The organism is Agrobacterium sp. CFBP2214 (assembly GCF_030209895.1).
GTDB classification, from domain to species: Bacteria; Pseudomonadota; Alphaproteobacteria; order Rhizobiales; family Rhizobiaceae; genus Agrobacterium; species Agrobacterium radiobacter.
This window is the reverse complement of sequence record NZ_JARVRC010000010.1, coordinates 286,681-327,565: the sequence shown is the minus strand read 5'-3', so window position 1 is coordinate 327,565 and position 40,885 is coordinate 286,681. Positions and strand designations below refer to the sequence as shown.

Below are 40,885 nucleotides of genomic sequence, written 5' to 3'. Positions count from 1 at the left end.
CGGCGATCGATTACAATAACAATATCATGATATTGTTATTGTAATCGATCGCCGCTAGTTTTCATCGCCTTTTCAATCCACTTCCCAATCAGATTCCTTCCCGCTTCCCCCATATAAATAAATCCACCTCGCTGTAAAAACCTATATAAAATCACATGGTTATAGCGGTCCAAAATTATCTGCGCACAAACAGACGAGCTTTACCAATCAAATCCCCATCCTCTCCTTAATGCGGTTGGTTTATGCTTATTTATATGTTTTTCATGCCCGGCTGAATAAATTATATGTTTTATCGACACTCTCCCGCCATTGATCCGATCCTAACCAAACCACCCATTCACCCTCGAATAATGGAAAATTCATTCCGATCAACAAGTATAAATATACAAAATATATGTATTAATAGCGATTACAAAGGTATAATATTCCACCTGCGCACCCAGCAGCGCGTGCTACCGTCATCGCAATCGAATGACAGGCTAAATACGGATCATTTGGTCTATCAAAAGTTGCACAAAATGATTGACTATCGTGGCTGCGTGAGGGAGCCTCTGCGCGAAAATACGGGGAACATAACAAATCATCATGTCGCCAGAACGCTTTAATGAATGCCTGCGGGTGATCCGCTGGACGCCAATCAATATTGCCTCTGCCTTGCAATGTGAACTCTCATGGATCGAGGCGCTGGAAGCCGGCAACGATACAGTTCCCGATGGCCTCGCAACATGGCTGGAAACGCTCGCGCAAGCTCATGAAGCATTACCACCGCCATCAACCTACAGAGGAAAACGGTCGACATTCTGATGCGGCCAACAGCTGAAAACCTTCACCAACAACCGGATTACGCAATATGAAACATGCCATCGCAATTCTCGGTCTGATCACCGTCTCCAGCCCGGCCTTCGCAGCATCGTGCGAGAAAAACTTCACAGTCTCAGGTGTGCCGATGGTCACGGCTGTCTCTTACAAATCCTTTCAGGAACTGCCGAAAGCCAAAGCACCCGCTGTCCTTCAAAAGCTCGCCCAGGCCGTCGCAGCAGAAGGTTTCTCAGGTATCCAGATCAACAAGGAACTGTCGTCAATCGATGCCCATCAGGAAACCAGCGGAAGCGGCAGGATTCAGACGCTGCGCGTTGTCGCCCGCCAGAAAGGCGCCGCTGTCCGGATCGATGCTGTTTTCAACATTCAGGCAGGACAGATCGCCGACAAGGATGTCATCCGCAAGGGCATCTGCGACATCATAAAAGGCGTGTAAGCCATGGCTTAAAGACACTCCGGTCCAGCAGCACGAGCCTCGAAGCTGGCCTTGCAATCTCCGCAGCCGGCAACAGGTGGCACGAAAGGAGCTAAGCGCTGCCTACCGGGCTCCATCAGAATTTCATGTTCAGCAACTCAGGAAAATTATAGTACCGCAACCGCTTGTCACGGCAGCGGTAGTCATTCTTTGAAACGTCCACGCTTAAATTCTTGTACACGGCTACGCCAATATACGACCAATCGGGGTTGGAACGTTCCGCCGTTCGCGTGCAATAAGCGTAAATCTGCTTTTCAGGGTCGAGCAGCACTACGCTCGAAATCTCGGCTTTCGTGAAATATCCGGGTTTGATAGTTCCGCGCATGGCGTCCACATAGTCACGTTTAATCGGTCTGGACGGTGGACGCTGCGAATCCAAAACAGATAGCGGTGCCGGAGTCTGGCATCCAGCCAGTGTCATCACGGCTGCACAGAGAAGTAAAGCTGTCCTCATTCAATTCAATCCCCAAAAGTCAAAGCACAACACGCAAAATGCACCCTGCAGCTATTGAGTTAAAATTGCGCAACACACACGGATCCACAGCCGAAAATAGAAAGGTCACGCTTCGATAGACCTGACAATAACCGTCAAACAGGTTGCGGCACGCTTTCGGCAGACGCCGGATCAGGCCTACTTCAACGCGCTGGCATCAATGATGGTGGCTGCACAATCGAGGCGGAAATCCACTTAGTGAAACGCCCGAAACTGTTCAAACAAACCGAGCCACCTCTATACTCCCTCGTAAAAATTTTCAGTTTTCCCAATCCATATGGCGGATGGATGCTTCAATTGGGGAGATGGACTGTACTCGGCTGAGCACTGATCTGTACAAGCCAATTTACAATGATCCGGCAACAGGGCTGGCGCACTCTCGTGACGAGATAAATGTTAAGGATTTGCAATCGCAGAACGTGGACTCTGCAATGATGTTGCTGTAACTTTGCCGAAGGCGGGAGTTATAGATAAGTGACTGAAATAAAAGAACAAGATACGATTGCCAACGCGAATCCTTCAAAGAGCTTTTTTATAGCCATGCTGACCAGGGACATTGACCTGGTGGATTGCATACTCGATCTCTTGGACAATTCCGTTGACGGCATCAATGAGGCGGCACGCCGAGCTGGTGTCGAGCTCGACGCTGCCAAACCATTTGGTGGCCACGTTGTAGAAATCAACTACAATAAGGACTTCTTCCAAATTCTGGACCGGTCTGGCGGTATACCGATCACTATAGCTGAAGAGTATGCGTTTCGGTTCGGCCGTCCGGATGATGCGCCTGAGCTAAAAGACGGCACGATCGGGCTCTATGGCATTGGAATGAAAAGAGCGATGTTCAAAATGGGGAACGTCGTTGATATGGTATCCAGTACCGGCACGGAATCTTTCTCGCTATCACTGAACGTCGACAAGTGGCGACGTGACCCTCAAGTCAACAAGGATGCAGACGGCAACGAGCGGGTCGAGTGGTCTTTCCCCATGACCAACATCGTATCTGCCAATACGGCTGTACCGGTTGGCACCACAATACGAATTACTGAACTTTACGATGGGGTCTCACGCCAGTTCGACAACCCCGCATTCACCGACCGCTTGCAGCGCATGGTCTCTCGAGACTATGCGTTCATCCTAAGTCGTGGCCTTGAAGTGCAGATAAACGGTACCACCGTCAAACCGCAGATGCCAGTCATGAGGGAGAGTGCGGAGTTCGCCCCGTTTAAGCACGTCGAGCAAATCGATGGTGTACGGATCGAGATTTCCGCTGGACTAGCGGATCCCCCGCCTGATGACACTTCCGCAACTGCGCGCAATCCGGACACCGGCGTCTACGGTTGGTACATAGTTTGCAACGACCGTGTGGTGGTTAGTGCCGATAAATCCAGCGATACAGGCTGGGGTCTCAAACCTGTTCCAGCTTGGCATCCTCAGTACATAGGCTTCGTGGGTGTAGCGCGATTTGACAGCGACGAGCCAGGTAAGCTTCCTTGGAAAACAACTAAGCGCGACGTTGAATCCAGCAACACTTTCTATTTGCGTGCACTGCCGATCATGATGCGTGCAACGAAAAAGCTTACCGACTACACTAACGCGCGCCGTGCTGAGGCTAAGAGACTTAAGAGGATCGAAAAGGCGGCAGCCGCGAAGCCGGTCGAGCGGATTATGATCAGTTCACCCATGAGGCTCCCCCAGACAACTGTAAAAGACATAGTCGTGATCGAGTACTTTCGCGAGGCGGCGGATGTCCAAGCTGCAGCAGAGGCCCTGGGAATGATTGGCTCGTCTCCATCAGAAGTAGGGATCAAAACATTTGAGTACTTCTTCACGCGAGAAGTTACCAAGTGACGAAGCGATCATTTGAGTCTATTAATTACATGATCCGACCGAACAAAAATGTCGAGCGGAAGCTCATCCTGGCCACACTGAACCGGTTGAGGCTCCAATTTCCCGTAGTGGATTATCGTTACGTTGGATTTGGATCGATGTGGTTTTCAGATTTCGTGCTGATGCACAAGGCACTGGGAATCTGCGACATGGTGACAATCGAGAACCAAAAAAGCCGCGCTAGGCGTGTCGAGTTCAACAAGCCATTCGGTTGCATCGCAGTTAAGATGGAAGACGCCGCGACCGCACTCGGGGAGGTCCTTGACGAGAAACCCAGTATCGTTTGGCTGGACTACGACGGGCCGCTGAAGAACGCGGTTTCGGGCGACATTGAGACTGCAATAGGAGCGATGTCGGTTGGAAGCATGTTCCTAGTAACGGTCAACGCAATGGCGGATCAGCTACGCGGACATAAGAATGATGACGACGACGAGTTATCGATGATCGATTACTTGGTGACGATTTGCGACGACGAGAGCCTACGCTCGCGGAAGAATGAGATAACGCGAGTGCACTTTCCAGAACTGGCGGCAAGCATCCTGCATGGAAAGATAAAATCGGCAGTGCTGGAGAAAAAGCCAGGTTGCGAGTATCAGCCTATCTGGTGCTACAAGTACGCCGACGACGCCGAAATGATTACGGTCGGAGGAATGATTGTCGACGAGTCGACTAAACAGAAATTCGTCGAAAGTGGAGCATCAGATCTAGCTCACGTTACCGGTGAAGCTCTTTTCAACATAGAGTTGCCCGTCTTGACGGAGAAAGAGAAGCGAGCGCTTGACACGCGCCTTCCTTCGGTATCGCCTCTGAAAATCAAAGACATAGAGTTCGAGCTCCGACCTTCTGAACTAGAGGCATACCAACGCTTTTATCTAGAGTATCCAGTGTTCGGCGAGATGTCGGCATGATAGCGTTATGCAACGAACGCCAACCGTCCACGGCTCGACTTCACGGAGGATCGCTGCATGACCCTCGTTGACTTGTTCTGTGGCTGTGGCGGGTTTTCCCTCGGCGCGCACAATGCGGGCTTCAAGGTCGGCGCGGCGTTTGATATAGACCCTATACTCACGTCCTCATTCTCTCGGAACTTCCGCGATACCAAACTCCACCTGCGCGATGTCTCGGCCCTTACGGGTGAGCAAATACAACGGCTAGTTCAGTCCCCAATTACAGGGGTGTTTGGCGGCCCTCCCTGTCAGGGCTTTAGCGATATCGGCAGGCGCGATGCGTCCGACCCACGTAGGCAACTCCTTGGCCACTTTTTCAGGATCGTGAATGAGATCAAGCCGCTGTTTTTCGTAATGGAGAACGTAAAGGGGCTTTCTTATCCGGATGCCAAAGAGGTGCTGGACAAAGCGCTGTCTCAAGTGAACGGCAGCTACGATATTTTCGGTCCTCACATATTTGATGCTGCGGATTTTGGAGCAGCCACAAGGCGACGACGGCTGTTCGTAATCGGCTTCAAGAAGGAGCTTGGAATCGATTTTGGTTTGGATGATCTAAAAGCGTACCAACAAGCCCCATCCACCGTCAAAGCTGCAATTGAAGACCTGGCCCAGGCCAAGTTTATTAAGAATGACGACAAAAATTTTGACGTATGGCAGATCACGAAGAAAGGCCGCCCATTCGACTACGCCCGTAAGATGCGCGACGCCGATGGGTGCTTCACCGGACATCGCATAGTTGATCACAAGCCGGACGTTGTTGAGCGCTTCTCGTCGGTACTACCGGGCAGAACAGATAAGGTCGGTCGTCATCCCCGACTGGACTGGACCAAACAGTGCCCCACCCTACGCGCCGGAACAGGTGCTGACAAAGGTTCGCGTCAAGCTGTGCGCCCAATACATCCGTCTGAGAACCGAGTCATTACCGTTAGAGAAGCAGCACGACTTCAAGGCTTCCCTGATCGGCACGTCTTTCACCCCACCATCTGGCATAGCTTTCGAATGATTGGAAACAGCGTGTCTCCGATCATTGCAGAAGCGATTTTCTCTGCAATCAAAGCTAAGGTCGACGCGTACCAGGAGACGCCCATAGCAGCGGAATAGACATGACGGACCGCCTGACCCCGGAAAAGCGTTCATGGTTGATGTCGCGAGTTAAGAGCCGCGACACAACCCCAGAAATTGCGGTCAGGAAAGCTGCTTTCTCATTGGGTTTACGGTTCCGACTGCACACGTCCAAACTACCGGGAAGACCTGATCTGATTTTCCCTCGATGGAAGAAGGTGATCTTCGTCCACGGCTGCTTTTGGCACCGCCATCCTGGTTGCCGCAAAGCGACCACACCAAAATCTAACGAGGCATTTTGGGAAGAAAAATTTCGGAGAAATGTCGACAGGGATGAGCGAGTGCTACACGAGATTTCAATTCTTGGTTGGGACCCCTTGGTAATTTGGCAATGCCAAACCAGAAGCGATAAAGAATTGAAAGATCGATTGATCTCATTCTTTCAAATAGACCCCGAAACCCGAAATGTATCGGAGACTTCGTCTTCATGAGGGGTGTTTTTGATATCAGCGGGGCCTCAGTTTACGATGACAAGATCACGGAACGCTACCATTTCCCTTCGAAATACCTTCCAATAGCTGAAAGAGTTGTTGGAGATTGGGTGGTTTACCGCGAAACCCGAGTCAACAATGGTCGGATGGCCTATGTAAGTGCGGCGTTTCTAGAACAAATTGAACGAGATAAGGCCGACCCAACGCATTTCTATGCGCGAGTTTCAAAATACTTCGAGTTCGATGGACCAGTGCCGTATCGGTCATCAGATGGGATATTCTTAGAGCGTTTTCTGAGAGACCTACCGAAGGCAGGAGATGCAGGCCGTATGCTCCGAGGAGCATCCGTTCGCATTCTAGAAGAAGCTGATTTCTCGACAATCATTCGACGTGGACTTCATGACACTTTGGACCCTAGGAATCCTTTTATAGAAGAGATGGTGGTTGGAACTTCTTCTCCAGTCGAGCTCTTCTCAGCTGACCGAAAGTCGGAGGCTGTTCTAGTCAATCGGCTAGTTCGCCTGGCGAGCTTCAGGCTGCATGTTTTAAGCGCTTACGATGCCACCTGCGCTGTAACTGGGCTCAAAGTGCTAGATCAGAAGGGCAAACCAGAAGCACAGGCGGCTCACATACTTCCCGTAGCCAGTGGTGGTCCCGATACTGTGCGAAATGGCATTGCATTGACTTCGACGGTACATTGGCTTTTTGATCGCCACCTTTTCACGATTGATGAAAACTACCGAGTGGTTGTCGGTAAAGCCGACCTTCCTTCACAGCTCGTGAGCCTTTTGCAACCTGGTCGTTGCATCCGACTGCCAGCCAATCCTAATAATCATCCGTCACAAGATTATCTGTCCCTGCATAGATCTCAATTTTACAAGCGCTTCCAGTAGTCAATTGAGCGAACTACATAAGCCAAGAAAGAAAAGATAAGGAAGAGGGTTGCTTTAGACCGAGGAATCAAAAGCCGTTGGAGGCGGTTAGCTATGGACGATCCATCAATATTGGGAAAGCTTAACCAGATACGCAGCGATGCCCTGAGCTTTTTTGAGCACGCAGCAACCATCTTGAAGGTCAACGGCAGTTGGGAAGAGGGTGACGATCCCTTTGGCTACACTTACAGTAACAAGGACCTCTGGGCGGAGCTCCCGGAATCTTCGCAAGCAGAGGCAAAATCGATAGCTTCTCGTTTGGCAACGCTGGCACAGCATATCGCACCAGTTATTCGTCGTTCGCCGCTGCTAACGGAAGCGGACGAGCGTGAAGCCGGACACGCGTTTAAGGGCATGCGCTCCGCATTGCGGTTTCGCGACTTCGAATTTGAAGACGTTCAGGTACTGCACGACGAGGGCTCTGTTCTTGGGGTCCAGGCAGCCCACGAAAGTGAGCGACTGGCAAATCCGCCGGAGGCGCAGCGTTGTTTCAATTCATGGCACCAGTCACTCATTGATAGATTGGAGCTCGCTGATTTGAACCATGCTCAAGGAAACGATATTTCAATCGGCACCCCACGAACGATAGCCGCTGGTTATCGCCCTGACACCGCTTTCATCATGATGTGGATATCCAAGGAGCGGCCGGAACTGGAGGACGCTTGCAATAAGATCAAGGAATGCTTCAGGCGATTTGGTATCAAAGCTGTTCGCGCCGATGATATCGAGCATGAGGATGTGATCACTCAGCGCATTCTCGACGAAATCAAAACCGCCGAGTTTCTGATTGCCGACATTACAGGCGAGAGGCCAAGTGTTTACTACGAGATTGGCTATGCCCACGCTCTTGGCCGGCGGGTCATTATGTATCGCAGAGCCGGAACTGCTATTCATTTCGATATCGCGGCGTACAACTGCCCGGACTACACCAACCTGACCGGATTGGAAGGCATGCTAATGAAGCGGCTTGAGGTATTAACTGGCGGCCCCCCTAGATTCGCCTAGGTAGGTCAATCTGTTAGATATAAGATTAGTCGGCCATGTTCTTCTCGCACGAGAAGCAAGCTTCGCCCGGATACCTTTCGTACGCTTCCTTGAGAAGGTCGGTGTACTCGCGCGCTCCCATTGCAGCGGCCCAAGGAACCGGGCCGTTGGCTCCACGGTTGCGATCATACATCACTCGCTTGTAAAAATCGTCCTCCAATTCCCAGACCGCTCCCCCAAAGATCGTTCCGTGGGCATCACACCGTTCCAATCGCCCGATATGAGCCAGGTACTCGGCTGCCATCCGGATATTTTCGTCATGCCTCAACATTTCATTGTGTTTCGGCCTGGCATTTGACCCCACGATCGGCGCAGAAGGCGGCCCCCCGCCATATCCACGAAACGCCACATTGATCCGCGTATTGGCCTGTCCCAACCGGGGTCGGACTTCCGCACCGAAAGGGGGCATACTTCAATGCTTAATCACAGCGGACTGATCTTTACCGTCAAAATTATGAACTGGTGATCGTAGTCTATCGGGATGATGATTTGCAAATTCAAGGAAAGGGCGTCACGCACCGGGTCCAAGAAAGAACAGGAATTTCCATGCTGGATCTCCCCCACGAACTAAGAATTAACGGGAATGATGTTCGTTGGGGAAAAATAGGCAGCGGGCCGCCGCTGGTTGCCGTTCACGGGACGCCATTCTCTTCTCAGGTCTGGCGCCGTATCATCCCCCACTTCGCCAGTCATCGAACCATTTATTATTTTGATATGGTCGGATATGGACAGTCCGAAATGCGCGAAGGGCAGGATGTGTCGCTCGGCGTGCAGAATGATGTTTTAGCGAATCTGTTTCGAGAGTGGAATATTGATCGGCCAGAGATGCTGGCCCACGATTTCGGCGGCGCAACCGTACTTCGTGCCTACTTTCTTAACGGATTGCGCTATTCAGCCTTAACGATCATCGATGCTGTAGCTCTTTCGCCATGGGGATCACCCTTGGTGCAGCATGTTCGTCAGCATGAAATGGCCTTTTCTCGAATGCCGGACTACATGCATCGTGCCGTGTTACGTGCTTACCTTCAAACAGCCGCGCGGTCGCCGTTATCGGAAGAGGCGCTGAATATATACAGTGCGCCTTGGATCGGCCCTGTCGGACAGCCCGCATTTTATCGGCAAATCGCGCAAATGGACCAGCGTTTTACGGATGAAATTGAAACTCTCTATGCGCGGTTGGACTGCCCGGTAACTGTGCTCTGGGGAAAAAATGACGATTGGATTCCCTATGAGATGGGGGAGCGTTTAGCAGCATTAATTTCCGCTCATCAGTGTACCCTGTTACCCGAGACTGGCCATCTTGTTCAAGAGGATTGCCCGGAAGCAATTGTTGCCGCAGTTTTGAAAAGTTTTAGGGTCACGAGAAACACGCTAGATGAAGACCAATGAACGATACATTGCGACGGACTGGGCCGCAGAACCGGCCGCGCTATTTCCACCCGCTTGCTAGAGGATTATCTCGCGCCTCGCTCCACTGACATCTGGCAGCAGAGTTATAATGGTTTCGCAGATTCATTATAACGGGATCGGGCGATGAAACAGATTGACCTCGTTTACAGAACGGCGTTCGCTGAACTCGCGCAGCGGACGTTCGATGCTCAGTTTCAGGCAGATTTTCCCCTTGAAGGTCGGTTTGTTGCCGTTCCGGTCAAGGGCCGCAATTATTGGTATTTTGATCTCCCTACTCCCGAGGGTAAGGACAAGAGACGCTATGTCGGGCCGCAGGATGACGCCGACATCACTGCCCGGGTGAAAGCCCATAAGCAAGTCAAAGACGACATCCGGGAGCGGCGCAAGCTCGTCGGCATGCTGCTGCGAAGCGGCGGCATGTCCGCGCCGGATCGCTTCGCGGGTGAAGTGACCAAAGTACTCGCTGACGCGGGCCTCTTTCGTCTGAGGGCACTCCTCGTCGGTTCTGTGGCTTTCAGCTGTTACTGAGGCCTCCTTGGCGTTCGTCTCCCTGGTACCACTATGCAAACAGGCGATGCGGACTTCGCGCAGGACTAAACCATTCGATGAGCGCATTAGGAAAACTGTCTCGAACGTCTTTGGTCGAAAATGCTCACAAAGACCGCGTCGAAGTGTAAGGCGCGCACCGAATACGATGCACGTCTCGTGTCACTACGAAGCCAGGCTTGGCAAAAGTGAAACTCTCTCCATCAGCCTCGACGCTCTCGATTTTCTGCCGAACAGCATTAAGCGGTCGGACTCTGATATGGCCGACTAACTTGAGTGCGCGAACTGCGTGGCCAGTGAATTGCGCGCAAAATGCCTTCACAATAAAGATAGCCGGAGGGCCGCGCATACAATGGTGTGATGGGTTGCCGAACTGCCTTCTGGACACGCTTCCCGTCAGACTGGATCGAACATCTCCCTGAACTCCGCATCGGCAAAGTAGGCAATTTTCTCAGCAAAAATTGGTCGTTGTCCGGCCAGGAACAGCAATTGTCCGTGCGCCGGCAGATTGCGCACCTCATCAGGGGTGAGCAGCGGCCGGCCGGTATGTTGCTGGCTGTAGGAGATCCCCGTCTTATCGGAATCGAGGGCTCTCGCCATTGTCTGGAACACGACCGTCTCCTGCCCAAGCAAATCAGAGATGAGGCGGGCGCTGTCATGATCGTTGACGCCGAAGACCTGCAGCACGCCGGCATTTGACAGAAAGGTTCCGGCGCGGTGACCGTATGTGGCACGCAGCTGATGGATGTCCTGGAGGATAGGCCAAAGCTGGACACCATAGCCTGCCATCAGACCCATCGCGCGTTCGACTGGTGCCAAATGCCCAAGGGATGCGAACTCATCGAGCAGATAGAGAACCGGTGTCGCCGGCTTTGTCGGATCGCGGGCCATTTCGAGCAGGCTTTGTGAGACAAGCAGGCGCAGCCAGCGCGAATAGGTCGAGAGGCGATCAGGAGGAAGGACGAGGAACACCGTCATGTTGTTGCGCTTGAGATCGGCAAACCGGAAATCCGAGCGGCTGAGGACGGCCGTCATGCGCGGTGAATCGAGAAAATGCGTATGGCGCTGGGCTGCGGAGAGAACGCCTGCGGCTTCGCGATCAGATTTTCCGAGGTGGCGGTTTGCGGCACGCGCGACAAGACCTCTCGCCGCATCGCTGTCCTGCATACGCTTGAGCAGTGCTTTAAACTGTTCCGGAGCAAGGGTGAGATAGTCGCGGAGTGTTGCGAGGTGCCTGCGTCGCAAAGGCTCAAATGCAACGATCTCGAGCAACAATCCGCCGATAAGAGCTTTTGCCTCCTCGTTCCAATGCGCCTCGCCCGCCATTCCCGGTTCGTCGAACACGAGGGCGTCGGCAAGGGTGCTGGCGTCGTCCGCGACATCGAGGCTGTGGGGATCAAGCAGGGCCAGTGGATTGAAGGCTGCCGAGGATCCACAGGTGACCCCGAAAGGATCGAGCACATGAACCGGGCCGAATTTCTGGCGCGCACGACCGGTGATTTTTGCATTCTCACCTTTTGGATCAACGCAGATCACGGAACGGTCGGCGGTCAGCAGGTTTGGGATGATAGTGCCCACACCCTTGCCGGTTCGCGTCGGCGCCATCGTCAGGAGATGGGCCGGGCCATCATAGCGCAGAGGCTTGGCCGTTTTCGTATCACGACCGATCAGGAGGCCGGAGCCGGATGAGGTGAGAGCGCCTATTTCCTTGTCTGTCGCAAACCGGGCGGAGCCATGGGTATCATCGTCATCATCCCCGAAATGCAAAATCAGTGGAGTGGTGATGAACCAAAAGGTGATAACGGCAAGCGCCAGCAGGGTTAAGAGACCTGGAATGATGTAGACAGGCGAGCCTTGAGCAAAACCCATTTGCTCGAGGAAATGACCGCCACCCATGCCGATCACAAAGGTGACGTTGAACAGGATGAACATAAATCCAAGCAGCCGTTTCCAGATCCGGAAGGGCATGGCAAGCAAACCCAAAAATGCCCAAAGCGGATCACGCGCGGCGGCGCGCATCATGTTCTTGAATGCGTCCCAGGCAAGTCGCAACCGGTTCATGGAGCACCCTGCACGCCGCCACCACTCTCTGCCGTGCTCGGCTGTACTGGTCGAATCAGATCGGCAAAGAGCGCCTTGTCACTGTCGCGTGTCAGAAAGCCCGGTAGTTCACGACGCAGCCATTCACCGAGCTGCTGCTTGAAAACCTGATCATCCGAGGTTTCGAGGTGATGCAGAACGAGCGAACCGATCAGGACCTTTCGGCGCATGTCGTTGTTGCGCTCGGTTTTCGAGAGACGGGCCTTGAGGGCGGACCGTTGCGCGTCCAGTTCAGCTAGGCGCTGTTCGATGGTTTTCTTTGCCACGATTATTCCTTTCGATTGCGGTCGCACCGGAACTGCAGCTGTTGACCGCGGCTTTGCTCCTGGAAGACAGACCAGTTTCTATGAGGAGATCGACATAGCGATTGTGAGAGTAGGTTTGACCATATGGTTCATGACGCTGTGGTGGCTGCTACCTGAGCTCAGGATTGTTGTGTCACCGGTGAAGCTCAGTCGCTGGCTTTCGCGGCCTGTTCGAGCCTTTCGATGTGCTCGCGGCAGACCGTGTTGACGAGATCGTAGAGGATGGACGTTCTGGCAGTCAGCCAGGTCAAAGCCTCCTCGGTGATTTCGTAATGGTCGGAGTAACGGGCCTTCACATAGGCTTCGTTCAGTGTGTTGAACCACGACTGAAACCGATGGTGATCCCGCGGCCAGGCCTCGGCGAGGCGGATATCCTGCCCCTCAGCCAGCCCTCGCAAAAATTTCAGATTATGGCTGGCAGGGCTGTAGTTGGTGAGGGTCAAAAGCAGAGTGGAATAAGCCTGCTCTATGGATTGGTGCAGCATGAAAGCTGTCTCTTTCCAATCTCCATCTTGGAGCCCGTAGAGGACGTGCTTAACGAAGAAGTCAGCAGTGCTCGAGCGAGCCGAAAAATGCCTTTTGGCAACCTCATATGCCTGTTGCCCCGTGAGGCTTTTCGGCTCGGCGAGTTCCCTATCGTCGAGTTCGTAGAGAGCAATGCCATCACGTCGGATATCGCTGAAGAAATATTGCCCTTCCTGCAGGAAATTGCTGATTTCGCGAGCACCATGGACAATGAGGCTCAAGGGCGTCTCGATCTCTTTGTCCCACATCAGCCGGTCTGTTGTCTTGTCCCAGTATTTGGGATCGGCAAGTTCCTTGTTGCTGACGATGACGAGGATGTCGAAATCCGAGCGATAGCCTTTCGACGTATGCGGTTCATCCACCCAGGTGCCACGCGCGTAAGAACCGAACAGAATGATTTTGAAAATCCGTCCATCCTTCTTGGCGTCAGACTTGGAGCGCTCCACCAGATCAGCAAACTCTTCCTGAATAATTCCGACGACGCGCGCGAGCTCGCGTTGCTTTCGTTCCGGCAAATGTTCAAGGCTGGTCTTCATGTCTGCTCCGCTTATCGACGGTGTCCTGTATGGGCCATTCCAGAGGCCTTTGAAACTCCGATTTTTGGTAGCCACCAAACGAATGCCTGTCTTCTCGGACGATGCACATTCGATCTTGAGGCAACCGGCTCTGATTTATGCAGATGGTATTGCAATACCTTCATTCCTCAATAGCGAACATTCAATGGTACTTTATCCTAGGTTGTATATCGCTTCCCGCTTTTTTCCCAATCGCCGGCGCTACGGGCGCTATACCGTGGCCGACTGAGTGGAGCGTAGAGGTTACGAAGGACCGTTAACGACGCACCCTGTCCAATCGCTGCAGCCAGATGCCCGCCTGCACTGCCGCTCACTTCGACGCAATTTTGGTAACACAGTCACGTCAAGAAAGGCACGGTCATGGAGGCGGCCATCACCATCCAGACAGGAGTGCGGGCCGCCCCCTAATTGGAAGCGACCCGCTAGATGGATGATCGAGGGCAAGGCAATTGGAAGCGCTGCATGAGTCTTGACGGCATAACCTCTCAAGGTCGCCATTTTGCGAAACGCAGAGCAAATGCCTATAGCGGTCCCGTACTCCAGGTACATCTAGTCATTCGGACAATTCGCTCTCTAGTGCGCTACCCGTTAGCTTACCGCCGACCACCACCTATTCAAACGCCCAAGATTATCGCTGCGTCACGCTGAGGCTTCTCGGCCGTATGTCGGATCGTAAACTCCCCCATTTGTCAAAAGAGCCCAAATGATGCGCGCTATACGATTTGCCACAGCGATAACGGCAACTTTGTACGGTCGTCTCGCGCGCAATCGACTGGCCCAACGACCGATTGGAGTTTTCTTATCTCGCATCATGATCACTGTGCCACCGAGATAAAGCATCGTTCGGAGTTCGCTATTCCCCATTTTCGTAATGCGGCTCAGAACCGAACGACCTCCGCTTGAATGCGTGCGAGGAGTGAGACCCAGCCATGAAGAGAAATGGCGGCCAGATGGAAACCGATGGATATCAGGAATTGTCGCAATAACGCACATTGCAGTTTTCGGGCCAACACCAGGTATCGTCAGAAGCCTACACGCGTTCTCATCGTGTTGGACACGTCGCTCAATCTCTTTGTCTAGTTTCGTGACCAAATCATTCAATCGATGTATCTGGTCGCAAATGTCGGTGAGAGCCTTTTTCATAACTGTCGGCAGGACGGTATCTGCTGCACTTTCCATAAGTTTGACTAATTTGGAATAATTTTGAATGCCCTTCGCCGCTATCAGGCCGGCCTCCGCTAGGTGCCCCCGCAGCGCGTTTACGAGTTGAGTCCGTTGTGAAACAAAAAGGCTGCGAGTTCGAAAAATCGTGATCGCCGCTTGTTGGTTCAAGGTTTTGACTGGAACGAAGCGCATTGTCTTTTGCGTAAGCGCAACATTGATCGCCTCTGCATCGTTGGCGTCGGTTTTGCCGCGTTTCACGAAGGGCTTCACGTAACTGGTATGGATCAACCGCACGTCATGCCCAAATTCTAGTAACTGCCGTGCCCAGTGATAACTTGTAGCGCAGGACTCCATTCCGATCAGGCATGGTTTGAGCTTGCTGAAAAACTCCAGAACGTTCTCACGTTTGATCTTAGTGTTGAAAAGGGTTTCTCCGCTCGCATCTGCTCCATGCGCCTGGAAAACCTGCTTGGCTATATCAAGCCCTACCGTCGCCACGTCCTGCATCGTCCGCTCCCTTGAAACCTTGGGGATCGATGCCACGATATCATCGCTCGATTTCAAATTGATGATGTGAAGCACATAAGGCCGTCTTCGGTGTTCGTTCAGGCCTCGGAGAGCCCGCTGATCACAGTCTCGATGTCCGCTGACATCGACCTGACTGAATGCCCCATTTTTCAGCGGGGGAATTCACCTCTTCAAACTGAGGCGTTTGGCGCCTATTCAAAAACGCGAGATTGTCTTTATTCGACCACTACTTTTAGTAGTCGAAATGCCCGTTCGTTGTTGCTAGCGTCGCCACCGGTAAACAGACAAGGGCGCACTTACGACTTGCGGCGCTTTTGAGCGTTTGGTCTCCCCGTTTGTGTATCGGAGATTTCGTTTGGCGATTTATCATCTCAGCACCAAACCTGTCTCGCGGTCATCCGGCCGAAGTGCTGTGGCGTCCGCCGCCTACCGTTGTGCTGTTCTTCTCGTCAATCATCGCGATGGTCTTGTTCATGACTTCACCCGCAAAGAGGGTGTCGAGCATAAAGAGATCGTGCTGCCGCAAGGCGTGTCTGTCGACTGGGCTTTGGATCGCTCGACGTTGTGGAACGCTGCCGAGTTTGCAGAAAAGCGAAAAGATGCCCGCGTCGCGCGCGAATTCGAAATCGCGCTTCCACATGAGCTTTCGCCAGAGGGGCGACTGAAGGCTGCGCGTGCCTTTGCTCAGGATCTGGCAAACCGCTATGGCGCGGCCGTGGATTTTGCAATCCATTCGCCAAGTGAGCATGGTGATATCAGGAACTACCATGCGCATGTGCTGATGACGACGCGACAGGTTGGCATAGCCGGCCTTGGCGAGAAAACTTATCTCGAGCACAAGAACGCACGGCTGTTGGCAAATGGCATGGCGACAACCGACATGCAGCTTCGCGATATCCGGCAGTCGTGGGAAGGCATCGCCAACCGTCAGCTTCAACGCGAAGGCCTGGATGTTCGCATCGATCATCGCTCGCATATTGAGCGCGGTCTTGAGTTGTCGCCGACCGAACATATGGGCGTGCATGCGTCGCAGATGCAGCAGCAAGGAATGGCAGTCGAGCGCGGGCGGCTGGATGACGAGGCAGCACGGCAAAATGCCGAACTGATCCGCCAAAAGCCTGAACAGGTTCTGACGCTGATCAGCCATGAGAAGAGCGTGTTCGATCGCCACGACATTGCCAAGACCTTGCATCGCTACATCAACGATGACGCCCAGACATTCCAGAACGCCTTTGCGGCTGTCATCGCCTCACCAGCGCTCGTTGAGCTTCAGCCTGAGCGCATCGATGCCGAGACAGGCGAAGTTTCCAAAGCGCGCTATTCGACGCGGGACATGATCGATCTGGAGCTGCGCATGGCGCGATCGGCGGTGAGATTACATCAGGCGCATTCCCATCTGGTCGACCCTCGCCATGTCGAGCGTGCGATGGAGAAGCAGGATAACGCTCTTCGGAAAAGCTCCGGCGGAATGTTAGCTGCGAGCGATCCGTCAGCGGGATTGTCGGGCGAACAGCGTCAGGCGATCGCGCATATTACCGGGCCAGAACGCATCGCGGCCGTGGTCGGGTTTGCCGGTGCTGGAAAGTCCACCATGCTGGCAGCGGCTCGCGAGGCGTGGGAGTCTCAAGGCTATCAGGTCCATGGAGCGGCGCTGTCCGGAAAGGCTGCCGAGGGTCTTGAGGAAAGTTCTGGCATAGAGAGCCGCACCCTGGCGTCATGGTCTTACAGCTGGGACCATGGCCGGGATCTGATCGGTCGCAGTGACGTGTTTGTCATTGACGAGGCCGGCATGGTCGGGAGCCGGCAGCTTGCCCGCTTTATCGGAGAAGCGGAAGAGCGCGGCGCAAAGATCGTTCTCGTCGGGGACCATGAGCAGCTACAGGCCATCGGGGCCGGTGCACCCTTCAGGGCGATTGCCGAGCAGATCGGCCACGTCGAACTTTCCGGGATACGCCGCCAGCGCCATGATTGGCAGAGACAGGCATCGGTTGCCTTTGCGACCCACAAGACGGCCGAGGGCCTCGCCGCCTATCGCGATCACGGCGCCATCCACTTTGCGGAAAGCCGCGACGCGGCGATGGCGCAGATCGTGCGTGATTATGTCGCCGACAGTGAGAAGCGTGCCGATGGCACCCGGGTTGCCATGGCGCATCGCCGAGCCGATGTGCGCGCGCTCAATGCCGCCATCCGCTCCGAGCTTCAGAACAGACAAAAGCTGGAGCGTGGCCCGGGGCTGAGCGACGGTACGGACCGTGGAGACCGTGGGGATGTTGGGGTCGGCAAAGACGGCGGAGAACGCGTGTTCCAGACCAATGGCGGCAAGCGCGCCTTCGCCGCCGGTGACCGGATCATCTTCCTCGAAAACAACCGCGACCTCGGCGTCAAAAACGGGATGCTTGGCACGGTCGAGCATGTGGAGCCGGGCAAGATCATCGCCCGGCTCGATGGCCGAGGCGGCGACAGTGTCGGCATTCCGATAGACAGCTATCAGGCCATCGACCACGGCTATGCGACGACGATCCATAAAAACCAGGGGGCGACAGTCGATCGCGCCTTTGTGCTGGCGTCGAGCACCATGGACCGGCATCTGACCTATGTTGCCATGACAAGGCATCGCGACAGCGTGCAACTCTATGCAAACAGCCAGGAGTTCGCCAATGCGGGCCGGCTGGTTGATCACGGCGTTGCGCCCTATGAAAACCATCCGCAGTCACGTGAGAGCTATTTTGTGACGCTGGAGAACGACAAGGGCGAACGGCGCACGGTGTGGGGCGTCGATCTCAAGCGGGCCATGCGAGATGCATCGCCAAAGATCGGGGACAGGATCGGACTGCAGCATCAAGGGGCCACGCCTGTCACGCTTCCGGACGGCACAAAGGCCGAGCGCAATGCTTGGCGTGTCGTCAAGGGTGACGCGTTGGCGTACCAGCAGCTGGCAAACCGCCTGTCGCGTTCCGGCGCGAAGGAAGCCACGCTGGATTACGTGAGCGACTTTGCCGAGCGGCGCGGAATCGCCAGCGACCCATGGATCGCAAGCGACCAATGGATCACCAGCGCCCCGTGGATCGGGCAAGAGTTTGGGGTGAGAAGCGAGATTGAACTCGCTTCCGCCAAAGATGAGCGTCAAGAGGTCTTGTCCCGTGCGGCCCATCTGCAACGGGAGCAGCAGGACCGGCCATCGGAACGTCAGCAGGTTTACGAGGAACGTGCCGGCGATCTGGCCGGCCCTGTTCAGCGCGAAGATCCTCGCATTCAGGTCGCCCGGACAATCGATGACGGTCGGCGCGACGACCCGACAGACGATAATAAGGGATATCGCCGCATCCGGTGGTCCGAGGTCATGTCGCAAGACGGCGCCGTCCCTGCCCCCACAGAAACTGTAGTCCAACAATCGCTGATCGAAACCGGTAAGCCAGCTCCACTAGTGCCAGCGATCACGCGTCACGACCACAGCATCGAAGAGGTAGCCCGGGAAAGAGCGATGTCCGTCATCGACCAGAGATTCGATACGGTGGAGTCAGTTGCGCGACGCGTGTTCCGTGATCCGGTCGAGGTCGCCGCGAGATTGCGTACCGCGATGACCGAGAAGGAAGGCAATGGCAACATCATGGCGAAGGCCATGGCCGAGCAACCCGAGCGGTTCGGGGAGCTACGCGGCAAGTCGGGTCCGTTCGGAAACAACAAGGAGCGGAAAGAGGCGCTGCAATATGCCAGGTCTCTGTCTGCCCACATTGGCTACGTCTCCGAGGCATGGGAGCGCCGGCTTGGCGAAGAGCGCGCAAGCGAACAATGGCAGCGTGAGCAGCGTGACCTCATCGAGGTCCCTGCCCTCACGCCGCGCAGCGCCGAAATCATTGCCGAGGTGGAGAAGATGCCGTTGGAGAAGCGGAGCCAGTTTATCGCGGAGCTTCGCTCGTCACCTGAGGGCCGAGCCGCGCTCGATGAGGCCAAGCTTGTCGCTGATGCACTCACGCGGCGGTTCGGTAGTTCCGATCCCCGAAGGTTCGCCGAAGAACTCGAGGCACGGCCGGAGCTCGCAAAACAGGCCGAACAGATCAAGGCGATCGCCCGCATGGTGCATCGTACACGCCATGCCGAGCTTAGCCATGACCACGCGTTGAGACAGCAGCTTAACCGGTCGCAGGGGCTTGGATTGAGCCGATAGTTATTGATCTAAGCCCCTCATGGCTGCAACAATCCTGGGAGCTTTGGAGCGCGTGACTGCAAGGTGAGCCCACGGGCGTCATCAGCGCGAAAGTCAGAGTGAAAAGTGCCGTTGACGCGCCTGGGCCCTCAACGTCGCCGTCTGTCACGCGACGAGTGGCAGCGGGAACAAGTCCAAGCCAAGGCAGTGCAAAAGGTCATCCAGCAAGCGAGGAAGATAAAGTCAGATGGCAACAATTTCGTGACGCGAACGAAAACGGAAACCGCGAAGATAGTTGCCGACGCCGCCCTCGCACAAGAAGCCGCCCGCAAAGCGACAGCGGCCGCAAATTCTGCGCGTGACCGTGCCCAGCAAGAACGAGCACATGCACAGGCAGCGATTGCCGATGCCAACCGATACTCTGGCTGGGTCGGTCGCCTGCGCGCCGCCGGGGACCGTCTCCGCATGTCATCACTGGTCGAAAAAGTGCGAGCAGAATTTTCCGGCGAAATTGACCGCTGGCGCGACGAGGCTAAGGATGCCAAGCGAAAGCAACTTGAAGCCGAGCGCCAACGCTACGAAGCCGAAAGAAGGGCTCTTGAAGCACAGGAAGCGGCATTCCGAGCAGGCATCGAGCGCGACGGTCTGCGTTCAATGCTAACGCTTGCCGCCGATCCTGACACGCCAGACCTTTCGCCCGCTCCCAAGCTGATTTTGAAACCCAGCGTTCAGAAAATCGAGAAACGGGATGCTTAAAGCGATCTCAATTGCCACCATTCTGATTGCGTCCAGTGCGACCCGCTGGCGAAATTGTCTGGCGGTCGCCAACTGCAGGTGTACTGGCCCCTGTTTCTAATACTGCTCCACCTACTAGATCAGAGCTGCCAGGCTCAAGGACCATTGGGCATAGTCTCTGAAGAATTAGATGGAAGCGAAAGAGTAGTTCTCACGGTTCAATTTCATTATCGTCGTCTGGTCTATTTCTCTTTTTGCCGTCCGCGCGTCCTGAGCTTCTCTTTTCTTGCGTTCCTTCCACAGGACACACCGTTGCTGGAATGCCGCGATAATCTCCTGATCGCGATCTGCAAAACACCTGCGAAGATCGCCGGGGTCGGTGACAGATACTTCATCAAGATATGGATGAAGTTCGCGCGGAGTCAGAAGCTAGAGGGCGGCGAGGGCATCTTTTCGCCAGTATGGGACAGTTAGCTCTTGCATTATTTGGCTGACGTATGGGCGATAGCCCCACTGCTGGTAGCGTGCCGGAAAACGTTCCCAATCGGGATCGCCTTCCCAAGCCGCCTTTAGCTCCGCCTTGCGGCTAACCTTGATGCCGCGCTCATCCAGCATCCTATACCACCGTTGGCGGCTGTAGCCGTCACATTGGTCGTCACTGCCGTGCCGTGGGGCAAAGTCGTTTGCCGGGTCAGGCGTCCAATCTAACGGCTTTAGATCGGGATCGGGCCGGTCCACATATGAGTGCTGAAACGGTGCCAAAATCGATTCCTGCATGGCAAGAATAGCCAGCAGGAGCAGCAGCAACAAGCGTTGACGGCACTTTCGAGCTTCCTCAATCTGGCGGCGCAGGCGTTCGATGCGCCTGCGGTATTCTTCCTCACGCAGCCGCCGTTCGCGGCGGCGTCTTTCTTTCGTTTTTTGCTTTTGGGTTCCTGGTCAAGGGTAATGTGCTGCATGGCGATCTCCTTTGACAAAAAGGATCGCCACAACTTCTGCAAGTCACAAATCCATCACGTTATTGATTCTCACAACGCTGCCGCTCAAACTAGAAACGGGCATCCAAGACCCTAGAGTTCCTACATTTTTTGATGTGCCAGTGGACAAACCTAAGGAGTTTCGTGCATTGATTGCACCAAGGGGGTGCGGATGACAGAGTCAGCAAACTTTGGCTTTTTGGGAGCACACGATAATCGCCTCATGGTGTTGGGCGGCTTTGCCGAACGCTATTTTCGCGACGATCCGTCGACATCCATCGTAAAGCTCAGGCAGTTCGCCGAACTGATGTCGAAGCTGATTGCCGCACACCATGCGGTCTATCGCAATGAGCGCGAAACATTCGACGAAATTCTTCGACGACTTTCTTACGAGAGGATTATTCCGCGTGAAGTCGCCGACGTTTTCCATGCCTTGAGGAAGAGCGGCAACGCAGCTGTCCATGAAGCCAGCGGAACACATGCCGCCGCGCTTTCTTCTCTGAAATTCGCGCGGTCACTAGGCATTTGGTTTCACAGAACTTACGGAAACCAGGCGGATTTCAACCCAGGACCTTTCGTTCCCCCTCCAGAACCGGCAGACGCCACAATAGCGCTTCGTGAGGAAATCGAGGCGCTACGACGAAGGGTCGAGGAAACAGAAAATGCAGCAGGCGTCGCACACCGCAAGGCGGAAGCCGAGGCGCTTGCGCGAGAGACTGCGGAGGAAAGACTAAAGCGTGAGGCCGAAGAGCGCTCCCTATGGGAGCGACTAGCGCAAGAGACTGAGGGAGAAAAAGCCGAATTGGCGGCCAAGCTCGCACGGTTGCAAACTTTAGCCGAGACTGCACCGCGCGAGGAAGTTCGGGAGCTTGCCGAGCGCGCTGAAGTCGAAGCTTCCAAAATCGATCTTGATGAAAGCGATACCCGTGCCCTTATCGATCAACAAATGCGTGATCGCGGTTGGGAAGTTGACACCAAAGAACTGCGGTACAGCAAGGGAAGCCGCCCTGCCAAAGGACGTAACCTGGCGATAGCAGAATGGCCAACTGAACACGGTCCCGCCGATTATGCGCTTTTTGTCGGTACCACACTGATTGGCGTCGTCGAAGCGAAGCGGAGGCGCAAGAATATTTCCGCAGCGATAGATCAGGCAGAGCGCTATTCGGTCGGAATTAAAGGGAGCGCTGATTACTCATTAGGTGGCGGTCCATGGGGAGAACATAGGGTTCCTTTCGTTTTCGCCGCGAACGGGCGCTCATACCTGAAGCAAATTGAGACGGAAAGTGGCATTTGGTTTCGGGACACAAGACGGACAGCTAATCATCGGCGCGCACTCGTAGATTGGCCAACGCCAAATGGGCTTTCTGGTCTGCTCGAAGTCGATCAGGATCAAGCGAATGCCGCTCTCAAAAGCCAACCGTTCGAGTTCGGCTTCCCGCTGCGGCACTACCAGGAAAGCGCCATCAAGGCAGTTGAGAAGGCCATCGCGGGAGATAGGCAGTCAATGCTGGTTGCAATGGCGACGGGCACCGGCAAGACCAAGCTCGCGATTGCCATGCTCTATCGCATGCTTACTGCAAAGCGCTTCCGTCGCATTTGCTTTGTGGTAGATCGGAGCGCTCTTGGTCACCAAACCGAGGGAGAGTTTTCGACAACCAAAGTCGTGTCGGGAAAGACGTTTGCCGAGATTTTCGGCCTCAAGGGGCTTGAGGACGTGTCACCTGACCTCGAAACCAAAGTCCACATTTGCACCATTCAGGGGCTCGTAAAGCGAGTTCTATATGCAGCCGACAATGGGGAAACACCGCCCATCGATCAATACGATCTGATGGTCATAGACGAGTGTCATCGTGGCTATCTGCTCGACCGGGAAATGTCGGATGCCGAATTGAGCTTCCGTGGACAAGATGACTATGTCTCAAAGTATCGGAGGGTGCTCGAATATTTCGATGCAGTGAAGATCGGATTGACGGCAACGCCCGCTCTCCACACGACCGAAATCTTCGGTGAGCCGATTTTCAAATATTCATACCGGGAAGCCGTCATCGATGGTTTTCTGATTGATCACGAACCACCCATTCGCATCGAAACGGCGCTTTCCAGATCCGGCATTGGATTTTCGGAAGGGGAGCAGGTTGAATACATCGCGCCGGAGACTGGAGAGGTAAACACTGCGACTTTGCCCGACGAGATTCATTTCGAAGTCGAGCAATTTAACAGGCAGGTGATAACCCCGGAATTCAACCGTGTCGTCGCGGAAGAGTTGGCAAGACATATTGATCCGGCTTTGCCTGGCAAGACATTGATCTTCGCGGCAACGGACGCACATGCGGACATTGTTGTGGATGCAATCAAGAAGGCATTCGCTGCCACCTATGGCGAAATAGATGATGCAGCCGTCAGAAAGATTACCGGCAGCGTGGACAAAGTGCAGACGCTCATTCGATCCTTTCGGAATGACGCCAACCCAAAGATTGCGGTCACAGTCGATCTGCTGACTACGGGCATAGATGTCCCAAAAATCACCAATCTTGTCTTCCTGCGTCGGGTCAACAGCCGCATTCTCTACGAACAGATGATCGGACGCGCGACACGTCAATGCCCAGAGATCGAAAAGGATGTCTTCCGCATTTTCGATGCGGTTGACCTTTACCCGCATCTACAAAACCTAACGGATATGAAGCCGGTCGTAATTAATCCATCGATCAGCTTCGAACAACTCGTCCGCGAGTTCTTGGCTACGAGCGATCAGTCGCACCAGATGGCGATCTCTCAGCAAATGGCCGTGAAGTTGCGGCGGCGTTTGAAGAAGCTGCCAGATGAGGCACGGCAACGGTTTGAAGCGGTGGCTGGCGAAAGGCCTGAGGCCATGCTCTCTCGCCTGCTCGATGGTGACGTGGTCGAACTTGGCCAATGGCTTAAAGAGCGATCCGCAGTTGGTCCAATTCTCGATTGGCAATCAGACGGCGAGAATCCACGCTTTCTTCCCATCTCGCACCACGCGGACGAAGTTGTCGCTGTCACACGCGGATACGGCGACGCTACAAAACCGGAAGATTTTCTGGACAGTTTCTCCGCCTTCATCCGGGACAATATCAACACGATTGCCGCTTTGAAACTCGTCGTACAACGGCCCCGAGACCTGACCCGCGCCGATCTCAAAGAGCTGAGAATGGCACTCGATCAGAAGGGCTATTCCGAAGCCAACCTAAAGCGCGCCTGGGCAGACGCGAAGAACGAGGACATTGCCGCGTCGATCATCGGTTTCGTCCGACAGGCGGCTCTTGGCGACCCTTTGGTGCCTTACGAAGAGCGGGTGAAATCGGCTATGCGTGCGATCTTGGTGAATCGTTCATGGACAGACCCTCAACGTCGTTGGCTGAAGCGCATCGGCGATCAGATAGAAAAAGAAATCGTTGTGGATCGGGAAGCTATGGACAGAGAGCCCTTCGTTGCAGATGGAGGCTTCCAACGGTTAAACAAGGTCTTCGGTGGCGAACTCGAAAGCATATTAGCTCTCATGAATGAAGAACTTTGGAGGGCAGCATGACGGCGTTTTTGCTGGGGCTACTCACTAACCTATACGATTTCGTGGGTGCGTTGCTTTCCCCGAAAAAAATACATCAACACATTGAGACAGCGCTTACTTCTTGGCCACTTGCAGTCGTGATTATCGGCCTCGCCTTCCGAAAACAGTTGGCAAAAACCATCTCAACAATGCGCAGCCTTAGCTATAAGGATGGCTCGCGAGAACTTATCGCAAATTGGGGTGAAGGCGTGCAAGAACTGAAAGAGTTTGAGCGCGCTACTGAGGCGGAAAATCCGCTGCCCGAGGCCACGTCAAACAGCGACTTCGATAGACTCATGGCTTTGGCTAAAGTTAATCGTCGATCTGCGATTATTGAAGCATGGCTTTCTCTTGAGGAAGCAGCGCGAGAGCTAGTTGAGCCCTATTACCAAGGGACGAAACCCCTTAGCGGTGGCCTCTCTCTTGAGAGGTTGCTTTGGAAGCAGGAGCTAATTGGACCTGGTGAAAGAGAACTGTTCTACAGGCTGAGGACACTACGGAACGAGGCGAGTCACCTCAAGAGCTTCGACATTACGGAAGATGAGGCAGCAGCTTACATTGACTCAGCACTGTCCCTCACAACCCGTTTTAGATACATGAAAGACCATCAATGACCACCACAACCGATATCGTCGCCAAGCTCTGGGGGCTCTGCAATGTGTTGCGGGACGATGGCGTCACCTATAATGAATATGTGACCGAGCTCACATTCCTGCTGTTCCTGAAAATGTTGGAAGAGACGGGACGGGAAAGTCGGCTGCCGGAGGGCTATCGCTGGGGTATTCTGGCGAAGCGTGAAGGCATGGAGCAGCTGGACTATTACAAGGCAATGCTGCTGCAACTTGGCAAGGCAAAGGATGGTTTGGTCAGCGCCATTTTCACCGATGCGCAAACACGGCTCAGGAAGCCCACCAATCTGAAGGCCCTGACCTCGAATATCGATCAGCTCGATTGGTTCTCTGCGCGCGAGGAAGGGCTTGGCAATCTCTACGAAGGCCTTCTCGAAAAGAATGCGAGCGACAAGAAGTCCGGCGCGGGTCAGTATTTCACGCCGCGCCCTCTAATCGATTGCATCGTGCGTCTGATGAAACCGCAGCCGGGCGAAGTGGTACAAGACCCTGCCGCCGGAACTGCCGGTTTCCTGGTCGCAGCCGATCACTACATCAAGAACCAGACGGACGATCTTTACACCCTCCCCGAGGCGCAGGCCTTCTTCCAGCGACACAACGCTTTCGTAGGTGGCGAACTTGTGCCAGACGCTCACCGCCTGTGCCTCATGAACATGCTACTACATGGAATTGAAGGCGGCGTGGAGAACATCGATACCTTGTCGCCCGATGGCGAAACTATACCGAAAGCCAATCTGGTTTTGACGAACCCGCCATTCGGCACGAAAAAGGGCGGCGGTCGGCCAACGCGCACGGATTTTTCCATCACGGCTGACACATCGAACAAGCAGCTCGCATTTGTCGAACATATCGTTCGGGCGCTGAAGCCTGAGGGTCGGGCTGCCGTGGTCTTGCCGGACAACGTTCTGTTCGAAGACAATACCGGTCGGCGACTGCGTACCTGGCTTATGGATTTGTGCAATCTGCATACGATATTGCGCCTGCCGACCGGCATCTTCTATGCCCAGGGCGTGAAGACGAATGTTCTCTTCTTCCAGCGCGGCAAAACCGACAAGGGCAATACGAAAGCCGTCTGGGTTTACGACATGCGCGCCAATATGCCCGCCTTCGGCAAGACGCGCCCTTTAACCGTGGCTGATTTCGAAGATTTTGAGAAAGTCTTCGGAGATGGCCCTAACGGGAATGCGAAACGGCAAGACCTGGGCGAAGAGTCCCGTTGGCGCTGCTTCACGCGACAGCAGATCACTGATCGTAACGACAACCTCGACATCACCTGGCTCCGCGATACTGAAGCCGAGGCTGAGGAGCAACTGACAGAACCGGAGGATATCGCAGCAGCGATCATTGGCCACCTGAAGGCCGCGCTGGAGGAAATAGAAGCTCTTTCGGATGAGCTTGATCCGGACAGCGTCGACGAAGCGGCGGCGGTGGCGGAGGCTGCTGAATGAGCGAGGAACTGAACGCATTTGGCAGAACGATCCAGCTCTTTCTTGTCGATGGCACACCTAACGGACTGATGATTGCGACACTGCATGGTTGGACAGGGGCGCTTGCCGTTTGCCGTCAATCGACCTTCGATAAGCTGTTGAAACGCTCTGAGCTTGACCGAACTGGCGTCTACATTCTCTACGGCCCTGACCCCGACAATCCGCTGAAGATGCGCGCTTATATCGGCGAAGCGGACAGTGTTAAAGACAGGATCAACGCCAGCGCGAACAACCATGCCTTTTGGGAGACCGCCGTCGCCATCACCACGTCGGACGACGCACTTACCAAAGGACATATACGCTACTTGGAAGCGCGCCTAATCGAATTGGCCAATGAAGCTGGGCGTGTAACCCTTGCCAACACGCAGCAGCCTGGTGCGGAAAAGCGCCGTTTGCCGGAAGCTGACAAGGCCAACATGGAAGCTTTTTTGGCAAACATAAAAACGGTCCTGCCCGTTGTCGGTCTGGACCTTCTGAAGCCTAAGCCCAAATACATCACGCCGAGTTTTGGCCAGGTTCGAACACCGACTGTTACCGATAGAACATCGCCCTCAACGCCGGAGCCACAGTTTGAAATTCGCCACCGATCCGGTGTGAGCGCAACGGCCATTGAGGATGGCGGAGAGTTCGTCGTTTTGGAAGGCTCCCAAGCGCTCAAGGATACCGGCTATGTGCAACAGAGCTACGGCGAACTGAAATGCGATCTGCTGAAACAAGGTGTGCTAGGCGAAAGTCCCAATCCTGAGCGCTACGTCTTCAAATCATCCTTTGCCTTTAAGAGTCCGTCTGCTGCAGCTGCCGTGATTCTCGACCGCAATTCGAATGGTCGAACCGAATGGAAGGTCAAAGGCCAGAAGATGACCTACCACGAGTGGCAGGAAAGAAAATCCGAGCGCCCGGAGGCTGTCGAATGACCCAGTTACCGCATGGTTGGACGCGTCTGCATCTTGGCGAAATTGCCGCTCGAACAAAGACAATGGTCCCGTCCAAGAATCCCGATATCGTTTATGAACTTTATAGTGTGCCTTCATTCTCCGATGGCATGGCAGAGCAAGCTCGGAGCGATACGATTAAGTCGGCTAAGCAAGTTGTTCAGACTGATGATGTCTTACTTTGCAAGATTGTGCCGCACCTAAATCGAGTTTGGGTCGTGGGAAAGAAATCGGGTGCTCCACAGATCGCTTCTGGTGAGTGGATTGTGTACCGAAACGATGAATGCGATCCCCACTATCTACGTTACTGCCTGACAGAAACGACTTTTCGTGATCAGTTCATGCGGACCGTTTCCGGCGTGGGGGGCTCACTAATGAGGGCAAGACCCTCAGAGGTAAGCGAAATCGCAATTCCTCTAGCGCCCCTGCCCGAGCAAAAGCGGATCGTGGCAAAGATCGATAGCCTTTCCGGAAAATCCAAACGCGCCCGCGACCACCTTGAGCACATTCCCCGTCTTGTTGAAAAGTACAAACAGGCAGTGTTGGCAGCAGCTTTTCGAGGTGATTTGACGCGGGAATGGCGTGATCTGCACAGTATCTCTTCTTCCGCTCAAGATTTCATAAAAAACATACAGTTAAAAGCTAGAGAGGTTATTCTATCTCCTCAATATAAGCGCGACCAAAAAACAGCGTTCCATATTTTTGATGACGCGATTCGCGCAGATTTAAGTGCCCAAAGTGATGTAAATCCGCTTCCGCAGCACTGGGCATGGTCCACCATAGGGGGAGTATTCGCTGTTTATATCGGCGCTACCCCTAGCAGAAAGGAAAAAAGCTATTGGCATGGAGATGTGCCGTGGGTGAGCAGTGGTGAGGTCGCTTTTTGTCGTATTAAACGAGCCAAAGAGCTGATCACGGAGGCCGGATTATTAAACACATCCACGCGATTGCATCCGCAGGGCACGGTGCTTCTGGGAATGATTGGTGAAGGCAAAACACGAGGTCAAGCTGCGATACTGGACATAGAGGCTTGCAATAACCAAAACTGCGCCGCAATCCGCGTTTCGGAATCTCAATACAGTTCAGAATATATCTATTATTATCTCCAGTACGCCTATGAGAAAAATAGAAACATTGGGGCAGGAAACAATCAACCAGCGCTCAACAAGGAGCGGGTTCAGCATCTTTTCGTGCCAATTGCACCTGCGGAAGAGGCATCTGAAATCGCGAGAATTTTGGAAACCGCTTTCGCCTGGATTGACCGACTGGCCTCTGAGGCAACTAGCGCCCGCAGATTAATAGGCAAACTTGATCAGGAGGTCCTCGCAAAAGCCTTTCGCGGAGACTTGGTGCCACAACACCTGGACGACGAACCGGCGACAAAGCTTCTCGAACGAATTGCCAATGAACGCGCGGCCGCGCCGAAAGCTAAGCGTGGCCGGATGCGAAAGGCATGAAGGTCTATATCGCCAATTTTGGGCGGGAGAACTACGCTTGGTCGGACTGCCTGAAACGCGGCACAATCGCCACCATGAACGATGCGGCGGTTCATGGCTTCTGGGAAGCTGGCGACCGGGACGGTTATATCAATTTCTGCCTCAGCAACAGCAAGACTGCGGCGGGCAAAACACCCACGCGGCAGACGGCGTCGCGTTGGTTCAACCTGATGACGACGATTGTAGAAAGCGGTGGCGACATATGGTTTCACCGCGAAAAGGAACAGCTTTGGTGGACGACATCTGGCTCGGAGGCGGCGGTTTTTGAACCGCTGAGAGAGCCTGTTGGCGTCCAAGGCGACGTGATTATCTCCCACAAAGCCTGTGATCCATGGTCGAACCAAAACCGACTGGGCAATCGGCTGGAATGGGCCGGGCTGCACCCGAAGGCTCAAGAGTTTCTTTTCACAGAAGGCACGCTCCAGCAATTGACGCCGGATAACGCAGAGTATGCGTTGGCCCTTATTCAGGGTGACGATCTCAACCCATGGCATTCGCGGCCTGAATGGCGCACAAAAGTGGAACGCCGACGCAAGAATCCAGGGATCAGTTTCAACGCCCGCCAAAAGGCGATCTGGCGAATGGCGGCCACAGCTAAAGGCACAGTCAATTTCTCGAACGGGCAGACGATACAGCGCACGGTCAAGAACAAGGACCTTCTGATTCCGGAAAGCGAGTTGATGCCGTTCCTTGCCGCCCTTTTGGCCGAGCAAGACGGGCGATGCGCCATCACCGACTTGCCGCTTCAATACGATGGAGACGAAGACGACCCTGAAATGCTCTGCTCCCTCGACCGTATCGACAGCAACGGGCATTACGAAAAGGACAATCTCCAGATCGTCTGCCGGTTCGTCAACCGCTGGAAGAGCGACGGCAAAGACTCAGAATTTCGTCGATTGATCGAGGTGGTACGGGGCGTTTGAAATCGTCAAACTATTGCACCCACCCATGCGGAAATGGGGCGTGCCAAAAGGTGCCCGGGCTGAACATAATATTCGACAGTTGACAACTCCGAATCCGACCCCAAATTGTTGACGCGAGATCGTCTAACCATTTGGTGAACAATCGTTTTTCGACGTAGGTCCTGCTCATCCAGGTTCCCCAGCCACTTTCCTTATTACAATTCAACAACGTAGCTTCATGTCGACAGTGTTGGGAATACCCCCACGCTGCACCCCCACCAGGCGCCATTGGCGATGTCGAACGTCCTCCGGCGCGAAGCCGATTCTTTCTTCTTCCGGCGGCGTGTCCCCGCCCCTCTCTCGGCTCGCCTCGGACAGACCGAGATATACCGGTCCTTAAAGACCAGCGTGCGAAGAACAGCCAGAGCGCGGGCCGCGCACCTGTTCATTGCCACGGAGAAGCTATTCCGGATGCTGGAAGAAGAAGAAGACGAATTCCCTTTGACTGACGACGACATCCGGGTTGCCGTGCGCAGATGGCTAGACGGGCCACCCTGGAAGCAACGCCTCAAGATAATCGACGAGATGTCGCCCGGCGAGCTCAGAGTGAATCATGAATCCCTACCGAATACGCTCCTGAGGATGAGCGCCGATGAAGGCGTCTCTTACTGTGACAACCTCGGTCAGGAAGCGAACGCCGCTCTGGAGCATTCAGAATATTTCGACGTTCGAAGTGGCGACCGTCTCCGCAGGACGGCGGCAGCGCTTCAGGATCAACTACGCGAATATGTTGATCGTCGAATGGAAACCGTCTTCGGACAAGAGAACAAAATTGACGATGCAGCCGGGGTGATCGTTTGGCTCGACTACACCGATCCAAACGAAATCCAACACCAAATCCGAGAGTTTCAAGATCTTATAGATAAGCTGAGAGTAGGCGACATCGTCCGGGTTACAGTCAATGCTCACTTCTCCGAATACGCGGATCCCGTTCCAAAGGGCCAACCCCAACCCAAAAAAACTGAAAAACAGCAGAAGACGTTTCAGAAGCTGCAGTCGAAGATTGGGGACTACCTTCCGTCCGATGCGTCAGCGGCCGACATGACCCCACCAGGGTTGACCCTTTTGCTTTCGAGATCATTTGGCAGTGCTGTGCACAAGGCATTCCAGCCGACGAGTGCCAACACTTTCAAGCCGCTTTCCGTTACACGGTATGCAGACGGTCTTCAAATGCTCACGATGACTGGAGCAGTGATAAAAAAAACCGAAGAACAAGCGTTGACCTCAGCTCTCGATCTTAAGCAATGGCCGTTCGCATCAAAAGACTGGTCGACTATTCACCACCTCGTTGTGCCCGCGCTCACGCTTCGAGAACGTCTTTTCCTAGAAAGGGAAGTCGGAGGGAGGCCAGGCAGGATCGGAAAAAAATTAAGATTTTTTTCCACTGCGGACGTAAGCATTAAGGATTTTCTCAAAAGTTATAAAGATTACTATAGATTCTATCCGACCTTGTTGTCGGCGGACGTTTGACCACTAAGTTGATCTAAGCTTTTACAGACCGCGTCGGCGGCGACGGTAAGATCGTCAATGATCGATTTCCCAGAGACGCGAACGGTAGAAATACCGAACTCGGCAAGCTGCCTGTCGATTTTGGCATCTCGCTCTACCTGCTTTCCCTTCCCATGGTGGCGGCCGTCACAAAATACGGCCAACCGCTGATCTGGGAAATAGAGGTCGATTTCGGTAAGAAGCTGCAGTTCGTGCCTGGTTTCGACATCTGCATAGGAATCGTACAGTGACGGGTAGGTTCGTCCGTCGGGAAAGACTAGCTGCTGAAGTTGCGGCTTGAGGCCGCGGAAGAGGAGCTCCTGATACAGGAATAGCTCGATCGGAGTCTGCACGCCCCATATTCTGCGAGCTTCTACACGCTTGAAAGGCTGGTAGATGGTCTTGATCCGGTTGCGGAGGAAGCGTTTGCGTGATGTCTCGTCCGGAAGGAACCGGTCTACCTCCGATACGTCGTTTCGATCGTATTCGGTTCTGAGGTAGTACATTCCAACGGCCACTCCCAGTTCGTCGACGTAGCCCTTGCCGCCCTTCATTTCGAGAATCGTCTCGGCTCTCGAAAAAGCGGACCACTCTCCGACAAAGGGATCGAAGCCACTATAGCACCAGTCGGCTTCCACGAATGCCGCACCGCCCCGGTGCGCTTTCACGGAATCGATATCAACCGTCGTCACAATTCCACGTTTGGACATAGGGATTGCAGAAATCGCATATGGTACGCCTTCGAGCGCATCTTCAGTGTCCGAAATTGTAGCGAGACTCATGACTAGGAGGATCGGTTGGAACTTCGCTTCAATCGACCGGAAGTGCTTGACCTCTGCCTCAGACGGGTCGTCATACATCAGTCCGCCCGCTAGTTCGGCCATCTTTCTCGTGATCGGCTGGACGCCGCCCAGAGGCATAAGGCTGGCATTTACGAGTTCCGGCAGGCAGTCCCAGGAAAGTGAGAATGGTTTCGTCGGCAGCTTACGATACCCGGGACGATTTTCTAGCGCTGCGGGTCGGTCCTTGATCATTTTTTCGCGCTCGCGAACTCCTTCACGGGGAGCATATCTCTTCCTTGGTCGAGAGCATCTACGATGCTTTTCGCTCTGCTGTCATACTGCACGATCAGATCCTGCAAAAGTTGATGGTAGCTCACGACATCCGATACCAGCTCCTTGTCCGGGGCCTCAAAACGCATCATCACGTTGGCCAACTTGATCAGATCCGCTTCCATTTCGTCAATCAGCATCTTGGCGTTGCAGAGGGTGGTAACGACAGAGGGGTGTATATGGTCGACCTTCGTCAGCATCGTCTGCAATGCCAACGAGGAACTCGAAGCTCTCTGACGCCAAGACCGAAGGCTACGGCCGTCGATCAACTCTTCTGGGTTTGTCAGTTCGAAGGCAGTGATATGGGCATCGTACTGTGCCTGGACGACAACAAAGCGCGCATGCCAGGCAGCTTCCTCCGCCTGATCGCGCCGCCAACGCCTTGCACGACGGACATCGCCTCGGGCGATCCATGCCGCGGCGGCAATTGCCAGTATGGAACCAGAAGCCTGTGCCCATGCTGCGGAGTTCGCGTCCAAGCCGGAAGAGCGGACGTTGATCACGGATGCCCACGCGGTGGCGGCAATTAGGGCTAAGGCAATGGCCACGAATATCGCTTCGCCGACGTGTCTTTGAACCGCTCTCAGCATGAGACGCTCGCCTCCATTCTCCTAGGTCATTTCCATGGAGCTCCGCAAAGTTTTTTACTCCATCGTTCGGTTTTTCGAAATATGGCGATCGTTATGTCAACAATATTGACACCCCCACAGATAGCCCTCACATTGCTGACGCGACATCGAGCAATTCATTTAAATTGCTAGGGAATCAAGAGCCTCCGTCCTGCTCCAGGTTCCCCAGCCTCTTTACTTGTTACAATTCAATACCTTATCCTCATGTCGCCAGCGCTGGGAATACCCCCACGCTGCACCCCACAAGGTGCCTTTGGCGGCGTCAAACTTCCTCCGGCGCGAAGCCGATTCCTTCTTCTTCCGGTGGCGCGTGCCCACTTCTCTTCGAACTCGCCTTGGCCTGACCGAGATATACCGGTCCTTAAAGACCACCGTGCGAAGACCAGCCCGAGCGCGAGCGGCGAACCTGTTCATTGCCACGGAAAAACTATTCCGGATGCTGGAAGAAGACGACGACGAATTTCCTTTGACGGATGACCACATCCGGGTCGCGGTGCGCAGGTGGCTTGACACGAGCGCCTCGAAGCAACGCCTCAAGATCGTGGAAGACATGTCACCGGAGGCCTCCGGGCATACCATTAATCCTTGCCGAACACGCTCCTCAACATGAGCGCGGATGACGGCATCTTTTATGGCGACAATCTCAGTCAGGAAGCGAACGCAGCACTGGACCATTCAGAATACTTCGACGTTCGAAGTGGCGACCGTCTTTGAAGGACGGCGGCTGCGCTCCAGGATCAACTACGCGAATATGTCGATCGCCGTATGTAGGCTGTGTTGGGGCAGGAAACCGTTGCCGCTACTTCCGTGCAGCCCGTAGCAGCTTTCATGCCGATCTCGGCGGCCGCCAAAAATACGTGGGCGACGGCGAGCATTCGGGTTTCTCGATCGCGATGCCGGCGCCGACCGACGGGAATCGTTATGAGGCCGAGACTGATGGCCGCCAGATGGGCTCCGGTGGTGATTCCGGCCTGACGCAGGATGGAAGCACAATACAGCCGGCTAAGCCAAGGAGCGTGCTGAAGAACGGAAAGCTCGTTCCACGCACCGAGGGCAACGATGGCCTGCAGCATCGCCGGAAGGTTTTCCGCCTGGCCCAGCACGCCGCGCCATTCGTCCAGCCGCTCGTCCTCGCCCCAGTCGAGATCATAGACCAGCGGATCGCTCGGAGCACCGCTGGGCTGTTTGGCTCGTTCGATCGTGGCTTCAGAGCGCGCTAGGATCGCATCGATGGCGGCATAGTCGACGCCGGGCAGATCTTTTGCGTCATCACCATTCTCCACCCTCGCCTTCCTAATCTATCGTGGCGACGCGCCGGGTGATCGCAGCCTCAGCCTCGCCCGTGACGGGAGAGGCAGTCTCCGATGTCCGCCGGAGCGTCCGCAGGCCCTAAAAGCAGGTAATTCTCGCTGAAACTTTTCCTGGTCTCAGCTCAAAAGCTGGCACATCCGCCGCTGGACATTGTGCAACGCACAAATTTCGGAGGAATAGTTATGAAATTCGGATTTTTAGATACAGATCATCCGAAATTATTCGGTTAAAACTCTCCCAACTCAAGGAGAGACACCATGACGGACACGACATCAGAATTTGATGGGTCAACGATTGGCCTGGAGGCCGCAGAGGAACCCGCATGGACCGCCGCAACCTGGTTTGCGGTTCTTTCGATGGCAGCCACCAGCTTTGCATTGGTGTCGGCCGAGTTTCTGCCAGCGGGATTGTTGACGCCCATGGCGCGCGATCTTGGCATTACAGAGGGCACGGCGGGACAGGTCGTCACGGCGACCGCTTCCGTGGGCGCTGTAACGGCTTTGCTCAGCAATGTTCTCATCGGCAAACTGAACCGCAAGACCGTGCTTGTCGGTCTTAGCGCGCTGGCGATTGGCTCCAACATTCTCGCGTCAGTTGCTGCCGATTTCTGGCTTTTGCTGGTGGGCCGGGCCGGACTGGGTATTGCGCTCAGCGGTTTCTGGGCACTTTCGGTTGCTGTCGTGGCGCGGTTGGTCGGCGCGAATTCGACCGGGCGCGGCATGGCTATCGTCACCCTTGGCGTTTCGCTCGCCACCATTGCGGCTCCCTCCATGGGCGCCTTGATCAGCGACTGGGTGGGATGGCGCATTGCCATGTCGATGACGGCGGGGCTTGCCGTCATTGCTATGCTGCTGCAGATATTCAGCCTGCCCTCGCTGCCGGCAAATACAAGCAACAGTCTTTCCGATGTTTTCCGGCTGACGCGGCGGCGCAGCGTTCAGCTGGGGATGCTGGCCATCCTGTTGCTGATGACGGGGCATTTTGCCGGTTCGGTCTATGTGCGTCCCTTCCTCGAACAGGTGACGCTGCTTGAGACCACGCCGATTGCTCTCGCCCTCCTCGGCTTTGGCGTCGCTTCCGTGATCGGTAACGTGCTGGGAGGCCGCATGGCAGACACCAGCATCCGCCTCGCGCTCATCGTTACCGCCGCCCTGATGGCATTTGCGACGATTGCCCTCGTCCTATGGGGTGTTCATAGCGCTGCCGCATTCGGGCTCGTCGCTCTTTGGGGTCTTGCCTTTGGCATGGCGCCCGTGGTGCTGCCGACCAACCTTTCCCGCGGCGCACCCGATGCGCTGGAGGCGGCAGGCAGCCTGATGGTTGTTTCTTTCCAGGTGGCTATCAGTATCGGGGCGGTTGTCGGCGGCTATATCGTGGATTCCTACGGTGCCACTGCGCCGCTGGCGCTGACCGCGATCCTGGCGGCATCCACGGTCGCACTTGCCTTGCTGCAGCGTCGCGATTGACCCTGTCCGTGACGGCAGATACCTAAAACGAAAGTCCCGCCCGGAATTTAGTCCGGGCAGGACATTTGTGAAAAGCCGATTTTTCTTGCCGTCGCTCTGATTACTTGCGGTAGGAAAGACCACCCCAGATACGGCCTTCGTCTCTGTGTCGGCCACCGTGCACTGCGCCGATATAAGCAGCGGCGGCAGAAACGAGCGCGGAAGCGGCCAGAAGGAACGCGGTCAGAATGCCTGCGACGCGCGCTTTTTCTGCGGCATCCGCAGCTTTGGCCTTGGCATCGTCCAACGCCTTCTGCGCCTCAGCTTTCACGGTCTCTACCTGCTTCTGCGCTTCATCGACCTTCTTCTGCGCTTCCGCCCTGACGGCCTGCACGCGTTCAACCGTCTGGTTTACGCGCGTTTGCGCATCCGTCTGGCTGATGTTTGTGCGGGCAGCGACCTGGTTGGCAAGCCATGTTTTATCGGCATCGGATATCTCACCGGTTGCAAGCAGATTGCCGAGGATGCCGCTGATCTGGCGCTGATAATCGCCGGCGCTCTGGTCACCCGTCAGAGGGGCGGCGGGCGCATCGGTTCTCAAAAGACTATCCGTGAAATAGTCGATTGGATTGGCTTTCAGGCCCTGCGGAAGCATCTGCTCGATGCTGGGCGCTGCAGCCTGACCGGCGCCTTGCGCCAGACCACCGGCCGCACTGCCAGCTCCGGAAATAATGCCACCCGCCAGTTGGCCAGCACCCTGAACGGCGCCGCCGACTGCGGAACCCGTTGCCTCAACAGCGGTCTGCGCCACGCTGCCGACAGCCTTGGCACCACCGGACAGCACGCCGAGCGCTAAAAACGCCGAGACGACCGTGCCGAGACCCCATACCACCAGGCCATTCACACCATCGCGGACGGTCAGTTCGTTCCTATCGGCAGCGCCGGCAGGCCGACGCATGCGGCCGGAAATATAGCCACCCAGCATGTAGGAGCCGACCATGGAAATGATGACGAAGAGCGCGGTTATGATGAGCCAAACTGTGCTGACCTCGCCACCATTGTCCGCCGAGATTGAACTCAGGCCCAGGCCGCCCGCAAATGCGGTGAGAATAGCCATGGCGCCCGAGGAAATGACGGCACCGGCGAAAATCGCTGGCCAATCCACATAGCTGCGGTTTGGATTCGTTTCGATACCCGTTGGATCAACCATCAGCGTAGCCCCAACAATGAGAGGATGAACAGGACGACGACGACGAGGCCGACTAGATAGATGATGGAATTCATGCGATCTCCTCCGAATGGACGATCAATCCTCCGCGTAGCGGCGATTATATGCAGTGAGACATGCGAGCTGATTGCTCCTTCACCAAACTCGCCGCGCTCCAAAAAGTTTCACGACTTCTCGTTGCTTCGGAATGATTTTGCGCAATTCCGCCGGCGAGGTGACGAAAGAAATGTGCTCGTGGTCGCCAAAGAGACGTCGCCGAACGCAGGCAAGCAGCATGACCAGCCAGACACAAGCCACCCGAACCAGATTGCGACCGAAGGAGATATACCATGTCTGCAATCGATCGAATTGGCTCCACCGCCTCGCTTTACATACGCCCGCGGCCACAGGACGTTCCCCAAGCCGTGCCGAATACCACACCCGAACGGTCGGCATCGTTGATCGGAGGGGGCGCCGCGCCTTCGCTCTCCTCCAATCTTGCCAACGCACTCTGGTCGCTCCGGGAGCAAGAGGGCGGAATAGAAGAGACGCCGCTTGAGGGCGGCGGCACAGGCTCGGATGAGGACGAGCTTAGCCGCTGGGCAAATATGAGCCTTGGCGAGAAAATCCGGGCCCAATACCTGGAGGCGCGGGGATTGTCCGAAGGCGACCTTGCCGCCATGCCACCCGACGAGAGGAAGGCAATAGAGGACGAGATCCAGAAAGCGATAAAGTTCGCGATGGAGGCTCCAAAAGACGATGACGTGAGCGTGCTCGCCGACCTTTAAGCGTGACATGCCTCCGGGGGCACTGCGCACTGCTACGATCTGATACATAAATGCGGGTTTCAGGAAACATGCCGGATACCTGCAGGGCAGATCATTGCCTGATCTATTTCGGATCAGGCAGGATATCCCATGAAGAGGCAGATTTTCTTCGCCGTCGCCCTATCGGGTGCGGCAGCAGGTTTTGGAACCGTTTATTCGAACTCAGCGGACACGCCGCCGGAACTTGCTTCTCCCATCTATGGTGTCACGCTTCCTGAAGGATATCGTGACTGGAAGTTCATCGCGCCCGCGCAGGAAGCGCCGCCGCTGGACGAGCTTCGCGCTGTTCTGGCAAACGATGTCGCCGTCGACGCCTACAAGAGCGGAACCCTGCCCTTTCCCGACGGCTCGATACTGGTGAAGCTCGCTTATAAGCGGCAGCAATCCACGGAGTTTCCGCCGGCCACGATTCCGGGCGCGGCGACCACAGTGCAGGTGATGGTGAAAGACTCCAGGAAATATGCCGCCAGCCACGGCTGGGGCTTCGGGCGGTTTGTCAACGGCAAGCCGGTGGATGCCGCCCAGCATGAGACGTGCCTCTCCTGCCACGAGGGCAACGTCAAGGACCATGATTTCGTCTTCACGCGATATGCACCGTAACCGATGCCGGGGCTCGGGCGATTTCGCTTTCACGACTGTTCGCCGAACGGCGGCCTCTACACTCGATTACAAATTCACCGAAGCCCCGACACATCAGGGATACGTGAGGCCGGGAAATTGGCGCCATCACCGGGTCGCCTTCGCCGCCCGGAGTCGCGAATTCCTGCCTGAAAGGACAAGATGATGACGTTTCTGGTCATTGCCTATCTCGGAGGGGCGCTGACAATTCTCAGCCCCTGTATCCTGCCCATCCTTCCCTTCGTTTTTGCGCGGGCCGGGCAACCGTTCCTGCGCAGCACGCTGCCCCTGCTTACGGGAATGGCGGCAACCTTTTGCGCCGCCGCGACGCTGGCCGCGGTGGGCGGCAGCTGGGCAATCAGCGCCAATGAATATGGCCGGCTCGCGGCTCTTGCGCTGCTTGCGGTCTTCGGCGTCGGGCTGGTCTCGCCCCGTGCGGCCAGCATCATCACCCGTCCGGTCGTCGAACTCGGCAACCGGCTCGCCAATGCCGCCGGCAAGCCCGGGGCAATGCCGACGGTTGCGGGCTCCCTGATGCTCGGCATCGCCACCGGCCTTTTATGGGCGCCCTGCGCCGGACCGATCCTCGGGCTCGTGCTGACGGGTGCGGCCCTGAAGGGGGCCAATCTGGAAACCAGCCTGCTGCTTGCCGCCTATGCCGCCGGGGCTGCGACCTCCCTTGCCGTCGCCATCCTCGTCGGCGGCAGGGTATTTGCAGCCATGAAGCGGTCTCTGGGTTTCAGCGAGCGGATTCGGCAGGTGCTTGGCGCGGCGGTGCTTGCCGGCGTCGCGGTCATCGCGCTCGGGCTGGATACGGGTTTCCTGTCGCAGATTTCCTATGCGAGCACGGCATCCTTCGAACAACAGGTGCTCGATCGGCTCCACACCGCCAAAGCGCCTGAAGCGGCAACGGCGGCAGGCGGCAGCGCAGCCGCGGCCCGGTCGGAGCTGCCGGTTGAGGGCAAGGCCCCATCCCTCGATGGCGCCGTCCAGTGGCTCAACTCCCCGCCGCTCACGCGGGAGCAATTGCGTGGCAAGGTGGTGCTCATCGACTTCTGGACCTATTCCTGCATCAACTGCATCCGCACCATTCCCTATGTGCGTGCCTGGGCGGACAAATACCGGGATCAGGGCCTCGTCGTCATCGGCGTTCACGCCCCCGAATTCGCCTTTGAAAAGAAGATCGACAATGTCAGACAGGCCGTCGCCGGCTTCAAGATCGATTACCCGGTGGCAATCGACAATGACTACAGGATCTGGCGCGCCTTTGATAACAGCTATTGGCCGGCGCATTACCTGATCGATGCCAGGGGCCAGATCCGTTACCACCATTTCGGCGAGGGCAATTACCGGCAGACCGAAGAGGCGATCCAGGACCTGCTGCGCGAGGCCGGCAGCAGCGCCTCCGCCAGCGCGCCGGTGAGCCCGGAGGCGAAAGGAGCCGAAGCCGGTGCGGATATCGGGCACATGCGCTCGGGCGAAACCTATATAGGCTACCGGCAGGCTCGCAGCTTCGCATCCAACGAGGCGATGCGTGCAGACACGCCGCGCGACTACTCCGTCAAGACGCCTTCCCTCAACGAATGGGGACTTTCCGGCGCCTGGACGGTTGGCGCGGAGGCGGCAACACTTGATGCGGCTGATGGCGGCATCACCTATCGCTTCAGCGCCCGTGACCTGCATCTGGTCCTTGGGCCGGATGCAGCCGGAAAACCGGTTCGTTTCCAGGTCACCATCGACGGGCATCCGCCGGGTGCGGATCATGGCGCCGACACGGATGCCGAGGGCAATGGCGTCGTCACCTCAACCCGTCTTTACCAGCTCGTCCGCCAGTCCGGCGCCGTCGAAGCGAGAACCTTTGCCATCCGCTTCCTCGACCCCGGCGTGCAGGCCTATGCCTTCACTTTCGGCTGACCCGGATTTTCCTCCCGTTCCCATCAAAACCAAAGGAGAAATATGATGCACCATCGTCTCATGCCAAAATTCGCGCTTGCCGTCGCAACCGCGCTGATCGC

The 40,885-nt window shown here is 55.4% G+C and carries 34 protein-coding genes and 3 pseudogenes (1 of these 37 cut by a window edge); 26 read left to right on the top strand and 11 right to left on the bottom strand.

What is annotated here, in order from left to right:
- The first annotated feature begins 585 nt into the window (after nt 1-585).
- A complete protein-coding gene (locus tag QRN60_RS22790; protein WP_038493340.1) occupies nt 586-804 on the top strand; it encodes a hypothetical protein in 219 nt (72 codons plus the stop codon).
- Between the two features lie 46 nt (nt 805-850).
- Nucleotides 851-1,255: a hypothetical protein gene (locus QRN60_RS22785; protein WP_035199098.1), complete on the top strand. Its 405-nt coding sequence runs from the start codon at nt 851-853 to the stop codon at nt 1,253-1,255.
- 115 nt (nt 1,256-1,370) lie between these two features.
- Here QRN60_RS22785 and QRN60_RS22780 read toward each other — a convergent pair whose 3' ends face one another.
- Nucleotides 1,371-1,748 carry a putative periplasmic lipoprotein gene (locus QRN60_RS22780; RefSeq protein WP_129567408.1) on the bottom strand — a complete coding sequence of 126 codons (378 nt, stop codon included), beginning with the start codon at nt 1,746-1,748 and terminating at the stop codon, nt 1,371-1,373.
- 513 nt (nt 1,749-2,261) lie between these two features.
- Here QRN60_RS22780 and QRN60_RS22775 point away from each other — a divergent pair.
- The 6 genes from QRN60_RS22775 (at nt 2,262) to QRN60_RS22750 (ending at nt 8,111) form a co-directional block, all read left to right on the top strand.
- Nucleotides 2,262-3,635, top strand: coding sequence for an ATP-binding protein (locus tag QRN60_RS22775; RefSeq protein WP_129567407.1), 1,374 nt, complete (start codon nt 2,262-2,264; stop codon nt 3,633-3,635).
- Between the two features lie 29 nt (nt 3,636-3,664).
- A complete protein-coding gene (locus QRN60_RS22770; protein WP_502871955.1) occupies nt 3,665-4,582 on the top strand; it encodes an O-methyltransferase in 918 nt (305 codons plus the stop codon).
- 57 nt (nt 4,583-4,639) lie between these two features.
- The gene (locus QRN60_RS22765) at nt 4,640-5,722 is read left to right on the top strand and encodes a DNA cytosine methyltransferase (RefSeq protein ID WP_129567405.1); all 1,083 of its coding nucleotides are present in this window, start codon (nt 4,640-4,642) and stop codon (nt 5,720-5,722) included.
- Nucleotides 5,723-5,724: 2 nt separating this feature from the next.
- The gene (locus QRN60_RS22760; RefSeq protein WP_129567404.1) at nt 5,725-6,174 is read left to right on the top strand and encodes a very short patch repair endonuclease; all 450 of its coding nucleotides are present in this window, start codon (nt 5,725-5,727) and stop codon (nt 6,172-6,174) included.
- Complete coding sequence (locus tag QRN60_RS22755; protein WP_129567403.1) at nt 6,171-7,067, top strand: HNH endonuclease; 897 nt, start codon at nt 6,171-6,173, stop codon at nt 7,065-7,067. Before QRN60_RS22760 ends, QRN60_RS22755 begins: the two co-directional genes overlap by 4 nt.
- 93 nt (nt 7,068-7,160) lie before the next feature.
- On the top strand, nt 7,161-8,111 hold the full coding sequence (locus tag QRN60_RS22750) for a TIR domain-containing protein (RefSeq protein WP_129567402.1): 951 nt from the start codon (nt 7,161-7,163) through the stop codon (nt 8,109-8,111).
- A 25-nt stretch (nt 8,112-8,136) separates the two neighbouring features.
- Here the strand turns inward: QRN60_RS22750 and QRN60_RS22745 are convergent, their stop codons facing one another.
- On the bottom strand, nt 8,137-8,394 hold the full coding sequence (locus QRN60_RS22745) for a hypothetical protein (protein ID WP_129567401.1): 258 nt from the start codon (nt 8,392-8,394) through the stop codon (nt 8,137-8,139).
- A 302-nt stretch (nt 8,395-8,696) separates the two neighbouring features.
- Here QRN60_RS22745 and QRN60_RS22740 point away from each other — a divergent pair, with 302 nt between their 5' ends.
- Nucleotides 8,697-9,539, top strand: coding sequence for an alpha/beta fold hydrolase (locus QRN60_RS22740; protein WP_129567400.1), 843 nt, complete (start codon nt 8,697-8,699; stop codon nt 9,537-9,539).
- Between the two features lie 144 nt (nt 9,540-9,683).
- Nucleotides 9,684-10,154: pseudogene (locus QRN60_RS22735) on the top strand (GSU2403 family nucleotidyltransferase fold protein); the annotation flags it as partial.
- A 348-nt stretch (nt 10,155-10,502) separates the two neighbouring features.
- On the opposite strand, the gene QRN60_RS22730 reads toward QRN60_RS22735, so the two are convergent.
- The 4 genes from QRN60_RS22730 to QRN60_RS22715 all read right to left on the bottom strand — a co-directional run bounded on the left by QRN60_RS22730 (nt 10,503) and on the right by QRN60_RS22715 (nt 15,282).
- Complete coding sequence (locus QRN60_RS22730; protein WP_129567399.1) at nt 10,503-12,167, bottom strand: type IV secretory system conjugative DNA transfer family protein; 1,665 nt, start codon at nt 12,165-12,167, stop codon at nt 10,503-10,505.
- Nucleotides 12,164-12,472 carry a mobilization protein gene (locus tag QRN60_RS22725; protein ID WP_129567398.1) on the bottom strand — a complete coding sequence of 103 codons (309 nt, stop codon included), beginning with the start codon at nt 12,470-12,472 and terminating at the stop codon, nt 12,164-12,166. The genes QRN60_RS22730 and QRN60_RS22725 overlap by 4 nt, the downstream gene beginning before the upstream one ends.
- A 185-nt stretch (nt 12,473-12,657) precedes the next feature.
- Nucleotides 12,658-13,572 (bottom strand): nucleotidyltransferase and HEPN domain-containing protein, encoded by a 915-nt coding sequence (locus tag QRN60_RS22720; RefSeq protein WP_129567397.1) that lies wholly within the window; start codon nt 13,570-13,572, stop codon nt 12,658-12,660.
- Nucleotides 13,573-14,250: 678 nt separating this feature from the next.
- On the bottom strand, nt 14,251-15,282 hold the full coding sequence (locus QRN60_RS22715; RefSeq protein WP_060642248.1) for an IS110 family RNA-guided transposase: 1,032 nt from the start codon (nt 15,280-15,282) through the stop codon (nt 14,251-14,253).
- Nucleotides 15,283-15,658: 376 nt separating this feature from the next.
- Here QRN60_RS22715 and traA point away from each other — a divergent pair, with 376 nt between their 5' ends.
- Both traA and QRN60_RS22705 read left to right on the top strand, forming a co-directional pair.
- Nucleotides 15,659-19,468, top strand: coding sequence for a Ti-type conjugative transfer relaxase TraA (gene traA / locus QRN60_RS22710; protein ID WP_129567396.1), 3,810 nt, complete (start codon nt 15,659-15,661; stop codon nt 19,466-19,468).
- Nucleotides 19,469-19,573: 105 nt separating this feature from the next.
- The gene (locus QRN60_RS22705; protein WP_129567395.1) at nt 19,574-20,203 is read left to right on the top strand and encodes a hypothetical protein; all 630 of its coding nucleotides are present in this window, start codon (nt 19,574-19,576) and stop codon (nt 20,201-20,203) included.
- A gap of 408 nt (nt 20,204-20,611) precedes the next feature.
- Here the strand turns inward: QRN60_RS22705 and QRN60_RS22700 are convergent, their stop codons facing one another.
- Nucleotides 20,612-20,992 (bottom strand): hypothetical protein, encoded by a 381-nt coding sequence (locus QRN60_RS22700; protein WP_129567394.1) that lies wholly within the window; start codon nt 20,990-20,992, stop codon nt 20,612-20,614.
- Nucleotides 20,993-21,331: 339 nt separating this feature from the next.
- Here QRN60_RS22700 and hsdR point away from each other — a divergent pair, with 339 nt between their 5' ends.
- The 8 genes and pseudogenes from hsdR to QRN60_RS22665 all read left to right on the top strand — a co-directional run bounded on the left by hsdR (nt 21,332) and on the right by QRN60_RS22665 (nt 31,703).
- Entirely contained in the window at nt 21,332-24,709 is a 3,378-nt protein-coding gene (gene hsdR, locus QRN60_RS22695) for a type I restriction-modification system endonuclease (RefSeq protein ID WP_129567392.1), read from the top strand.
- Entirely contained in the window at nt 24,706-25,341 is a 636-nt protein-coding gene (locus QRN60_RS22690) for a hypothetical protein (protein WP_129567391.1), read from the top strand. Before hsdR ends, QRN60_RS22690 begins: the two co-directional genes overlap by 4 nt.
- Nucleotides 25,338-26,804, top strand: coding sequence for a class I SAM-dependent DNA methyltransferase (locus tag QRN60_RS22685; protein ID WP_129567390.1), 1,467 nt, complete (start codon nt 25,338-25,340; stop codon nt 26,802-26,804). The genes QRN60_RS22690 and QRN60_RS22685 overlap by 4 nt, the downstream gene beginning before the upstream one ends.
- The gene (locus QRN60_RS22680) at nt 26,801-27,757 is read left to right on the top strand and encodes a GIY-YIG nuclease family protein (protein WP_129567389.1); all 957 of its coding nucleotides are present in this window, start codon (nt 26,801-26,803) and stop codon (nt 27,755-27,757) included. The genes QRN60_RS22685 and QRN60_RS22680 overlap by 4 nt, the downstream gene beginning before the upstream one ends.
- Nucleotides 27,754-29,232 carry a restriction endonuclease subunit S gene (locus QRN60_RS22675; protein WP_165001891.1) on the top strand — a complete coding sequence of 493 codons (1,479 nt, stop codon included), beginning with the start codon at nt 27,754-27,756 and terminating at the stop codon, nt 29,230-29,232. The genes QRN60_RS22680 and QRN60_RS22675 overlap by 4 nt, the downstream gene beginning before the upstream one ends.
- Nucleotides 29,229-30,194: a hypothetical protein gene (locus QRN60_RS22670; protein WP_129567387.1), complete on the top strand. Its 966-nt coding sequence runs from the start codon at nt 29,229-29,231 to the stop codon at nt 30,192-30,194. The genes QRN60_RS22675 and QRN60_RS22670 overlap by 4 nt, the downstream gene beginning before the upstream one ends.
- A 273-nt stretch (nt 30,195-30,467) precedes the next feature.
- Nucleotides 30,468-30,641: pseudogene (locus tag QRN60_RS26560) on the top strand (DUF6538 domain-containing protein); the annotation flags it as partial.
- A gap of 3 nt (nt 30,642-30,644) precedes the next feature.
- Nucleotides 30,645-31,703 carry an O-methyltransferase gene (locus tag QRN60_RS22665; RefSeq protein ID WP_129567386.1) on the top strand — a complete coding sequence of 353 codons (1,059 nt, stop codon included), beginning with the start codon at nt 30,645-30,647 and terminating at the stop codon, nt 31,701-31,703.
- On the opposite strand, the gene QRN60_RS22660 is transcribed toward QRN60_RS22665, so the two are convergent.
- Both QRN60_RS22660 and QRN60_RS22655 read right to left on the bottom strand, forming a co-directional pair.
- Nucleotides 31,673-32,755, bottom strand: coding sequence for an endonuclease domain-containing protein (locus QRN60_RS22660; RefSeq protein WP_129567385.1), 1,083 nt, complete (start codon nt 32,753-32,755; stop codon nt 31,673-31,675). The two genes, QRN60_RS22665 and QRN60_RS22660, sit on opposite strands and share 31 nt — an antisense overlap.
- On the bottom strand, nt 32,752-33,423 hold the full coding sequence (locus QRN60_RS22655) for a hypothetical protein (RefSeq protein WP_129567384.1): 672 nt from the start codon (nt 33,421-33,423) through the stop codon (nt 32,752-32,754). The genes QRN60_RS22660 and QRN60_RS22655 overlap by 4 nt, the downstream gene beginning before the upstream one ends.
- 286 nt (nt 33,424-33,709) lie before the next feature.
- Between QRN60_RS22655 and QRN60_RS26555 the strand changes: the two genes are divergently transcribed.
- Nucleotides 33,710-34,072 carry a DUF6538 domain-containing protein gene (locus QRN60_RS26555; protein ID WP_350225283.1) on the top strand — a complete coding sequence of 121 codons (363 nt, stop codon included), beginning with the start codon at nt 33,710-33,712 and terminating at the stop codon, nt 34,070-34,072.
- Nucleotides 34,073-34,286: 214 nt separating this feature from the next.
- On the opposite strand, the pseudogene QRN60_RS22650 reads toward QRN60_RS26555, so the two are convergent.
- Nucleotides 34,287-34,851 (bottom strand): annotated as a pseudogene (locus QRN60_RS22650) (DUF1612 domain-containing protein); the annotation flags it as partial.
- A 179-nt stretch (nt 34,852-35,030) separates the two neighbouring features.
- Between QRN60_RS22650 and QRN60_RS22645 the strand changes: the two are divergent.
- Nucleotides 35,031-36,239 carry an MFS transporter gene (locus tag QRN60_RS22645; RefSeq protein WP_129567383.1) on the top strand — a complete coding sequence of 403 codons (1,209 nt, stop codon included), beginning with the start codon at nt 35,031-35,033 and terminating at the stop codon, nt 36,237-36,239.
- Between the two features lie 100 nt (nt 36,240-36,339).
- On the opposite strand, the gene QRN60_RS22640 is transcribed toward QRN60_RS22645, so the two are convergent.
- A complete protein-coding gene (locus QRN60_RS22640) occupies nt 36,340-37,428 on the bottom strand; it encodes a hypothetical protein (protein WP_129567382.1) in 1,089 nt (362 codons plus the stop codon).
- Between the two features lie 347 nt (nt 37,429-37,775).
- Between QRN60_RS22640 and QRN60_RS22635 the strand changes: the two genes are divergently transcribed.
- The 4 genes from QRN60_RS22635 to QRN60_RS22620 form a co-directional block, all read left to right on the top strand.
- Nucleotides 37,776-38,213: a hypothetical protein gene (locus tag QRN60_RS22635; protein ID WP_060726454.1), complete on the top strand. Its 438-nt coding sequence runs from the start codon at nt 37,776-37,778 to the stop codon at nt 38,211-38,213.
- A 129-nt stretch (nt 38,214-38,342) separates the two neighbouring features.
- Complete coding sequence (locus tag QRN60_RS22630) at nt 38,343-38,852, top strand: cytochrome P460 family protein (RefSeq protein ID WP_060726455.1); 510 nt, start codon at nt 38,343-38,345, stop codon at nt 38,850-38,852.
- A gap of 180 nt (nt 38,853-39,032) precedes the next feature.
- Nucleotides 39,033-40,784, top strand: a complete 1,752-nt coding sequence (locus QRN60_RS22625) for a cytochrome c biogenesis protein DipZ (protein WP_112295811.1) — start codon at nt 39,033-39,035, stop codon at nt 40,782-40,784.
- 45 nt (nt 40,785-40,829) lie between these two features.
- Nucleotides 40,830-40,885 carry the 5' end (the start) of an alpha/beta fold hydrolase gene (locus tag QRN60_RS22620; RefSeq protein WP_099086985.1) on the top strand. It continues 703 nt past the right edge of the window, so 56 of the gene's 759 nt are visible here — the first part of the coding sequence; it begins with the start codon at nt 40,830-40,832; the stop codon falls past the right edge of the window.

What these genes read in the sequence shown, in the direction of transcription:
- QRN60_RS22660 (WP_129567385.1), bottom strand. Translation starts at nt 32,755, where the DNA reads ATGATCAAGGACCGACCCGCAGCGCTAGAAAATCGTCCCGGGTATCGT.
- QRN60_RS22770 (WP_502871955.1), top strand. Translation starts at nt 3,665, where the DNA reads ATGATCCGACCGAACAAAAATGTCGAGCGGAAGCTCATCCTGGCCACA.
- QRN60_RS22630 (WP_060726455.1), top strand. Translation starts at nt 38,343, where the DNA reads ATGAAGAGGCAGATTTTCTTCGCCGTCGCCCTATCGGGTGCGGCAGCA.
- QRN60_RS22665 (WP_129567386.1), top strand. Translation starts at nt 30,645, where the DNA reads ATGCTGGAAGAAGAAGAAGACGAATTCCCTTTGACTGACGACGACATC.
- QRN60_RS22675 (WP_165001891.1), top strand. Translation starts at nt 27,754, where the DNA reads ATGACCCAGTTACCGCATGGTTGGACGCGTCTGCATCTTGGCGAAATT.
- QRN60_RS22680 (WP_129567389.1), top strand. Translation starts at nt 26,801, where the DNA reads ATGAGCGAGGAACTGAACGCATTTGGCAGAACGATCCAGCTCTTTCTT.
- QRN60_RS22740 (WP_129567400.1), top strand. Translation starts at nt 8,697, where the DNA reads ATGCTGGATCTCCCCCACGAACTAAGAATTAACGGGAATGATGTTCGT.
- QRN60_RS22780 (WP_129567408.1), bottom strand. Translation starts at nt 1,748, where the DNA reads ATGAGGACAGCTTTACTTCTCTGTGCAGCCGTGATGACACTGGCTGGA.
- QRN60_RS22655 (WP_129567384.1), bottom strand. Translation starts at nt 33,423, where the DNA reads ATGCTGAGAGCGGTTCAAAGACACGTCGGCGAAGCGATATTCGTGGCC.
- QRN60_RS22625 (WP_112295811.1), top strand. Translation starts at nt 39,033, where the DNA reads ATGATGACGTTTCTGGTCATTGCCTATCTCGGAGGGGCGCTGACAATT.
- QRN60_RS22755 (WP_129567403.1), top strand. Translation starts at nt 6,171, where the DNA reads ATGAGGGGTGTTTTTGATATCAGCGGGGCCTCAGTTTACGATGACAAG.
- QRN60_RS22685 (WP_129567390.1), top strand. Translation starts at nt 25,338, where the DNA reads ATGACCACCACAACCGATATCGTCGCCAAGCTCTGGGGGCTCTGCAAT.
- QRN60_RS22745 (WP_129567401.1), bottom strand. Translation starts at nt 8,394, where the DNA reads ATGGCAGCCGAGTACCTGGCTCATATCGGGCGATTGGAACGGTGTGAT.
- QRN60_RS22690 (WP_129567391.1), top strand. Translation starts at nt 24,706, where the DNA reads ATGACGGCGTTTTTGCTGGGGCTACTCACTAACCTATACGATTTCGTG.
- QRN60_RS22640 (WP_129567382.1), bottom strand. Translation starts at nt 37,428, where the DNA reads ATGGTTGATCCAACGGGTATCGAAACGAATCCAAACCGCAGCTATGTG.
- QRN60_RS22730 (WP_129567399.1), bottom strand. Translation starts at nt 12,167, where the DNA reads ATGAACCGGTTGCGACTTGCCTGGGACGCATTCAAGAACATGATGCGC.
- QRN60_RS22720 (WP_129567397.1), bottom strand. Translation starts at nt 13,572, where the DNA reads ATGAAGACCAGCCTTGAACATTTGCCGGAACGAAAGCAACGCGAGCTC.
- QRN60_RS22750 (WP_129567402.1), top strand. Translation starts at nt 7,161, where the DNA reads ATGGACGATCCATCAATATTGGGAAAGCTTAACCAGATACGCAGCGAT.
- QRN60_RS22715 (WP_060642248.1), bottom strand. Translation starts at nt 15,282, where the DNA reads ATGCAGGACGTGGCGACGGTAGGGCTTGATATAGCCAAGCAGGTTTTC.
- QRN60_RS22645 (WP_129567383.1), top strand. Translation starts at nt 35,031, where the DNA reads ATGACGGACACGACATCAGAATTTGATGGGTCAACGATTGGCCTGGAG.
- QRN60_RS22635 (WP_060726454.1), top strand. Translation starts at nt 37,776, where the DNA reads ATGTCTGCAATCGATCGAATTGGCTCCACCGCCTCGCTTTACATACGC.
- QRN60_RS22765 (WP_129567405.1), top strand. Translation starts at nt 4,640, where the DNA reads ATGACCCTCGTTGACTTGTTCTGTGGCTGTGGCGGGTTTTCCCTCGGC.
- QRN60_RS22670 (WP_129567387.1), top strand. Translation starts at nt 29,229, where the DNA reads ATGAAGGTCTATATCGCCAATTTTGGGCGGGAGAACTACGCTTGGTCG.
- QRN60_RS22790 (WP_038493340.1), top strand. Translation starts at nt 586, where the DNA reads ATGTCGCCAGAACGCTTTAATGAATGCCTGCGGGTGATCCGCTGGACG.
- QRN60_RS22760 (WP_129567404.1), top strand. Translation starts at nt 5,725, where the DNA reads ATGACGGACCGCCTGACCCCGGAAAAGCGTTCATGGTTGATGTCGCGA.
- hsdR (WP_129567392.1), top strand. Translation starts at nt 21,332, where the DNA reads ATGACAGAGTCAGCAAACTTTGGCTTTTTGGGAGCACACGATAATCGC.
- QRN60_RS22785 (WP_035199098.1), top strand. Translation starts at nt 851, where the DNA reads ATGAAACATGCCATCGCAATTCTCGGTCTGATCACCGTCTCCAGCCCG.